This window comes from Microbacterium sp. HJ5 (assembly GCF_054824025.1).
The window spans coordinates 1-56,651 of record NZ_JSYE01000018.1; the positions used below are offsets into that span (position 1 = coordinate 1).

Here is a 56,651-nt window from a genome sequence, read left to right on the forward strand (position 1 = left end):
GCGGTCGCCGTCGCCCGGCCCCACAAGACCCGCGCGGCCGCCGTCGCCGGTGCTCTGATCGCGCCCGCCCGAGAGCGCGTCGCGGTCCTGCTCGATCTTGGCGATCCAGGCATCGATGCGCGCCGGCGACCAGCCGAGGCGCGTCGCCCACGCTCGGGCGGCCTCCCACGAGCCGGAGGCGCGGGCTGCCGCGATCACGGCCTTCTCGCTGGGGGCCGCGGCCGAGCCGCCCGTGCCCGCAGCCGCGCCGCCGGCGGGCGGGGCGACCGGAGCGGCGGTGGACGGCGTGACGACTTGGGGCGCAGGAGCGGGAACGACCTCGGCGACGGGCGGGGCCGGGCTCTCGGCGCGGACGTCGGGCGCGGGGGCCGGCACGACGTCGACGGGCGCGGGGCCGGCGACCGGCGGCGGTGTCGCTTCGACGCCGTCGGACGGGGTGCCCGACGACGGCACCACGACGGGTGCGGCGTCGACGGCCGCCCCCTGGGCGTCGGACAGCGCCGCGGAGTTGGTCAGCGCGACCGCGCAGACGACGGCCACGCTCGCGGCGACGGCGGACATGCCACCGATAGCCAGCCGCGTCCGACTCTCCACGTGTGCGCCTTCCATCCCCAGATCGCCAACTGCTCCCCTCCATGGTGACAGACCTGAGGGGGCCGGAACGACCTGGGGAATGAGACTCTTCTCATTCTTGGAAAGCTGTTTCCGCCCGCTCGGACACGGCGAAGGGGCCGGGATGCGTCATCCCGGCCCCCTCGGATCGACTCAGGCGAGCTCGCCCGCCTCGAGCAGGTCGGTGACGAGCGCCGCGATCGCCGAGCGCTCGGACCGCACCAGCGTCACGTGCCCGAACAGCCCGTGACCCTTGAGCGTCTCGATCACCGACGCGACGCCGTCGTGGCGCCCCACGCGGAGGTTGTCGCGCTGCCCGACGTCGTGCGTGAGCACGACCCGCGAGTTCTGCCCGATGCGGCTGAGCACCGTCAGGAGGACGTTGCGCTCGAGTGACTGCGCTTCGTCGACGATCACGAAGGCGTCGTGCAGCGAACGACCGCGGATATGCGTCAACGGCAGCACCTCGAGCAGTCCGCGCTCGACCACCTCTTCGAGCACGTTGGACGAGACGACGGAGCCCAGGGTGTCGAAGACCGCCTGGCCCCACGGGTTCATCTTCTCCTGGGCGTCTCCCGGCAGGTAGCCCAGCTCCTGCCCGCCGACCGCGAACAGCGGGCGGAAGACGATGATCTTGCGCTGCTGCTGCCGCTCGAGCACGGCCTCGAGGGCCGCGCACAGGGCGAGCGCGGACTTGCCGGTGCCTGCGCGCCCGCCGAGCGACACGATGCCCACGTCCGGGTCGTTGAGCAGGTCGATCGCGATCCGCTGCTCGGCCGACCGGCCGTGGAGCCCGAAGACCTCGCGGTCGCCGCGCACGAGCTTGTACGAGCCGTCGCCGGTGACCCGGCCCAGGGCCGACCCGCGCTCCGAGTGGATGATGAGCCCGGTGTTGACGGGGAGTCCGCGCACGTCGTCGGACGAGGCGACCTCGCTCTCGTAGAGGTCGCTGATGTCGTCGCCCGACACGTCGATCGTCGCGATGCCCGTCCAGCCGGAGTCGACCGCCTGCTCCGCGAGGTACTCCTCGGCGATCACGCCGAGCGACGCGGCCTTCACGCGCATCGGCAGGTCCTTCGAGACCACGGTGACCTCTTGCCCGTCGGACGCGAGGTGCATCGCGACGGCGAGGATGCGGCTGTCGTTGTCACCCAGGCGCATGCCCGAGGGCAGGACGCCGGCATCGGTGTTGTTGAGCTCCACGCGCAGCGTGCCGCCCTCGCCCACGGGGACGGGGAAGTCGAGCCTGCCGTGCTCGACCCGCAGCTCGTCGAGATGGCGGAGCGCCTGCCGTGCGAAATAGCCGATCTCGGGGTCGTGCCGCTTGCCCTCGAGCTCGGTGATCACCACGACCGGGATCACGACGTTGTGCTCGGCGAAGCGGAAGAAAGCCCGCGGATCGCTCAGCAGCACGGAGGTGTCGAGCACGTAGGTGCGCAGATCCTGCTGGAGATCGGCCCCCTGTGCGACGTCCTGACGGTACTGCTCGTGTGGTGCTCGTGTGGTCACAACCCACTCCCGCCCCGGGTGGAGAACCCGGCAGTCACGAGTCGACCATGGGTCACGAGTCGTGGTCCGGAAGGCCGACTCGAACGGGCGCCTTGCCCGATGTGATGAACGTACGTCCGTGCCCGGTCTTCCCGTCGGCGCGACACGCGCGAGATGGTGTCGTGCGGGTTAATTCCCGGATGCCCCACGCGGCGCCCCCGCGCCGGGGAACCTCACCAGACGCGGGCGGAGGAGAACGCGGCGAGCGCATCGCCGAACAGGCGCAGCGTGTCGCCGCCCGTTCCGACGTGCGGAGACACGCGCACGAGCCCCGATCGCACGGTCACGGTCAGCCCGTGGTTGGCGAGCGAGGCAGCGAGGGGCGCTGCGTCCTGCGGCGCGGGCGCCAGGGTCACGATGCCGCCGCGACGCTCGGGCTCGCGCGGCGTGATGACGGGCACCTCGTAGCGGTCGGCGAAGAACATGACGTCGCGCGTGCGCTCGGCGAGCTCGGCCTCGACGGTCGCCACGCCGATCTCGGTGAGCTCCTGCAGCGAGGTCGCCAGACGCGCCGCGGCGAGGGTGTCGATGCCGCTGACAGTGAAGGCCTGCGCCGACGCGGCGGGCACAGGGACGACGTCCAGCGGGAGGTCGCCGCCCTCGACGCCGCCGAAACCCGACAGGACGGGGGCGATCCGCTCGAGGGCGCGCTCGCCGAACCATGCGAAACCCGTGCCGCGCCCGGCGCGGAGCCACTTGTAGCCGTTGGAGCACACGACATCGGCGGCGGTGTAGTCGGCGTCGACGGCGCCGAATCCCTGGATGGCGTCGACGATCAGCAGACGATCGCCGATGACGTCGCGCAGGGCGGACAGGTCGGCGCGATAGCCGGTGCGGAAGTCCACGAGGCTGACGGCGACGGCGCGCGTGTCATCGGTGAGGGCCTCGCGCACGACCTCGGGCGTGATGAGGCCGTCGAGCGGCTCGAGCCACTGCACGTCGACGGAACCCAGAGCCTCCGAGGCCCGCGTCGCGGCGACGGTCAGGCTGGGGAACTCGCCGCGGCCGACGAGCAGCCCGCCGGCGAGACCGTAGAGGGCCTGCATCAGGCCGTACGTCGTCGACGGCTGGAGCACGACCTGCGAGGCATCCGTGCCGATGAGTCCTGCGACCAGCTCGCGCGCTTCGCGTGCGTGGTCGTTCACCAGCTCGATGCTCGTGCGGCGGCCCGACCCGAGGAGCTCGGTGTCGGCCTGCGCCTCGGCGCGCACCGCCGGCGAGAGCGGTCCGAACGCCGCCCAGTCGAGATACCCCGGTTCCCCATCGAACGTCGCCAGATACGTGTCCAGATCCGTCACGGACACATTGTGGCACGGCGGGCACCCGCGGCGCGGCGCGGGCCCCGGCGGCGGCCGCACACGCCTAGCTGCCGTATCGCCGGTCGCGGCTGGAGAAGTCGCGGATCGCCCTCAGGAAGTCGACCTCGCGCAGGTCGGGCCCGAGCGCCTCCACGAAGTAGAACTCGCTGTGCGCGCTCTGCCACAGGAGGAAGTCGCTCAGCCGCTGCTCACCCGACGTGCGGATCACCAGGTCGGGATCGGGCTGGCCGCCGGTGTAGAGGTGCTCGCCGATCTGCTCGGGGGTGAGGCTGGCGGCGAGCTCCTCCAGCGACCCGCCCTCCTGGTCGTGCTGGGCGATGATGCTGCGCACCGCGTCGACGATCTCGCCGCGCCCGCCGTAGCCGACTGCGAGGTTGACGTGCAGTCCCGTGTTGCCCTTCGTGCGATCCTCCGCTTCGGCGAGGACCCGCGCGAGGTCGGGCGGAAGCAGGTCGGCACGGCCGACGTGCTGCACGCGCCAGTCGCGCTCGAGTGAGAGCTCGTGGGCGAGCTCGGCGATGATCTCGATGAGATCGGCGAGCTCCTGCGTGTCGCGCTTTCGGAGGTTGTCCGTAGACAGCAGGTACAGCGACACGACCTTCACCCCGACGTCGTCGCACCACTCGAGGAACTCGTGCATCTTCGCCGCCCCGGCGCGGTGGCCGTGGGCGGCCGAGTCGAAGCCGAGCTGCCTCGCCCACCGGCGATTGCCGTCGATCATCATCGCGACGTGGCGCGGCACGGCGCCGGGCTCGAGTCGACGGCGCAGGCGGTTGATGTAGAGGCGGTAGAGGGGTCCTCTGCCCTCGTTCGACCCGGTGCGCGCCACACGCCTACGCTACCGGTCGGCGAGGCGCGCCCCTAGCGTGGCACTCAGTCCCATTCTCGGTGGGACTCGGTATGTGCCCCTCGCGGCATGCTGTCGGCCGTACCCTGGGAGGATGAGCCGCCGCACCCGACTGCCCAAGGCACCCGAGGTCCCGGTGCTCCCCCTGCTCGACGCCGCAGCCGTCGACGCCGCGAGGCCCGAGATCAAGCCGACGTGGCGCGGATGGATCCACGCAGCCACATTCCCCGTCGCGATCGCCGCGGGGATCGTCCTCATCGTCCTCGCCCAGGGCGGCGCGGCCAAGTGGGCGTGCGCCGTGTTCATGGCCACGTCCCTGCTGCTCTTCGGCAACTCGGCGCTCTACCACCGCTTCGACTGGGGCCCCACGACGAAGGCGGTGCTCAAGCGCATCGACCACGCGAACATCGTGCTCCTCATCGCCGGCACCTATACTCCGATCGCCGTGCTCGCGCTGCCGCCCCAGCAGGGTCTCCTGCTGCTGATCCTGGTGTGGTCGGGCGCCCTACTGGGAATCCTGTTCCGCGTCTTCTGGATCAACGCGCCCCGCTGGCTGTACGTCGCCCTCTACCTCGTGCTCGGCTGGGCGGCCGTGATGTACCTGCCCGATCTCCTCCGCGCGAGCGTCTCGATGATGATCCTCGTCGCGATCGGCGGCCTGCTCTACACGGGCGGCGCGGTCGTGTACGCGATGAAGCGCCCCAACCCCTGGCCGGGCCACTTCGGCTTTCACGAGATCTTCCATGTGTGCACCGTGCTGGCGTTCCTCTGCCACTGGACGGCGTGCCTCATCATCGCCCTCGAGCCGTTCTCGCCCTCACTCGGGCTGCCCGGCTGATCCAGACGAGGCGGGCACCGGCATCCCGTCGCTGTTCGACGACGATCGGATGCCGCGCTCAGCCTCGCGGCGCGTCGCCGGGGTCTCCCGCGTCGGTGCTCTCGTCGTCGGTGTCGGTGGCGCGCACCGCCCGCGCGGCCTGCTCCTCGGCGTCGAGCTCCTCGTTGATGTCGGCCCGCACGCGGCCGCGGCGGATCCGGCGCATCATGTCCCACACCAGCAGGATGACGGCGACGGCGACGAAGACGATCGCCACGAAGCCCCACGGGCCGGGCGTGACCGTCTCCGGGTCGGGGAGGACGGGAGTGGGCGACGGGGTCGCGGTCGCCTCGGCGAGGGCGACGAGCGCGTGGAGCATCAGGGTCCTCGTTCTGCCCGGAGCGGGCCGTGCGGAGTGGCAACGGTCGCGCCCGAGAGCGCTTAGCCTGGAACTCCAGCCTAATCTTCCGACGGACCGGCGATGACGACTCAGGACATGCTCGACGAGCGCTACGGGCGCACCCGCTCCCCCGCGCGCCGCTGGATCGTCGGCGTCGCCATCGCGATCGCCGCCGCCGTGGTCGGCCTGTTCGCGTGGTTCGCGGTGTCGAGCTCGCTGGACTCGGTCGACGCCGACACGACGGGCTTCGAGGTCGTCGACGCCCGCTCGGTCGTGCTCGGGTTCCAGGTCACCGCCCCGACGGGCCGCGACATCGCGTGCGCGATCGAGGCGCAGGACGAGGAGCACGGCGTCGTCGGGTGGCGCGTCGTCGAGCTGCCCGCCTCCGAAGAGCACTCGCGCGCCTTCCGCGAGGAGATCCGCACCACCGCGCTGGCGACGACCGGTTTTGTCAACTCCTGCTGGGTGACGTAGTCTGGCTCGACTGCAGTCGATACGCGCCCTGGCCGAGAGCCGGGGCGTTTGACATATCGACCCTCTCCCCCGCAGACCGAAGGAGTCAGCCGTGTCCAGCGATGCCCCCGTGACCTTCCTCACGCAGGATGCCTACGACCGCCTCGCCGCCGAGCTCGAGCACCTCTCGACCACCGGTCGGGAGGAGATCGCGAAGCGCATCGAGGCCGCCCGTGAAGAGGGCGACCTCAAGGAGAACGGCGGCTACCACGCCGCCAAGGACGAGCAGGGCAAGCAGGAGGCGCGCATCCGCACCCTTCAGCACCTGCTGAAGACCGCCACCGTCAGCGAGGCCCCCGAGTCGACCGGGGTCGTCGAGCCGGGCACCGTCATCACCGCGATCGTCGCGGGCGGCGAAGAGGTCTTCCTGCTCGGCAACCGCGAGATCGCGGTCGGCTCCGAGCTCGACGTCTACAGCGAGGCGTCGCCCCTGGGCGCGGCCATCCTCGGCCGCAAGGAGGGCGAGAAGACCTCGTACACCGCGCCGAACGGCCGCGAGATCTCCGTCGAGATCGTCAAGGTCGAGACCTACAACGGGCAGTAGGCCGCGGGCGGTCAGTCGGGCATGACGGTCGGCGCGTATCCGGCCTGCTCCAGCACCGAGATGACGTGCGCCCGGTGCTCCTCGCCGCGCGTCTCCACGCTCAGCTGCAGGATCACCTCGCTGATCTGCAGCCCCTGGCCGTGACGCGTGTGCAGCACCTCGATGACGTTCGCGCCGGCTTGCGCGAGCAGCTCCGACACCCGCGCGAGCTGACCGGGACGGTCGGGCAGCGGGATCTGCAGCGTCATGTAGCGTCCTGACGCCGCGAGACCGTGCGCGACGACGCGCTGCAGCAGCAGCGGGTCGATGTTGCCGCCCGAGAGCACGCTCACGACCGGACCGCTCGCCCGGACCTTGCCGGCGAGGATCGCGGCGACGCCGACTGCACCGGCGGGCTCCACGACCTGCTTCGCGCGCTCCAGCAGCACGAGCAGCGCACGCGCGATGTCGTCTTCCGAGACGGTCACGACATCGTCGACGAGGTCGCGGATGATGGCGAACGGCAGGTCGCCGGGCCGGGCCACCGCGATGCCGTCGGCGATCGTGGGGCGGGTGGCGACCTCGAGCGGATGCCCCGCCGCCAGCGACGACGGATACGCCGCCGAGTTCTCGGCCTGGACGCCGATCACGCGCACCGTCCGCCCCTCGGCGGCCGCGCGCGCCTTGACGGCGGCGGCGACGCCGGCGACGAGGCCTCCCCCGCCGATGCCGAGCACGATGGTGTCGAGGTCGGGCAGGTCGTCCATCAGCTCGAGGCCGAGCGTCCCCTGCCCGGCGATGACGTCGGGGTGGTCGAACGGGTGGATGAAGACGGCGCCGGTGCGCTCGGCGAACTCCGCAGCCAGGCGCAGCGGCGTCTCGACGGTCGCCCCCTCGAGCACGACGTCTGCACCGTAGCCGCGGGTCGCGAGGAGCTTCGGAACGGGCACCCCGAGCGGCATGAAGATCGTCGCGGGGATGCCGAGGGACTTCGCCGCGAGGGCCACGCCCTGCGCGTGGTTGCCGGCCGACGCCGCGACGACGCCCCGGGCGCGCTCCGCGGCGGTCAGGCGCGACAGCCGGTAGGTCGCCCCGCGGATCTTGAACGAGCCGGTGCGCTGGAGGTTCTCGAGCTTGAGGTGCACGGGGACGCCCATGATCTCCGACAGGTGCAGCGACTCGTCGAGGGGCGTGTGCGCGATCACGCCGTCGAGCGTCGCCGCAGCATCGGCGACGTCGTCGAGGGTGGGCGCCGCGAGATGGCGTGCGGGGGGCGTGGTCATGCTCACGAAGGTCTCCTGCTCGGGCGCGGGACGGTGCTCCAGATGAGGTCTCCGGTCGGTCTCGCGCCGGTCTCCCACGCACGTTGGCCGAGGTAGACCGCGACGACGTTGACGAACGCGGCGAGCGGCACGGCGAAGAGAGCACCGGGGATGCCGGCGATCATCGCGCCGCCCGCGACGACGAGGACCACCGCGAGCGGGTGCACCTTGACCGCGGATCCCATGAGGAGCGGCTGCAGCACGTGGCCCTCGAGCTGCTGGACGCCGAGGACGACGATCAGCATCCACAGGGCGATCCAGGGACCGTTGTAGACGAGGGCGAGGAACACCGCGATCGCACCGGTGACGACGGCACCGACGATCGGGACGAACGCACCGAGGAACACGAGCACCGCGACCGGGATGGCGAGCGGCACCCCGAGGAAGAACGCGCCGAGGCCGATGCCGACGGCGTCGATCGTCGCGACGAGCAGCTGCGTGCGGGCGTAGTTCACGACGGTGACCCACCCTGCGCGGCCGGCGCCGTCGGCCGCGCGGCGCGCCTTGCGGGGGAAGAGCCGCAGCGTCCAGCGCCAGATCCCGGCGCCGTCGGCGAGCAGGCAGAGGAGGATGAAGAACGCGAGGATGCCACCGGTGAGCACATGGCCGAGCGTGCTGCCGATCGCGAGGGCGCCCGACCAGACCAGTTCCGCCTGCTCCTGGATGAAGGACCATCCCTGCGCGAGCAGTCCGTCGATCTGCTCCTCCGTGAGGTGCAGCGGGCCCTGGATCAGGTAGTCGCGGAGGTTGTCGACGGCCTCGACCGTGCTCGCCTGCACCTCGGACCACTGCCGGGTGATCTGCCATGCGACGAGCCAGAGCAGTCCGCCGACGATCGCGATGGTGCCGACGACGGAGATGACGATGGCCAGCCATCTCGGGACGCGGTGGCGCAGCATCCAGGTGAAGACGGGCCACAGGAGGGCGGTGATGAGGATGGCGACGAGGAGCGGGATGACGAGCAGCTTGAGCTGGATGACGAGCCAGATCGCGACGCCGATCGCCGCGGCGACGACGAGGAACCGCCACGAATACGCCGTGGCGATGCGCAGCCCGCGCGGGATGGTGCCCGACATCTCGGTCGACACGACCCTGCTCCGGTCGCGGAAGGCGTCGAACAGCGAGCCGCGGGGCTTTTCGTCGGAGCCGCTCATTCCGCCAGTCTAGGCGCGTCGCATGCCGCTCCGGATATGCGCCGGGCGCTCGCGGCGAGGCTCCGCCGGGCCCCCGTGTCGGGCCCCGTCGCTAGGCTGGCGCGGATGAAGACGACCTTCAGCGCGGACGAGGCACGTCGCGTCGCCCTCGCCGCCCAGGGCTTCGCGCGGCCACGGCCCGCGGCGGCCGGAACCCGCCAGCTCAACGGCGTGCTCGGCCGCATCGCGACGCTGCAGATCGACTCCGTCAACGTCTTCGCGCGGTCCCACTACATGCCGCTGTTCTCGCGCGTCGGAACCTACGACACCGCGGCGCTCGATCGCCTGCTGTTCGCCCGCCGGGCGCCGTACGTCGAGTACTGGGCGCACGTCGCGGCGTTCATTCCCGCGCAGGACTGGTCGCTCTTCCGCTTCCGCATGGACGCGATGCGGGCGAAGTACGGCACGAAGAGGGGCGGCTGGTTCGAGAGCAATCGCGAGATCGTCGACTGGGTGCGCGCGGAGCTCGCCGATCGCGGACCGCTCCGTCCGGCGCAGATCGAGCACGACGCCAAGGAGGCCGCGCGCGGGCCCTGGTGGGACTGGAACGTGGTGAAGAACGCGCTCGAGTACCTGTGGCTGTTCGGCGAGGTCGCGATCGCGGGCAGGCGCGGCTTCGAGCGCCGTTACGGCCTGGCCGAGCACGTCATCCCCGCCGAGGTCCTGGCCGCGCCTGTCCCCCGCGGCGACGCGGTGCGCGAACTCGTGCGCCGCGCGGCGAGCGCGTACGGCGTTGCGACGGCGGCCGACCTCGCCGACTATTGGCGGATCAACGACCGCCCCGCGATCATGGCGGCCATCGCCGAGCTCACCGACGCCGGCGAGCTGTCCCCCGTCACCGTCGACGGGTGGTCGACCGCGGGGCGCCCGGCGAAGGCGTGGCTGCATCGCGACGCGACCCTTCCGCGGCGCGTCGATGCGGCGGCGCTGCTCACCCCGTTCGACCCCGTCGTGTGGTTCCGCGACCGCGCCGAGCGGCTGTTCGGCTTCGAGTACCGCATCGAGATCTACACGCCCGCTCCGAAGCGGCGGTACGGCTACTACTCGCTGCCGATGCTCGTCGGCGACGACATCGTCGGACGCATCGACCTCAAGGCCGACAGGGCGGCCTCCACTCTGCTCGTCCAGTCGGCGTGGTGGGAGCACGGCAGACCGGCGGATGCCGCGGCCCGCGTCGCCGACGAGCTCCGCCTGGCCGCGCGCTGGCAGTCGCTCGAGGCCCTCTCGGTCTCGAACTGGGGCGATGCGACCGACGATCTCGCCGACGTCCTGCCCGAGGCGCGCCGTCACGAGGCCGGCCGGGCCGAGCCGGTGGCGCTCGCCGACGACGAACCCGCGGGCTAGCGTGGGAGCGTGAACCGCCGAGCCGCCGTCGCGATCGCGGCCGGCGCGGTCGCCGTCCTCCTCCTCGCCGCCGGTGCGTGGTGGTGGCTGTCGACGCGACCGCAGAGCGCGGAGGGCGCCGCGCGCGCCTACCTCGATGCGCTCGCCGCTGGTGATGTCGGCGCCATCGATGCCCTGCGCGCGGATCCGCTCGCTCCCGAGGCGGAGGAGCTCCTCCGTCAGGCGTTCGCCGGCGCGAGCGCGTACGTCACCGACCCGCGGGTCACGGAGATCGAGGTCAGCGGCGCCACGGCGGTCGTGACAGCTCGCGCCGGACTCGGCGGTGAGGGGCACGACCTCGCCTTCTCCCTGCGCAACGAGGGGGGCCGCTGGGTGCTCACCGGCGACGAGCTCGGCGTGCTCACCGTGCAGACCGCGCTCGGCGACGGCCCGGGCGCCGACGCCGTGCACGTCGGCGATGCTCTGGCCGCAGTCGGCGAGGACCTCGCCCTGCTGCCGGCCGTGTACGAGGTGGAGGCTGCACCCCGGGGCATCCTGTCGGGAAGTGCGACCGCCGCTGTGAGCCCGGGCGCACCGAGGCGGCTCACCCTCGAGACCGAGGTGTCGCCCGAAGCGACCGCTCTGGCTCAGGCCCAGCTCGACGCGTACGTCGAGGAGTGCACCCGACCCGCCGACGCGGTGCCGGACGACTGCGGGCTGCGCGTGCCGTGGGCGGCCGACCTCGCCTCGCTCGACACGATCGCGTTCCGCGTGGAGGAGCGACCTGTCGTCGTGCTGTCCGACGACGGGTCCGGCTTCGACGCGACGGGCGGTGTCGTCGTCGCCACGGCCAGCGGTACGACGCGCGACGGGGGCCCGGGTGCGTTCACCTATCGTGCGGACGATTGGGCGCTGCGCGGAGGCGTGCGGTTCACCGGCGACGAGATGGTGCTTTCGGTGCGCTGATCACGCCTCCGGCACCCCCTGCACCTCCAGTCCGAGCCATCGCGCGAGGTCGCGGATCTCGCGGTGCACGGCATCGGTCGTGTCGGCGCCGAACGGCGCGTCCTCGTGCAGCGCGTGCACCCGCAGCACGCCCGCCTTGCGGTCGGCCTTCGCGTCGAGCTTGCCGACGAAGCGATCGCCGTGGAGGATCGGCAGCGCGAAGTAGCCCCACCGCCGCTTGGCCGCGGGCTTGTACATCTCGAGCAGGTACTCGTAGGCGAAGATCTCCTCGAGCCGCCGCCGGTCGAACACCAGGCGGTCGAACGGCGAGAGGAGCGCGGTGCGGGGCGAGAAGTCGTCGATGTTCGCGAGGGCCGTCGGATCGAGCCGCCAGGTGCCCGGGGCGCCCTCGATCACCGCCTCCTCCCCCACCTCGCCGACGTCGATGGGCTCGATCGGCTGCGCGAGGCTCTTCCCGCGCGCCACGCCGTACGAGGCGAGCCGCCGTTCCGCCCGTTCGCGCGCCGCCGCCTCCGGAGTGACGGCCGGCAGGTCGGACGGGTAGACGCGCTCGGCGAGGTCGAAGAGCCTCCCGCCTGAGTCGCGCGACGAGATCGCCACCTCGCCGCGGAGCACCAGCATCTCCAGGAGCTGGAGCGTGTTGCGGTTGTTCGTCCACCCGGACGATCGCCACGGCACCTGGGCCGTGTCGGGGATGTCCGCCGGTCGGAGCGGGCCCTCCGCCCGAAGCCTCCCGATGACCTCACCGCGGAAGACCTCGTTCGCCGCAAGCCATTCCCGCGCCTCGCGCGAATGCGGGCGCGTGGCCATCTCGGGCCGCAGCAGCGGCAGGTCGGCCATCGTGCGGTAGAAGCCGCCCCACTCGAAGAGCGCGCGGTCCTCCTCGACGAGGCGGACGAGGTCGGCCGGCTGGTACGGCCAGCCGAGGCGGCTCCACAGGATGAGATCGGCGCTGGGGGCGATGGCCGCGGTCGGCTCGATGTTCACGACCGTCAGCGCGTCGACCGTCTCGACGATGCCCGCCGGGCGCTCGCCCGACAGCAGCTGGGCGCGCACGGCGATGCGGCGCGCATCTTGGCGGGTCAGCCGGTGCACCATGGAGCGAGGCTAGCGCGGGGCGAGGACGCCGTGACCCGGATGGAACTCTGCGCGTCAGAACTGGACGCGCGGCGGCTCCGAGATGGCGGCTCCGTCGACGACCTCGAAGAACTCGCGCTCGTGGAAGCCGAGGTTGCGGGCGAAGAGGTTGTTGGGGAACACCTTGATCTTGGTGTTCAGCTCGCGCACGCCGCCGTTGTAGAACCGGCGCGACGCCTGGATCTTGTCTTCGGTGTCGACGATGGACTGCTGGAGGTGCAGGAAGTTCTGGCTGGCCTGCAGCTGCGGATACGCCTCGGCGACGGCGAACAGCGACCTCAGCGCCTGCTGCATGTGCCCTTCCGCCAGACCCGCCTCGGCGGGACCGCCGGCCGACAGCGTCTCGGCCCGCGCACGCGTGACGTTCTCGAAGACCGCCTTCTCGTGCGCCGCGTAGCCCTTCACCGCCTCGATGAGGTTCGGCAGCAGATCGGCGCGGCGCTTGAGCTGCACCGTGATGTCGCTCCACGCCTCATCGACCCGCACGTTCAGCTGGACGAGCGAGTTGTAGGTGGCCCACAGATAGATGCCGACGATGACGACGAGCGCCACGACAATCAGGACCGGGATCAGCCATTCCCACATAGCCGTGACTCCGTTCGAGGTTTCCCTCATCCTAGCGACGGGCGCGACCCGCTCACGCGCCGCTGAGGCGGACTCTCAGCCGTTACTCACCGAGCACACGCTCCAGGTACGGATTGGCGAAGAGCCGGTCGGGATCGAGGCGGTCGCGCAAGGCGACGAAGTCTCCGAAATGCGGGTAGCGGTCACGCAGCACGGCGGCGTCGAGCGTGTGCATCTTGCCCCAGTGCGGGCGACCCCCGAACCCGAGCATGATCTGCTCCACGGCCTCGAAGTACTCGGCCGGGTCTTCGCGCCAGTAGCGGTGCACCGCGATGTAGCCCGACTCGCGTCCGTGCGCCGTCGACATCCAGCGATCGTCGGCAGCGGCGAAGCGCACCTCGACGGGGAACGAGATGCGCCACCCCCGCTCGTCCACGAGGGCGCGCAGCGCATCGAACGCGGGGCGCACATTCTCGGCGGGGAGGGCGTACTCCATCTCGCGGAAGCGGACGGACCGCGACGTCGCGAAGACGCGCGACGAGGCATCCGTGAACTCGCGATCGCCCCACAGCTTGACTGACAGACGATTGATGGGCGGGATGGTCGCCGGCACCGTCCTCGCGACGCTGCAGGCGACCTGGTGCAGCCCGCTGCCGACCACGACGTCGTCGATCCACTTTCCGACACGCGGGAGGGGGTGTCGGGGGGCACTCTCGGGCAGGCGGGTGTTGGTCTTGGTCATCGCGCGATCGGTGTGCGGGAACCAGTAGAACTCGAAGTGGTCGGCCTCTGCCACGCGGCGGTCGAGGTCGTCGAGGACCGTGTCGAGCGGCTCGGGTCGCTCGACCGCGTGCAGCACGAACGCCGGTACGCACTGCACTGTCACCTCGACGAGGATGCCCAGGGCGCCGAGGCCCAGGGCGACCGCGGGCAGGAGCTCGGGGTTCTCGCTCTCGCCCACGACCAGCAGCTCGCCGGATGCCGTCACCAGCGCCGCTCCGACGATCTGGGCCGCGATGCCGCCGAAGCGCGCACCGGTGCCGTGCGTCCCGGTGGAGATCGCGCCCGAGATCGACTGGCGGTCGATGTCGCCGAGGTTCTCCATCGCGAGGCCGAACGGCGCGAGGAGGGCGGGAACCTGGTGGAGCCGGGTGCCCGCGCGCAGGGTGACCTGCGACCGCTCGACGTCGACCGACACGAGGCCCGTGAGATCGGTGAGATCGAGGAGCACGCCGGGTGCGACCGCGATGCCGGTGAAGCTGTGACCGGCGCCGACCGCCTTGACGGGGATGTGCTGGGCGGCGGCGGCGACCACAGCCCGCTGCACGGCTTCGGCGGTGCGCGGGAACTCGACACGGCGTGGCCGCACCGACTCGGAGCGGCCCCAGTTCTGCCACCTGCCGCCGGGACGGGTCATAGGAACGCCCTCCCCTCGCCGCGGTAGGTGGGCACCTCGCCGACCAGGCGCCCGCCGTCGACGACGTGGTAGCGGTCGACCCTCTCGGCGAGCTCGCCGCTCTTCGAGTGGCGGAACCACACACGGTCGCCCACGCGCAGCGTGCGCGCGGCCTCGCCCTTGAGCGGCGTCTGCACCTCGCCCGCCCCTTCACGCGGCATCGTCGACAGGCCGGCGGGCCAGACCGGGAGCGGCTGACGAGAGGCGACAGGCGGTCCGGACGCGATCCAGCCGCCGCCCAGCACCGTGGCGATGTCGGAAGCCGGCTTGCGCACGACCTCGAGCGAGAAGGCCGCGGCCGGGGCGAGGTCGAACGCGCGATAGCCGTCGAAGAGGTGACCGGCGAGGAGGCCGCTTCCCGCGGTCAGCTCGGTGACGGCCTGATCGGACGCGGTGAACTCGAGGGATCCGGTGCCACCGCCGTTGACGAACTCGAGCGGCGCGATGTCGCGCAGCGAGGCGACGATCTCGGCCCGGCGCTCGAGCAGCTCGCGCGACGACCGGCGCTGCATCCAGCGGATGACGCCGTCGCCCGAGCCGGTGTCGTCTCCCTGACCGGCGATCTGGGCCTCGTACATCATGAGCCCGACGAGCCGGAATCCTGGGCGGGCGGCGATGCCGCGGCCGAGCGCGGCGACCTCGCCGGGTTCGTGCACCGGAGAGCGATGCACGCCGATGTGGCCGAGTCCTGGGGCGCGCCAGGACGCGTCGGCGTCGATCGCCACACGGATCTGCGGCCGGCCGGCCGGCGCGGCGACGGCGTCGATCACATCGAGCTGCGCCAGGTCGTCGACCATGAGAGTCACCCGCGCGGCCGCACGCTCGTCGGCGACGAGCGCCGCGATGGCCGCCCGGTCGGCTGTCGGATACCCCAGCACGACGTCGTCGTGCCTCTCGGCGAGCCACAGCGCCTCGGGGAGCGTGAAGGCGAGGATGCCCCGGTACCCCGCCATGGCGAGCGTCGCATCGATCGCCTCGCGCACGCGGACGGACTTGCTCGCGACGCGGATCGGCACTCCGCCGGCCCGCACGACCATGTCGAGGGCGTTGTAGCGGAGAGCCGCGAGGTCGAGGGTCGCGACAGGGCCTGACAGGTCGCGGACGGCGTGCGTCAGACCACCCCAGAAGGACTCGGCGTCCTTCCAGGGCTCGGACGCCGTGGTCGAGGCCAGCAGGTCGAGGCTCATACGGCCCGCTTCGGGTGCGCGCGCATGGGCACCAGCCTAGGCCTCCGTGCCCGCGGCATCCGTCACCTGTGGAGGGGCGCCTCGGCGAGTCGCGCGCGCAGGCGCCTGCCCGTCTCGCGCATGGCGCGGAGGACGTCGTCGCGCACCTCCGGCGGCGCCTCGGCGGACCACTCTGCGAGCACCGCGTACCCCAGCGCGCCGGCGGGTGTGCGCACCGCTCCGACGTCTGCGCGGACGGCGGCATCCGTCCCCGTCTTGTTCCACAGGGCGACGCCGCGGTCGGGATCGCGGTGCGCGAGCGGATCGAGCCCGAAGGCGCCGGCGACCATCGAGAGGTCGGTGCCCAGCGCGAGCCAGTCGCGCACGTCTGCGCTCACGCGCGGGTTCACGACGTCGCCCCGGTGCAGCGCTGCCACGAGCGCCGACAGCTCTGCGGCGGAGCCGTGCGAAAGAGCGGTAGGATGCTCCGGCCCGCGCTCGTCGCGGACCCGATCGATCAGCGCGGTGCGACGCAGGCGCAGCGCCGTGGCGGTGCGGGCGACGGCGTCGAGCCCGACGACGTCGAGGAGCACATTCGTGGCGAGGTTGTCGCTCACCGCTCCGACCAGGCGCGCGGCGTCCGCGAGCGTGAGGGACGAGGCATCCATCACCTGCCACAGGCCCGAGTCGGCAACCGGATCGTCCGCGCGCGACACCGCCTGCTCGCGGTCCAGCTCGCCGGCGTCGAACCGTCGCGCCAGCTCGACGAGCAGCAGGATCTTGCCGATGCTCGCGGTCGACAGCACGTCATCGGGTGCGTGCGCGGCGAGGGTCTCACGCGACGCCGCATCGACCACGCACGCCGACCAGCGGAGGCCGACCTCAGGGTCGTCGATGAGGGCGTCGAGCACGTACCCCCGCTGGGATTCGAACCCAGACTGAAGCGATTTTAAGTCGCCTGCCTCTGCCGATTGGGCTACGGGGGCGCGCCGCCGGAGCGGACGCGTCCACGCTACCGCGCGGTCGGCAGGGCGCGCGGGTCAGCGCGCGGCGGCCGCGGCCTCAGCCTTGTCGGCCTTGACCTTCTCCGGCTGGTCGGTGGCCTTGCCGGCATCGCGCGGCTCGGCCGGCGGCGTGACCGCGGGCTGCGGCGGACGCGGACGTGCGGCGAACTCCTCGAACACGTAGCGCGGGTTCTGCACCGTCGACAGGTTCACGAGATCGCGGCGCAGCCAGAGGTTGTTCCACCAGCCCCACAGAACGCGCCACTTGCGCTCCCACGAAGGCATCGCGAGGCCGTGGTAGCCGCGGTGGGCGACCCACGCGACGATGCCCTTGAGAGCGAGGTTGCCCGACTGGAACACGCCGTTGTAGAGGCCGAGGCCGGCCACGGCGCCGAGGTTCTTGTGGAAGTACTCGCGGGGCACCTCGCCACGGAGGACGGCGACGAGGTTCTTCGCGAGCAGCTTCGCCTGACGCACCGCGTGCTGCGCGTTGGGCACGCAGTAGCCGCCCACGCCGCCGCCCGAGAGGTCGGGGACGGCCGAGACGTCGCCGGCCGCCCACGCGCCCTCGACGATCTCGTCGTCGGAGCCCACGCGCAGGTCGGCACGCGTGCGGATGCGGCCGCGCTCCTCGACCGGCAGGTCGCCGCCGCGGACGACGGTCGGGTTCGCCATGACGCCCGCGGTCCAGATGATCAGGTCGCTCGGGATCGTCTCGCCGGTGGAGAGCTCGATGTTGCCGTCGACCGCGCCGGTCACCTGCGTGTCGAGGTGCACGAACGCGCCGCGCTTGGCGAGGTCCTTGAGGACCCACTCGCTGGTCTTGAGCGACACCTCGGGCATGATGCGGCCCATGGCCTCGATGAGGTGGAAGTGGGTGTCGTCGAAGGTGAGCTCCGGGTAGCTCTTCACGAGCGACGAGGCGAGCGAGCGGAGCTCGGCGAACACCTCGATGCCCGCGAATCCGCCGCCGACGACGACGACGGTCAGCAGACGGTCGCGCTCGGGACCGGCGGGCAGCACCGACGCCTTGTCGAAGTTCGACATCAGGCGGTCGCGGATCGCGACGGCCTCTTCGATCGTCTTGAGCCCGATCGCGTTGTCGGCGATGCCGGGGATCGGGAAGGTGCGCGAGACGGCGCCGGCGGTCACCACGATCTGGTCGTACTCGAACTCGTACGACTCGCCGACGATGGGGGTGATCGTCGCGACCTTGTTCGCGTGGTTGATGCCGGTGACCTTGGCGGCGACGACCGTCGTCTTCTTGAGGTGACGGCGGAGGGCCACGACGGAGTGGCGGGCCTCGATCGATCCGGCGGCGACCTCGGGGAGGAACGGCTGGTACGTCCTGTATGGCAGCGGGTCGACGATGGTCACCTCGGCCTCGCCCTTGCGCAGGTGCTTCTCGAGCTTCCAGGCCGTGTAGAAACCTGCGTATCCGCCACCGACGATGAGGATCTTGGGCACGGTGTTGGTCACGTTTGGAGGCTCCTCCTGTGTCAGCGGCTCGGCGCGCGGGACGCCAATCGGATGCGTCGGACAGCTGCGGTGACGCCGAGCGCCACCAGTATAGCCGTCGCTGTGGCAAGCGAGAGCGGCAGGGTGCCGTAGAGGAGGGTGTCACGCGACGGGAGGAACGGCGATGCCGCGCGTTCGGCCGCGTCGGCACGCGGAAGCGGCGGCACTTCGACGGGATCGACGGGCTGCTGCGGCACGGGGTCGCCGGGCGCGCGACGGTAGATGCGGATCCATTCCGCCAGGCTGCCCATCGGGTTGGCGGCCACTGCGGGCACCTCGGCCGACACAGCCGCGCCGGCGTCGACCAGACCGTAGCCGTACAGCGGATCGTGCGCCGCCGTCGAACCCGCGGGCGGCTTGGCGGTCTCGACGATGCGGTTGATGACGTTGTTCGCGTCGAGGTCGGGATGCGCGGCCCGCACCAGCGCCGCCACCCCCGCGACGATCGGCGCCGCCCCGCTCGTGCCGTTCCACAGCACGAGGCGGCCGTCGGCCGACACCCCCACGAGGTCTTCGCTCGGCGCCGAGACGCCGATCGTGATCCCCTGCGTGGACGCCTCGACGCTGGCCTTGCCGTCGGGGTCCACGCCGCCGACGGTCAGGACGCCGGGGATCGTGGCCGGGGCGCCGACGCGCGTCGTGCCGCTTCCGCGGTTGCCGGCGGCGACCACGACCACGACGTCGTGGTCGAAGGCGTACAGGAACGCCTCGTCCCAGCTCTCGTCCCAATCGGGCACGTTGGTGGTGAGGGACATGTTGATGACGTCCGCGCCGTTGTCGACCGACCAGCGGATCGCCTCCGCGATCTGCTCGGTGAACGACGTCGTCGCCGCCGAGCCGAATCCGACCGACACCGAGAGCAGCTCGGCCTCGGGCGCGACGCCGATCATGCCGGTGTCCTGGCCGGTGCCGCGTCCGGCGACGAGCGAGGCGACCCAGCTGCCGTGGTCGGCGTCGACGGCGCCGATCGGCGTCCTGCCGTCCGGGGTGCCGACGCCGGACACGTCGGTGCCGCCCACGACGGCCCCCTCGAACTCGACCGGTCCCTTGCCGACGCCGGTGTCGATCACCGCGACGGTGACGCCCTTGCCGCGCGTCGTCTGCCAGGCCCTCTCGATGCCGTAGTCGGCGAGCCAGTACTCGGCCGCGCGGACCGGGTCCTCGGCGGGGGCCTCAGGGGCCACGGCGGACGCAGGCGACGCGGTGACGAGGGTCAGCGCCGCAACGGCCGCGGCGACGGCCGCGAGGAGGCCGCGGGTCATCCGGCCGTCCCCGGCTGCGCGCACACGCAGCGGTCGGGCGACCACGTCGACAGCTCGAGCGCGCGGTCGCCGATCGGGTTGACGCCGGGGCCCGCGGCGAGCGCGTGCCCGGCGAGCGCGTGGAGGCACTTGACGCGGGTCGGCATCCCGCCCGCCGAGATGCCCTCGATCTCGTCGACCTCGCCGTAGGCGGCGCGATCGCGCAGGTAGGCCTCGTGCGCCCGGGCGTACCCGGCGGCCAGCTCCTCATCGTCGGCGAGCTGCGCGTTCAGCTCGCGCATGACGTGATCGGCCTCGAGCACCGACATCGCCGCGGTGGCGGCGGGGTGCGTGAGGTAGTAGAAGGTCGGGAAGGGCGTGCCGTCGGGCAGCCGGGGCGATGTGGCGGCGACGGTCGGGTTGCCGCACACGCACCGCGCCGCGATGCCGACGACCCCGCGGGCGGGACGCCCGAGCTGCTCGCGCAGGACGGCGAGGTCGGTGTCGCTGACAGGGGGGAACGGCACGGTCGTCACCTCGCCAGGCTAGCGGTGGCTCCTGGCAAGCGGCTGGAACGCGGATGCCGCGCCCGGGCCGCCGCCGCTCGTCAGGGGGTCCCTTCGGGGGTGGCCCCGGGCGTGGGCTCGGGATCGGGAACGCCGACCGTCGGAGTCTTGACCGTCTGCGCGAGGCCGGCCGCCGCGACCGAGCGCACGAGCTGCGCCATCCAGTCGGTGCGGGTCTGCTCGACCTCGTCGCTCACCGGTGCCGACTCCTGCGGAAGGAGCTCGGGGGGCAGGTCGTTGTCGACGAGGTACACGACCTCGCCCGGACGCACGTAGTAGAGCCGCTCGCGGGCCTGCGTGGTGATGTACGCCGGGTCGGCCCAGCGGTCGCGCTGCGCTTCGAGCTCGGCGACCTCTTCCCTGCTGACCTCGACGGCTGCCTCGAGCGCCGCGATCTGCTGCCGCTGGTCGACGTAGGTCCCGATGGTCGGCACCAGCACGAAGGCGGCGAGGACGACGAGGCCCAGCATGATCACCATGAACCCCGACAGCCGGATGCCGCCGAGCCAGCCGCGCACGTCGACGGGACGCCGCTCGACCCGCCGCCGCGGGGTACGAGAAGAGGGAGCCGTCGTCTTGGCCACGGCTCCCCCTCTCGATGTCGAACGCTGTCGCTCAGCGCCTCTCAGCCCTGGAAGCGCGGGAAGGCCGCACGGCCGATGAACGTCGCCGCGTCGCCCAGCTCCTCCTCGATGCGCAGAAGCTGATTGTATTTCGCGACGCGCTCGCTGCGGGCGGGCGCGCCGCTCTTGATCTGACCGGCACCCGTCGCGACCACGAGGTCGGCGATCGTCGTGTCCTCCGTCTCGCCCGAGCGGTGCGACAGCATCGCCGTGTAGCCGGCGCGGTGCGCCATGTCGACCGCGTCGAGCGTCTCGGACAGCGTGCCGATCTGGTTCACCTTCACCAGCAGCGAGTTGGCGACGCCGCGCTTGATGCCGTCGGCCAGGCGCGCGGGGTTGGTGACGAACAGGTCGTCGCCGACGAGCTGGGTCTTGGTGCCCAGGGCGTCGGTGAGGGCCTTCCAGTTGTCCCAGTCGTCCTCGGCGAGCGCGTCCTCGATCGTGACGATCGGGTAGTCGTCGACGAGCCCGACGTAGTACTCGGTGAGCTCGGCGGCGGTCCAGTCCTTGTTGTCGAGGCGGTACACGCCGTCGTTGAAGAACTCGGTGGCGGCGACGTCCAGGCCAAGCGCGATGTCGGTGCCCGGCGTGAAGCCGGCCTTCTCGATCGCCTTCACGAGGAAGTCGAGGCCCTCGCGGTTGCTGGGCAGGTCGGGGGCGAACCCGCCCTCGTCGCCGAGGCCGGTGGCGAAGCCCGCGGCCTTCAGCTCGCCCTTGAGGACGTGGTAGACCTCGGTGCCCCAGCGCAGCGACTCGGAGAACGTCTCGGCGCCGATCGGCGCGAGGAAGAACTCCTGCATGTCGATGCCGTTGTCGGCGTGCTCGCCGCCGTTGATGACGTTGAACAGCGGCACGGGCAGGATGTGCGCATTGGGGCCGCCGAGGTAGCGGAACAGCGGGAGGTCGGCCGAGTCGGCCGCGGCCTTCGCGACGGCGAGCGAGACGCCGAGGATCGCGTTGGCGCCGACGCGCGACTTGTTGTCGGTGCCGTCGACCTCGATGAGGATCTCGTCGATGATGCGCTGCTCGCTGGCGTCGACGCCTTCGATCGCGGGGCCGAGCTCGTCGATGACGGCGGCGACGGCCTTGAGCACGCCCTTGCCGCTGTACCGGCTCTTGTCGCCGTCGCGCAGCTCGTACGCCTCGAAGGCTCCGGTGGACGCGCCGGAGGGGACGGCCGCACGCTGGACGATTCCGTCGTCGAGGAGCACCTCCACTTCGACGGTCGGGTTACCGCGCGAGTCGAGGATCTCGCGCGCGCCTACAGCCTCGATAAGTGCCACAGGGGGACTCCTTGCTTGTGGAGGGTGGTTCTTCGGAGCGTCGTCGGTCCGCGTTCGAGTCTAGTGATCGGGATGCCCCGGCACAGGCGAGGGCGTCACGCGGGGTCGCTCGCCGTGGGCACCCCTGTCACACGACGATCGCGAGCGCGACGCCGTCCCACCCCTTGAGGTCGAGCGTCTGCAGCGCCGTGGCGTCGAACCGCGGGTCGCGGCCCAGCATCTCGAGCCCGCGCTGGACTCCGATGATCTGCGGATTCTCCGTCGCCGGGTTGGCCACCTCGCCCCCGCGCACCGTGTTGTCGACGACGACGACCGTGCCCGGGCGCCCGAGCCGCGCCGCCCAATCCAGGTAGATCGTGTTCGACTCCTTGTCGGCGTCGATGAAGACCAGGTCGAAGGGCGCATCACCGTCGAGGGTCGGCAGCACGTCGGCCGCGCGCCCGAGCTTGATCTCGACCTTCTCGGCCACGCCGGCGCGCTCTAGGTTCGCGCGCGCGATCTCGGCGATGCGGGGCTCCGCCTCGATCGTGACGATCACTCCGTCGTCCGGGATGCCGCGGGCCATCCAGATCGTCGAGTATGCCCCCAGGGTGCCGATCTCCAGCACGCGGCGAGCGCCGCTGATCCGGGCGAGCAGGTGCAGGAACTTGCCGTTGACCGGAGCCACCTCGATCGCAGGCAGCCCCGCCTCGTTCTGGTCGGCGACCGCCTGCTCCAGGCCGGGATCGTGGCCGACGAGGATCTCGGTGAGGTAGGCGTCGACGCGGCGCCACAGTTCGGGAGTCGGGTCGCTCATGGGTTCAGCCAACAAGCGCGCCGCCCTCCGCGTCAAGGGCGCGCCGCGCGCGAGCGGGCGGCGAGTGCGGTCAGCAGGCCGGCGCCGGTGGCCGCGTCGTCGACGGTCACGACGAACGTGCGACCGTGGCGGCGCACCACCTGGATGGCCTCCCCGGCGTGGAGCACGATGCCGAAGCGTCCGTCGAGACCGAGACGGAAGCCCCAGCCGCCGAACTCGGCGGTCGGATCCACACGGACGACGGTCGCCGACTGCACATCGGCCAGGGGGACGCCGAACCGCGGCAGCCCCGCCACGGAGCGCACGCGCAGCCCGGCGTCCGAGACGCTGACGCGGAACACGCACGAGGTCGCAGTGAGCACGGTGAACAGGAGTGCGAGCAGGGCGAACAGCCACCCGAGCGCACCGCCGAGCACACCTGCCGCGACGGCGAGGGCCGCCATGAGCAGCGTCACGCCGAGGATCGCGACCATCGCGGGACGCGACATGGTGGTGGTGCGCAGCCACGCGGCGTGCTCGCCCTCTGCGAGCGCGACGTCGGGCACCGCGGCCGTCGGCGAGCACCCGCTGACCGACACCGCGGGCTGCGCGAACCAGGCGACGACGCCCGCCGCCGCGCCCGCGCCCAAGCCGAGGAGGAGCGGGAGCCCGATGCTCGCGGCGCCGGCGGCGTCGGCGAGCCCGCGCTGGGCGGCGAAGGACGCCGTCACGAGCACCAGGAGGAAGGCCGTCGTCCCGCAGCCGAGCGCGCCGAGGAAGCGGAGGGTCGGCCCCCATTCACCGGCGCGCCCCGCGCCCCAGCCGATGGCGCCGAAGAGTGCCGCGAGCCCGCAGCCCACCGCCGCCGCCATGAGCGGGGCGGACCACGCCGGCCCGAACCCGTCGGGCTGTCCGTCCCCGCCCCAGTGCACGGCGATCGTGGAAGGGACCTCGGGGAGCCAGATCAGCATCAGCGCGACAGCGACGGCGGTGAGTGCGAGCGGGACCCACAGGGCCACGACGAGATAGGCGCGGCGCGCGCGGCGGACGGGCTCGGAGACGTTCGGACGGGTCATCGGTGCTCCTTCAGCAGCGAGGCGAGGGTGTCGGGCGAGAGGCCCAGCGCGCGGGCGCGGGCGGCGAGGGCGGCGATGTCGGCGTGGAGCGCGGCGAGCGGGACCGCGGCATCGGTCACCACGGCTCCCCTGCCCCGGCGCATGTCGACGAGCCCCTCGTCTCGGAGATCCTGATACGCCCGCAGCACGGTGTGCAGGTTGACGCCGAGCGCATCGGCGACATCACGGGCGGACGGGAGTCGGTCGCCGGTGCGCAGGCGACCGGCCGCGGCATCGGCGCGGACGGAGGCCGCGATCTGCACGAAGATGGGCTCTTCGCTGGCGGGGTCGATTCGAACGAGCACACGAGTATTCTATAACAAGTAGAACAGTTGTGGGGCGCCGACAACCGATGCGGTGCTGCGGGCCACGTGTCGGCAGGATGACCGCATGCGCATCACCCCGCGACGACTGGCCGCCGGAATGAGCCTGTGGGCCCCGAACCTGTGGAGCGGCATCCGGGTCAAGAGGTTCGCCGACGACTGGACCAGCGCGATCGTCGAGCTGCACGTGAACGTGATCACGCGGAACTACGTCAAGACGGCGTTCGGCGGCTCGATGTCGGCGATGACCGACCCCTACTTCTTCATGCTCGTGATGCACCAGCTCGGGCGCGACTACGTCGTGTGGGACACCCGCGGCGAGATCGAGTTCGTCAAGCCCGGGCGCGGCGTCCTCACCGCCCGCTTCGAGGTGCCGGCGGCGAAGGCCGAGGAACTGCGCGAGCGAGCCCGCGGCGGCGCGAAAGTGCTCGAGTGGTTCGAGACCGACATCACGGATGCCTCGGGAGACGTCGTCGCGCGGGTTCGCCGCGAGGTCTACGTGCGCGAGAAGATGCGCGTCACGGCCGCGGCGACGCCGCCGCGCTGACGGCCTCGCGCGGCGCCAGCGCGGCGCGCACGGCCGGGAGCAGCGCCTCGGCCGTGCGGCGGTAGCCCAGCGCGCTCGGGTGGAAGCGGTCGAGGCTGAACATCTCGTCGGGCTGCGCCACGAAGAACGGGCCGACGGCGCGGCGCAGCGACACCACGCTCGCCCCGGCACGCACCGCGGCGAGCGCCTGCGCATCGGCCAGCTGCTTCGACATGCGCGAGCCGAGCGAGCGCAGCGGCTGCGGGACGGGCCTCAGCGCTCCCAGATCGGGGCAGGTGCCGACCACGACCTCGGCACCACGGCCGCGAAGGCGCTCGATCGCGGCGACGAGATGCGCCGTCGCCACCGGCACCGGTACGCGGTGGGTGACGTCGTTGCCACCCACCACGATCACCGCGACGTCGGGGCGGTAATCGCCCGGGAGGTCGTCCAGCTGTGCGGCGAGCATCGACGACTCGGCGCCGACCGCCGCCGCGGTGCGCAGCCGCACCGGCCGGTGCGCGGCACGCGCGAGGCCTTTCGCCAGCCGCGCACCGAGGGTGTCCTTGCGCCGCTCGGCGCCGAGGCCGGCCGCGATCGAGTCCCCGAACAGCGCGAGCTCGATCGGCACGCCGTCGTGGCGGGGCCGCCAGACCCGATCGGCGTCGAGGGCCTCTTCGCCCAGCGGCTTGCCGATGCGGCGGCGCGCGATGCCCGCCTGCCGGTGCAGCAGAGCGCGGAGCGCGGCGCCCCCCGCGGCGAGCGCGACCACCACGGCCAGCAGCACTCCGAGACGACGCACGGAGCCATGGGACCCCGGCCCGGTGAACGGCGACCGTCGCGGCGGTGACGCGGCGGTGGCGCGGCTCAGCTTCCGAGCTCGTCGACGACCGCCGCGATGCGTCGCTCACGCGTTTCGGCACGCTTGGCCTCCGCCACGCCGCGAGCGAGCTCTTTCCGGCGGCTGTAGCTGAGCGCATCGAAGGCCGCGCTGACGCCGCCGGCCCGCAGGGCCGCCGCGAGGTCATCGGGCACCTCGACCACCCGCTCCTGCTGGTCGAGGGCGATCTCGGCATCGATCTCGTCTCCGATGTCGACACCGAGCTGCGCGCGATTCGCCTTCGAGATGCCGATCAGGTTGCGTCCGTCCATCACGCCCAGCCGCAGTCTCGACGAGCGGTCGCCGATGGTCACGACCACGGCGGCGCGCTTCCCTCCGCCCAGCCCGTCGACCTGCTCGTCGGTCAGCTCGATCGCGGTCGCAGGCCCGAACGGGACCAGCACGGTGTGGATGCGCAGGCTCATTCGTCGATCATGACGCACGGCGAAGCATCCGTCTCCGTCGCGTTCCCGTGCGGCGACTAGGGTTCGCACGTGAGCTCTCCCGCGCTGCAGCGCCGTCTCGGTCTCGGCGACGCCGTGTTCATCGGCCTCGGCTCCATGATCGGGGCCGGCGTGTTCGCCGCGTTCGGCCCGGCAGCCGCCGCGGCCGGGAGCGGGCTGCTGATCGGACTCGCGCTGGCGGCCCTCGTCGCCTTCGGCAACGCGACCTCGACCGCGCAGCTCGCGGCCGTGCACCCCACATCGGGCGGGGTGTACGCCTACGGCCGCGCGGAGCTGAATCCCTGGTGGGGATTCGTCGCCGGCTGGGGCTTCGTGATCGGCAAACTCGCCAGCTGCGCGGCCATGGCGCTGACGTTCGCGGCGTACGCCGCCCCGCCGGGCTGGGAGCGTCCCGTCGCCATCGCGGCCGTCGCGGCGCTGACGGCCGTCAACTGGTTCGGCGTCACCCGCACGGCGCAGGTCACGCGGGCGATCGTGATCGTCGTGCTGCTCACGCTCGCCGTGGCCGTCGCGGCGGGCGGGGCGGCACCGGACGCACCGGGCTGGCTCGGCCCCGGCGCGCTGTGGTCGGGCGGCTGGTACGGGATCCTGCAGTCGGCGGGTCTGCTGTTCTTCGCGTTCGCGGGCTACGCGCGCATCGCGACGATGGGCGAAGAGGTGCGCGATCCTGTCCGCACGATCCCGCGCGCGATCGTCCTGGCGTTCACCGGGGCGCTCGTCGTCTACGCGCTCGTCGCCGTGACGGTCCTGTCCACGCTCGGACCCGCGGCCCTGGCCGCCTCGCCCGATCCGGTCGCAGCAGCCACCGCGGCTGCGGGCTGGGCGTGGGCGGAACCGGTCGTGCGGGTGGGGGCGGCCGCGGCGTCCCTCGGCGCTCTGCTCGCGCTCATCGCCGGAATCGGACGCACCTCGTTCGCCATGGCTCGCGAGGGCGACCTGCCCCGCTTCCTGACGGCGGTGCACCCGCGATGGCACGTGCCGCACCGCGCCGACCTCGTGATCGGCGCGATCGTCGTCGCGACCGTCGCCGTCGTGGACCTGCGCGGCGCGATCGGCTTCTCGTCGTTCGGCGTGCTGCTGTACTACCTCGTCGCGAACATCGCCGCGTTCCGGCAGGGGGCGGACGTGCGCCGCTACCCGCGCGTGCTCCAGGTCGTCGGCGCGGCCGGGTGCGTCGTGCTCGGGCTCACCCTGCCGTGGCAGAGCGTGGCGGCGGGCGCGCTGGTCGCGATCGCCGGGATCGTCTACCGGATGCTGCGCCTGCGCCTCACGCGAGCGGCTTGAGCTCGAGCGAGCCCGGCGCCACTCCTGCCGAGACGGTCGCGAACGCCGTGTAGCCGTCGGCGGCCGCGCGCTCGAGGAGGGCCTTGAGGTTCTTCGTGCGGTGCTCGAGGCGCACGCGCGAGCCGTCGGCCACGAGCGACGCCTTGTGCGCGAGCAGTTCGCGCTCGGGCACGTCGCGGTCATGGACCAGCACGACGGCGCTTTCCGCGTCGTCGCGGGTCGCATCGACCAGGTCGACGATCCGCTCGAACCCGATCGAGAAGCCGACGGCGGGCACGTCCTGTCCGAGGAAGCGCCCGATCATGCCGTCGTAGCGCCCCCCGCCGCCCAGCGAGTAGTCCACCGAGGGGTGCGCGAGCTCGAAGATCGTGCCCGTGTAGTACCCCATGCCGCGCACGAGGAAGGGGTCGAAGACGAGCGGGATGTCGGCGAGCGCCGCGTCGTCGGAGCCCGCCGTCGCCGATCGTGCCGCAGCCACCGCCTCGCCGATGCCGACGAGGTGCGTCACGGCGTCGTCGGGCGCCCCCTCGGGGAGCAGCTTGCGGATCTGCCGCTCGCCGAAGGGGTGGTACTCGAGCATCATGGGCCGCGTGAGGAACGCCTCGAACGCGTCGACGGCGGATGCCGTCGCCCCGCGTTCCCGGAGCTCGGCAGCCACCCCGGTCGGGCCGACCTTGTCGAGCTTGTCGATCGTGATGAGCACGCCCGGGCGCTCCCCGGGCGCGAAGCCGAAGCTGTCGAGCATCCAGTCCAGCACCCGGCGGTCGTTGATGCGCACGCTGCCGCCCTCCAGGCCCAGGGCGTCGAGGGTGTCCAGCGTGGCGACGATGAGCTCGGACTCGGCGCGGGCCGAGGCATCCCCCATGATGTCGATGTCGCACTGCATGAACTGGCGGTAACGCCCCTTCTGCGGGCGCTCGGCGCGCCAGACGGGGGCGATCTGGACGGAGCGGAACACCGTCGGCAGCTCGCCCCGGTGACTCGCGTAGAACCGTGCGAGCGGGACGGTGAGGTCGTAGCGGAGCCCCAGGTCGGTGAGCTGCGCCTGGTCGTCGGCCGCCGCGCGCACCGCGTCGCCGTCGAGCCCGCGCTTGAGCACGTTGTAGGCGAGCTTCTCGTTGTCGCCGCCGATGCCCGCGTGGAGCCGCGCGTGCTCCTCCATGACCGGGGTCTCGATCTCGTCGAATCCGTGCATGCGGTAGCGCTCGCGGATGACGGCGAGCACGCGCTCGCGGCGGGCCTTGTCGGCGGGGAGGAAGTCGCGCATGCCGCGCGGCGGGTTCACGGATGCCACGGCTCTAGTTTTCCAGACGCGCGGCGGTGCCCTCGGCCGCGCGCACCTCGGAGGTCAGCGCCCTCAGGCGCTCGCGCAGCGCGCGCTCGGCGTCCCAGCCGTGCGCCCGGGCTGCCGCGACGAGCCCCAGCAGGGCGTCGCCGAGGTCGGCCTCCGACTCCGGCGCGGCGCCGGGTCGCCGAGACCCGCCGTCGACGCCGACCTGCGCGGCCTTGCCGAGCAGCTTCTGGGCGAGGGCGAGCGACGGCATCCGCTCGCTCACTCCGTCGAGCACGCTGGTGCGCGCGCTCTTCTCGGCGGCCTTCGCGGCGTTCCAGTGCACCAGGACCTCTTCCGGCGTGTTCGCGACCGCGTCGCCGAAGACGTGAGGATGCCGGCGCACCATCTTGTCGGTCAGGCCGCGGGCGACGTCGTCGATGTCGAACGGGTCGTCGGCGTCGCGCGAGGCGATCTCGGCGTGGAACAGCACCTGCCACAGCAGATCGCCGAGCTCCTCGCGCAGCTCGGTGCGATCGTCCTCCTCGACGGCGTCGATGAGTTCTGCGCTCTCCTCGACGAGGTACGGCACGAGCGCCCGGTGGTCGATCTGCTGCGTCCACACGCACCGGTCGCGCACCGCGCGCATCGTGTCTGCCGCTTCGCGAAGCGGATCGGATGCCGTCACGTCGAGGCGTCCGCCGTCGTCGTCGCCTGCCGCCTGTAGTGCCATGCCCGCCACGATACGAGGATCGCGGCCGCGATGAGGGAGATGACCGAACCCGCCAGCACGCCGAGGATCGCCTGGTCGCGGATGGCGGGGGCATCGCCGAACGCCAGCTCCGACAGCAGCAGCGAGACGGTGAAGCCGATTCCGCCCAGCGCCCCGGCGGCGAGCAGGTCGCCGAGCTTCAACGGCGGAGCGGCCGACCGGTCGCCGATCCGCAGCGACACCCACCCGAAGGCGGCGATGCCGACGATCTTGCCCACCGGCAGCGCGACGAGGATGCCCCAGAACGCCGGCGACAGCTCGCCCGGCGAGACCGAGGGGATCACGACCATCGCCGCATTGAAGGCGAACAGCGGCAGCACGACGCCGTTGACCCACGGCTCGAGAGCGTGCCGCACGCGCAGCGCAGGACGCTGCGCCATCGCGAGACCGAGCGCGACGCCGGCGATGGTCGCGTGCACTCCCGACTTGTAGACGAACGCCCACGCCAGGATCGCGAGCACCACGAGAGCGACCGCGATCGGCACCTTCGCACGCCCGTCGAGCAGACGGCTCAGGATGCCGAAGGCCACGACGGCGACCACGGCGAGGCCCAGCATCCCGAAGTCGACATCGGTGGTGAACAGCACCGCGATGAAGATGATGCCGACGATGTCGTCGAGGATCGCGAGGGCGAGGAGGAAGACGCGCAGCGCGGGCGGGAGCCCCTTGCCGAAGACCGCGAGCACGCCGAGGGCGAAGGCGATGTCGGTCGCGGTGGGGATGGGCCAGCCGTCGGCCGCGTTCGTGCCGAAGGCGAAGACCAGGTAGATCGCGATCGGCACCACGACGCCGCCCGCCGCGGCGATCGCGGGCTGCAGCGCCTTGCGGCCGGAGTTGAGCTGCCCCGCTGTGAGCTCGTACTGCAGCTCGACCGCCACGACGAAGAAGAAGACCGCGAGCAGGCCATCGGCGATCCAGTGATCGATGGTGAGCTCGAACAACCCCGGGATGCCGACGTACGTGTGCAGGAAGTCGTCGACCGGGCCGCCGGCGGGGCTGTTGGCCACGATCAGGCCGGCCGCGGCCGCCACGAGCAGCACGATCGCCGGGAAGCGGGCAGAACGTAACAAAGCCATCCGGGTCCTTCCAGCATGTCGGCGGCGAGGGTCGCCGATGACTCGCCGACCAGACTTCCCGGCACTCCTCGAGGCAGTCTAGCCACCCGCACCCGTCACACGAGGTCGCGCCGGACGGAGGCCCCGCGCCGCGGCATTACCGTGGAGGGATGCGCGAACTCACCCGAACCGAAGCGATCGACCTCGTCGGGCGCTTCGAGGCCGAGCAGGAGATTCCGGAGCGGATGCGCGCCGATGTGCGCATGCTGGGATCGCTCCTCGGCCAGGTGCTCCGCGAGAGCGGGTCGCCCGGGCTCTTCGACGACGTCGAGCGGCTGCGCATCGCCACGATCCAGGCCTATACCGACGAGACCCCCGAGGCCTTCGCCCGCGCGGCCGCCATCGCCGACTCGTTCACGGTTGCGCGCGCCGACGAGGTCGCCCGGGCGTTCACGGCGTACTTCCATCTCGTGAACCTCGCCGAAGAGCACCAGCGCGTGCGCATCCTCCGGGAGCGCGACGGGCGTCCCGACCGCGAACGGGCGACCGACTCGGTCGCCGCCGCCTTCGTGCGCCTCGCCGCCGAGGTCGGCGACGACACCGCGCTGGCACGGCTCCAGAACCTGCGCTTCCACCCCGTGTTCACGGCGCACCCGACCGAGGCCCGGCGCCGTGCGGTGTCGTCCAGCATCCGGCGCCTCGCGACCCTGCTCGAGGAGCACGACGCGTCGCTGCGCAACGGCGCCGACGAGCGTCGCGCCGAGCGCCGCATGCTCGAAGAGGTCGACACCCTGTGGCGCACCGCGCCGCTGCGACCGGAGAAGCCCTCACCCACCGACGAGGTGCGCGCCGTCATGTCCGTCTTCGACGAGACCCTCTACACCGCCGTCCCCCACGTCTACCGCCGCGTCGACGACGCCCTCCAGGGCCCTGCGGCCGGCGGGCGCGCGCCCGTCGTGCGCCCGTTCGTGCGCATCGGCTCGTGGGTCGGCGGCGACCGCGACGGGAACCCCTTCGTCACGGCATCCGTCACCCGCAAGGCGGCGAAGATCGCCAGCGAGCACGTGTTGCTCGGCCTCGAGCGCACGACGAGCCGCATCGGGCGCACGCTCACCCTCGACGCGACCACCACCCCGCCGAGCGCCGCGCTCGTGGCACTGTGGCAGCGGCTCTCGGCCGCCGACGAGGACGCCGCGGCCGAGATCGCCAAGCGCTCCCCCAACGAGCCGTACCGCCGCATCCTGCTGCTGCTCGCCCGCAAGCTCACCGCGACCCGCGAGCGCAACGCCGACCTCGCCTACCGCGACCCCGAGCACTTCCTCGCCGACCTCCGCGTCGTGCAGGACTCGCTCGTGCAGGCGGGGGCCGCCCGCCAGGCGTACGGTCACCTGCAGCAGCTGCTGTGGCAGGTCGAGACGTACGGCTTCCACCTGACCGAGCTCGAGGTGCGGCAGCACTCGGCCGTCCACGCCAAGGTGCTGGCCGAGCTCGACGCCGGCGGCCCGCGCTCGGAGCAGGCCGACGAGGTGCTGGACGTCTTCCGGTCGGTCGCCTTCCTGCAGGAGCGCTACGGCCCGCGCGCCGCCGGCCGCTACATCGTGTCGTTCACGCAGTCCGCCGACGACCTCGCGAACGTGCACCGCCTCGCCCGCTACGCCGTCGGTCCCGACGGCGACGTGCCGGTGCTCGACGTCATCCCGCTCTTCGAGACGTTCGCAGACCTCCAGGCCGCACCGCGCATCCTCGCCGAGATCGTCCACCACCCCGAGTTCGCCGCACGTCTCGAGGCGACCGGCCGACGGCTCGAGGTCATGCTCGGCTACTCCGACTCGTCGAAGGACGTCGGCCCCGTCGCCGCGAACCTCGCCCTCTACGAGGCGCAGGCCGCCATCGCCGCGTGGGCGCGCGAGAACGGCATCGAGCTCACGCTCTTCCACGGCCGCGGCGGCGCCCTCGGCCGCGGCGGCGGACCGGCGAACTCCGCGATCCTCGCGCAGCCGCCGCACTCGGTCGACGGCCGCTTCAAGCTCACCGAGCAGGGCGAGGTCATCTTCGCCCGCTACGGCGACCCCGCCATCGCGATGCGCCACATCGACCAGGTCGCCGCGGCGATCCTGCTCGCGTCGTCCCCGTCGAACGAGGAGCGCAACCACGCCGCCGCCGAGCGGTACGCGGGCGTCGCCGCGACGATGGACGAGGCATCCCGAGCCCGCTTCTTCTCGCTGGTGAAGGCTCCCGGCTTCGCTCCCTGGTTCGCACGCGTCACGCCCATGGAGGAGATCGGCCTGCTCGCGCTCGGCTCGCGCCCCGCGCGCCGCGGCCTGTCGGTCGAGTCGCTGGAAGACCTGCGGGCGATCCCCTGGGTGTTCGCATGGACCCAGGCCCGCATCAACCTCGCCGGGTGGTTCGGCCTGGGCACGGCGCTCGAGGCCGTCGGAGACGAGCCGCTGCTGCAGCGCGCCTACGACGAATGGCCGCTCTTGCGCACACTGATCGACAACGTCGCCATGAGCCTCGCGAAGGCCGACGACCGCATCGCCCGGCACTACCTCGAGCTCGGCGACCGTGACGACCTCGCCGCGCTCGTGCGCGACGAGATGGCGCTGACCCGCTCCTGGGTCGTCGCGATCACCGGCGGCACGGAGCTGCTCGGCAACAAGCCGGTGCTGCAGCGCGCGGTCAAGATGCGCAGTCCCTACGTCGACGCGCTGTCGCTCCTGCAGCTGCGGGCGCTCCGCGCACTGCGGGACGCGCCCGAGGGCGCGCCGGTCGACCCCGAGCAGCAGCGTCTGCTGCTGCTGTCGGTGAGCGGCGTCGCGGCGGGTCTGCAGAACACCGGCTGACACGCGCGTCGCTTCCGTCGATCGCGGGTCACGGGGTTACCGTGGCCGCATGGCACGGATCGTCGTCGCCGAAGTATGTCCCGGCTGCGGGTCGCTCGATGTGCGGGCGACCGAGCCGCGGTGGTTCCGCGTCGACCTCGATCGACGCGGCGATCTCGACCAGGGCTGGATCGACAGCCTCGAGTTCGCCTGCCGCGACTGCCACCTGGTCTGGGACTGAGGGACGCAGAGCGAGCGGATGCCGCGCCCCGCGGCATCCGGAATCTCCTGCGCGTGCGCGTCCGCCCGCCCGGCTCAGTCGACCCGTCGGTCGTCCGCGTGGCGGGCGAGGCTGCGGCCGTAACGCTCGGTGAGCTGCACCATCAGGTCGGGGGTCTCGCGGTCGAGCCCGAAGACGTAGCCGGGGAAGTCGAGCTCGCGCTGGGCGGCCCAGATCTGCTCGTGCTGGTCGGGCGGGAGGATCTGCACGGGATCGCCGACCGCCACCCAGCCGATCGGCACCGTCGACTCGGGCGGGAGCGTCGTGCGCAGGTGCACGACGGCGTTGATGCGCACCTCGCTGCGCTCGCCGACGCGCGCGCCGTTGAACACGCGGGTGCCCGTCGCGAGGAAGACCTCGTCGCCGACGGTCGCGCCGGAGACGCTCGCCATCGGACCGACGAGCACATGGTCGCCGATGTGCACCGGGTTGGTCGACGTCGCCCGGATGAGCGCGTTCTCCATCACGATGACGTTCTCGCCGAGGGTGATCGCCCCGCCCTCGGCCGTGATCACGGCGCCGTGCAGCACCTGGCAGTCGGGGCCGATCTCGACGTCGCCGCTGATCACGGCGGTCGCCGCGATGACGGCGTCGGGGTGGATGCGGGGCTGCGCCCCGAGGTGCTCGAACCGCATGGACCCTCCTCGGTCAGGGCCAGCGTAGTCCCGCCGGGCGGGCTCAGCTCGCCGCCGGTGCCGCCTCGGGCTCCTTGACCGGCCACAGCTGATCGAGCAGCTGCCCCACCCACGAGATGAGGTCGGCGTCGGCGACGCGCTCCCCGCCTGCCGTCGGCAGCGGCACGACGAGCGCCTCGCCGCCCTGCAGCAGCTTGGCCTTCGGGTGCAGACGCTGCAGGCGCACCCGCATCGAATCGGGCAGGTTCGCCGGGGCGATGCGCAGGTTCGGGCCCATGGCCACGACGTCGGTGAGCCCGGCCTGTGCGGCGCGGCGACGCAGCCGCGCGACGGCGAGAAGCCCCTCGACGTCGGCGGGCGGCTCGCCGTACCGGTCGGCGAGCTCGTCGATCACGAGGTCGATCGCGTCGTCCTTGGCGGTGACGGATGCCGCGGCCGAGAGCTTCTGGTAGGCCTCGAGGCGCAGGCGCTCGCTGTCGATGTAGGACTCCGGGATGCGCGCCTGCACCGGCAGCTCGAGCCTCAGCTCGGCCGGACCCTCGACATCGTCGCCGCGGAACGCCGACACCGCCTCGCCGATCATGCGCAGGTAGAGGTCGAAGCCGACGCCGGCGATGTGACCGGCCTGCTCGGCCCCCAGGAGGTTGCCCGCCCCGCGGATCTCGAGGTCTTTCAGGGCGACCTGCATGCCGCTGCCCAGGTCGTTGTTGACGGCGATCGTCTCGAGGCGATCGGCCGCCGTCTCGCTGAGCGGCTTCATCTCGTCGTAGAGGAAGTACGCGTACGCGCGCTCGCGTGCGCGGCCGACGCGCCCGCGCAGCTGGTGCAGCTGCGACAGGCCGTACTTGTCGGCGCGGTCGATGACGATGGTGTTCGCGTTCGAGATGTCGAGACCCGTCTCGACGATCGTGGTGCACACGAGCACGTCGAAGCGGCGCTCCCAGAACGCATCGACGACCTCTTCGAGCGCGTGCTCGCCCATCTGCCCGTGCGCCACGGCGATGCGCGCCTCGGGCACGAGCTCGGCGAGCTCGGCCGCGACCCGCTGGATCGACTGCACGCGGTTGTGCACGAAGAAGACCTGGCCCTCGCGCAGCAGCTCGCGGCGGATGGCGGCGGCGATCTGCTTGTCGTTGCGCGGACCGACGTACGAGAGGATCGGATGCCGGTCCTCCGGCGGCGTCTGGAGCGTCGACATCTCGCGGATGCCGGTCACCGCCATCTCGAGCGTGCGTGGGATGGGCGTTGCGCTCATCGCCAGGATGTCGACGTTGGTCTTGAGCTTCTTCAGCTGATCCTTGTGCTCGACGCCGAAGCGCTGCTCCTCGTCGATGATCATGAGTCCGAGGTCCTTGAACAGGACCTTCTCCGTGAGGATGCGATGCGTGCCGATGACCATGTCGACCGTGCCGTCGGCGAGACCGTCGACGACCTCGCGCGCCTGCTTGTCGGTCTGGAAGCGCGAGAGCGCCTTGACCTTCACGGGGAAGCCGGCGAACCGCTCGGTGAACGTCTCGAGGTGCTGCTTGACGAGCAGCGTCGTGGGCACCAGCATCGCGACCTGCTTGCCGTCCTGGATCGCCTTGAAGGCGGCGCGGACGGCGACCTCGGTCTTGCCGAAGCCGACGTCGCCCGACAGCAGGCGGTCCATCGGGATCGGCTTCTCCATGTCGGCCTTGATCTCGTCGATCGTCTGCAGCTGGTCGGGCGTCTCGGCGAAGGGGAACGCCTCTTCGAGCTCGCGCTGCCACGGCGTGTCGGGTCCGAAGGCGTATCCCTTCGCGGCCATGCGCGCCGAGTAGAGCTTGACAAGCTCGACCGCGATGTCGCGCACGGCCTTGCGTGCCCGGCCCTTCGCCGCGGCCCAGTCGCTGCCGCCCATCTTCGACAGGCTCGGCGCCTCGCCCCCGACGTAGCGCGAGAGCAGGTCGAGCTGGTCGGTGGGCACGAAGAGCTTGTCGCCGGGGTACCCGCGCTTCGAGGGCGCGTACTCGAGCACGAGGTACTCGCGCACGCTCTTCACGGCGTTGCGCCCCCCGCTGGAGACCTCTCGCTGGGTCAGCTCGACGAACTTCCCGATGCCGTGGGTGGCGTGGACGACGTGGTCGCCGGGCTTGAGCTGCAGCGGGTCGACGACGTTCTTGCGTCGCGACGCCAGCTTCTTCACCACGCGCTGGTCGCCGCCGATCGTGCGCCCGTAGAACTCGGTCTCGGTGAGCACTGCGAGCTTCGCATCGGCCGCCTCGAAGCCGCGCTCGAGCGTCGTCGCCACGACGTGCGCGACGCCCGGCTCGGGCAGGTCTGCGACGTCGTCGACTCTGCGCGCGGCGATGCCGCGTTCGGCGAGGACGTCGCGTGCGCGCTCGACCAGTCCGGTTCCGGATGCCGCGACCACGACCCGCCAGCCGTCGGCGAGCAGCTGCCCCACGTGCGCGGTCGCGCCGTCGATGTTGCCCTGGAACGACGGCACGGGCGATCCCGGGACGCGGATCACGGCGGCCGCCTCGAGGGCCGCGTCGATGTCGAGGAGACCCTCGGCCGCGGCATCCGCCTCGCCGGAATCGAAGGCGCTCAGGGTCCACCACACGTCGCCGCGCGCGTGGGCGGCCTCGCGCAGCGCGGGAAGCGTGAGGAAGTCGCCGGCGCCGAGGTCGATCGGCGTCTGCGCGCCGGCCGTCGCCGCGCTCCATGCCGCCTCGAGGAACTCGCGGTTGGTCTCGCCGAGGGTGATCGCGCGCGTGACGGCGCGCTCGGGATCGACGAGGGCGACGGCCGCGCCCTCGGGGAGGTAGTCGACGAGAGTGACGAGCCCGTCGACGACGGCCGGCAGGAGCGACTCCATGCCCTCGACCGGGATGCCCTCGGACATCTTCTCGAGCATGCCGGTGAGCCCGGGGAACTCGTCCTTCAGCTGGCGGGCGCGCCCGCGCACCGCCTCGGTGAGCAGCAGTTCGCGGCTCGCGATGAGCGACACCTCGCGCACCTCCCCCGGAAGGGATCGCTGATCGGCGACGGAGAAGGCCCGGATCTGGTCGACCTCGTCGCCGAAGAACTCGACGCGGTACGGGTGCGGCGCGGTCGGCGGGAAGACGTCGAGGATGCCGCCGCGCACGGCGAACTCGCCGCGGCGCGACACCATGTCGACGCGGTGGTACGCCAGCTCGACGAGACGCAGCGACACGGCGCCGAGCTCGTGCCCGCGACCGCCGACGACGAGGTCGATCGGCGGCACGTCGGTGAGACCGGCGGCGAGGGGCTGGATCGCGCCGCGCACCGAGGCGGTGACGACGAGGGGCGTCTCACCCGTCCAGCGGGCGATGCGGCCGAGCACGTCGAGCCGGCTGCCGACGATCTCGGCGCTCGGGCTGAGCCGCTCGTGCGGCAGGGTCTCCCAGGCGGGGAAGTGGACGACGTCGGCCCCCGGCAGCAGCGCGCCGAGCGCCGGGCCGAGCGACTCGGAGCGCCGTCCGGTCGGCGTGATCAGCAGGATGACCGGCGGCTTGCCTGCGGCGCGGCGGCGCTCGAGGAGGGCGGAGAGCAGCGGTGCGTCAAGTCCTTCGACAAGCGAGAAATCACCGTCGACGGATGCCGCTCCCACCGCATCCCGGAAAGACTCAGCCTGCTCGAGGGCGCGCACGATCCCGGGAACTGTCACTGCACGAGTCTACCGCCGGGCTCCGACGCCGCCGCCGCTGCGGGTGCGGGCGTCGCGCACGTCCGCCGTAGGATGAGCGCGTGAGCGACCCCGCCGAGCAGACGTCTGCGCCCCGCCCCGAGCAGACGCTCCCCCCGACACCGGAGCAGCCGGGTTCCTCCGCCGCCCCGTGGACCGCGCCCGCCGCTCCCCCGTTCGGCGGCCCCGCGGGCCACGCCGCTGCGCCGGGCGGTGCCGCGGGCTATGCCGCTGCGCCGGGCGTCGCTCCCGCGTACGCCCCGCCTGCGGGGTACGCCCCTCCAGCGGGCTACGCGCCGCCCGCGGGGTACCCGGCACCGACGTCGGCGCCCAACCCCGCGTGGCCCTACGCCGCCGGCGCTCATTCCGGCCCGCCGGCCGCGGTCGCCGCATCCGCTCCTCGCTCCGGCGGCCGAGGGCTCGGAGTCGTCGCTCTCGTGCTGTCGATCGTCGCCACTGCGGGCGCGGTGCTCGGCGCCGGCATCGCGGGATTCGGGATCGGCCTCGGCACCGGGCGCCAGACCGCGAACCTCCCGCTCGGCGCCGACTTCGACTGGTCGGTGCTCACCCCCGTGCGCGACTGGGTGCTCCTCGCCGAGACGTCCTTCTGGCTCGGCACGACCGTCGGCGTGTGGGCGCTTGTGCAGGGCGTGATCGCCGTCGTGAAGAACCGCGGTCGCGGATTCGCGATCGCCGCCGTCGTCATCGCGGCGCTCGGACCCGTCGTGTTCTTCGTGGTCCTGCAGGCATTCATGGGCGTGGGCTTCGGCGCGGGCGCGGGCTCCGGCATCGGGGCCTGAGCAGCCTGCCGCGAAGCGTCAGCCGCGGGGCGCGTGGTGCTTCTGCTGCGCCGCGAGGAGCCCCTCGTCGACGAGCTGCTCGACCGCGTCGGCGGCGTCGCCGAGCAGGATCGGCAGGTTCTTCCGCTCGGTCGCGCCGAACGGGTCGAGCACCCAGTCGGCCGGGTCCTGCCGTCCGGGCGGTCTCCCGATGCCGACGCGCACGCGCGCGAACTCGCCCGAGTCGAGCGCCTTGGCGACGTCGCGGACGCCGTTGTGGCCACCGTGACCACCGCCGGTCTTGAGCTTGATCGTGTCGAACGGGATGTCCAGCTCGTCGTGGACGACGACGACGTGCTCCGGCTCCACGCCGTAGAACTTCGCGAGCCCCGCGACAGGGCCACCGGAGACGTTCATGAACGTGTTCGGCTTGGCGAGGATGAGCTTCGCGCCACCGGGACGCAGCCAGGTCTCGGCCACGCGGGCGTTCGCCTTGTGCGCGCTGAACGACTCACCGCGCCGCGCCGCGAGCTCGTCCAGCACGAGCTGGCCGACGTTGTGCCGGGTCAGCTCGTAGCGGGGTCCGGGGTTCCCGAGACCCACGATCAGCCACGCCTGTGACATCAGTCCTGCCCTTCCGACGGCGAAGCCCGCCCCCTCGATTATCGGGGACGGGCTTCGACCGGATGCTGCGGGGTGGTCCTTACTCGGACGCGCCCTCTTCGGCGGCCTTGGCCTCCTCGGCCTCCTCCGACTGCTCGGCGGCGACCTCGGCGTCGGCCTCGGCGATCTCGTCCTCGGCGGCGAGCGTCGCGGCCGGGACCGAGATGGCGACGACGAGCGTCTCGGCGTCGGCGACGAGCACGGCGCCCTTGGGGAGCTTCAGGTCGGCGGCGGTGATGTGCGTGCCGTCCTCGAGGCCCTCGACGTCGACCTCGACGTGCTGCGGGATGTGGGTCGCCTCGACCTCGAGCGCGATGCTCGTGGCGTCGAGGTTGGCGATCGTGCCGGCGGCGGGCTCGCCGTGGACGACGACGGGCACGTCGACCTGGATCTTCTCGCCCTTCTTCACCACGAGGAGGTCGATGTGCTCGATGATCTGGTGCACGGGGTCCTTCTGGACGTCCTTGACCAGCGTGAGCTGCTCCTTGCCGTTGACGTCGAGCTCGAGCACGGCGTTCGCGCGGCGGACGAGCAGCGCGACCTGGTGGCCGGGCAGCGCCACGTGCACCGGCTCGGTGCCGTGGCCGTAGATGACGGCGGGGATCTTGCCTGCGGCGCGCAGGCGGCGGGCGAAGCCCTTGCCGAAGTTCTCGCGGACCTCGGCGTGGACCTTGGTGTCGGTCTCGGTGGCCATGATTTCTCCTCGCGGGCGTGTGCCCGTTCTGATCGCGGGTCCGCACGGGTGGCGGGCCCAGGTATGTGGGTTTTTCGACTCGAACGCGCACGCGTGAGGAAAGCCGTGGGCCTGCTCCACTGCGTCGATCACGGATGCCGCATCCCGCCGTCTGCTGCGGGCGCGAGGCATCCCTCGCCGAAGTTCAAGGGTCGAGTCTACCAGGCCGCTACGATGGGGACCGCACCCCCATCCCGACGGAGGACTCCGATGGAATACGGCTTTCTGTCCCACGCGCTGTTCTGGCTGATCGGCGCCATGGCCGCCGTCGGCGCCGTGCTGACGATCGGCGCGTTCTGGTCGCTCGGGCGCTCCAGCTACCGCAAGGACTGAGCCGCGCCGCCTCACAACTCCGGTGCGGAGACGGTGAGAAGGACGCCCCTCCCGCGTAACACGGGCACGCCAGACTCTAGGCTGGAACCCTCCCCTTCTCTCACCCCAGGAGTGCGTGTGTCTTCGAACGAGCCCGCGGCGCAGACGAACATCTCGACCGATCGCGACGACCAGCCCGGCGCGACGCGCGAGCACGAGGGGGCCCCTCGCCCCGAGGAGGTCTCACGTCCGGCGCCCGAGCCGACCGGTCCCGACTCGGCGGCGGCGCCGACGGCGAACATCGGTGTGGTGGGTCTGGCGGTGATGGGCTCGAACCTGGCCCGCAACCTCGCCAGCCGTGAGGGCAACACGGTCGCGATCTACAACCGCAGCCACGAGAAGACCGACACCCTCGTCGCCGAGCACCCCGAGGCAGAGTTCGTGCCCGCGTTCTCGTACGACGAGTTCGCCGCGTCGCTGCAGAAGCCGCGCACCGCGATCATCATGGTCAAGGCCGGCGGCGGCACGGATGCCGTCATCAACGCCCTGGTCGACGTCTTCGAGCCCGGCGACATCATCGTCGACGGCGGCAACGCGCTGTTCACCGACACCATCCGTCGTGAGAAGGCGGTGCGCGAGACCGGCATCAACTTCGTCGGCGCCGGGATCTCGGGGGGCGAGGAGGGTGCGCTCAACGGCCCGTCGATCATGCCCGGTGGCTCGGACGAGTCCTGGGTCACCCTCGGCCCGATCCTGAAGTCGATCGCCGCGATCGCCGAGGGCGAGCCGTGCGTCACCCATGTCGGTCACGACGGCGCCGGCCACTTCGTGAAGATGGTGCACAACGGCATCGAGTACGCCGACATGCAGCTCATCGCCGAGGCCTACGACCTGATCCGCCGCGGCACCGGCAAGAGCCCGGCCGAGATCGCCGACGTCTTCGCCGAGTGGAACCAGGGCGAGCTGGAGTCCTACCTCATCGAGATCACCGCCGAGGTGCTTCGCCAGGTCGATGCCGCCACCGGCAAGCCGCTCGTCGACGTCATCCTCGACCAGGCAGGCGCGAAGGGTACCGGCGCGTGGACCGTGCAGACCGCCCTCAACCTCGGCGTGCCGGTGTCGGGCATCGCCGAGGCCGTGTTCGCCCGGTCGCTGTCCAGCCACCCCGAGCAGCGCGCCGTCTCGACCGGCCTGCCCGGACCCGCCGAGGGCCTCTCCGTCGACGACGCCGATGCGTTCATCGAGGATGTCCGCCTCGCCCTGTACGCGTCGAAGATCGTCGCGTACTCGCAGGGTTTCGACGAGATCCGCGCCGGCGCCGCCGAGTACGACTGGCAGATCGACCTCGGCGCCGTCTCGAAGATCTGGCGCGGCGGCTGCATCATCCGCGCGCAGTTCCTCAACCGCATCGCCGACGCGTACGGCCAGACCCCCGACCTGCCGGTGCTGCTCACCGCACCGTACTTCGTCGAGGCCCTCGGCCGCGCCCAGGCCGCGTGGCGCCGCATCGTGCAGGTCGCCGCGGGCGCCGGCATCCCCGCCCCCGCCTTCTCGTCGTCGCTGGCCTACTACGACGGCCTCCGCGCCGAGCGGCTCCCCGCCGCCCTCGTGCAGGGGCAGCGCGACTTCTTCGGCGCGCACACCTACCAGCGCGTCGACAAGCCCGGCACCTTCCACACCCAGTGGTCGGGCGACCGCACCGAGATCGAGGCCGAGGACACCCACTGACCTCGGACTGACCGAAGCCCCCGCCCGGTCCGGCGGGGGCTTCGTCGTCGGCGAGCGTCAGGCCGGCCGCACGTTGTGGTTGCGGCAGAACAGGTTCTGCGGGTCCCACCGGCGCTTCACCTCGGCGAGGCGCGCGATCGTCTCCGGCGAGTACATGCGCGACACGAGAGCCGGATCCGTCGACACCGTGAAGTTGCCGTACAGGGCGGCGCCGAGCGCCTCGATGGCGTCCCACTCGGCCTGGATCAGCGGTCGGTTGCCGTCGTGGACCAGGCCCGGGACGTCGAAAGCCCCCGCCATGGCGAACCACGTGGCGTGTCGCGCGGGGAAGGCGGTGTCGCCCTGCGGCACGTCGCCGAACGCGCCGCCCAGCGAGCGGAGGAACAGCACCGACGCCTGGTTGGCCTCGCGGAACGACGCCAGGCGGTCGACGGCGTCGTCGGTGAGCTCCTCGAGCAGCGTGTTGCCGCCGACGAACCCGGGCATCGGCTGGTCGGGATCGGCGGCCGGCATGTCCATGAGGATGTCGGGATAGGACCGCACACCCAGCTCGGTCTCACTCACTCCCTCGAGAGCGAGCAGCGGTGCGAGGGCGGCGCGGGCGGCGTCTTCGTCGTCGCCGATCCAGCACGCCGTGATGGTCGCACCGGCCGGGGCGTTCGGGTCCATCGCCGGCACGTCCATGTACGTCACCGTGAGCTCACGCGGAGCGTCGCGCATCGTCTCGCGCAGCGCCCGCAGCACGGGGCGTGCATCGCCCGAGACGCCGAGTGTCGCGAACACGACCGCCGTCAGAGGGTGCGCGCGGAAGTCGAACCGGGTGACGACACCGAAGTTGCCTCCGCCGCCGCGCAGCGCCCACAGCAGATCGGGGTGGGACTCGGTGTCGACCTCGAGCACCTCGCCGCGTGCGGTCACGACCTGCGCGCCCACCAGCTGATCGGCCGCGAGGCCCCATGCGCGCACCATCCACCCGATCCCGCCGCCGAGCGTAAGCCCGCCGACGCCGACCGACGCGGTGTCACCCGAGCTGACGCCCAGTCCGTGCTCGGCGAGCACCGCCGCGACGGCACCCCATGTCGCACCGCCGCCGGCGTGCACGAGGTCACCCTCGACCCGGATGTCGTCGAGCGCGTCGAGGTCGAGCGTCACGCCGCCGGGAACGGCGCCCCACGCGCTGTGCCCGCCGCCGCGGACCATGACGTCGAGGCGCTCTGAGGATGCGTAGCGGACGGCGGCGCGCACGTCGTCGACCGTGGACGCGCGCACGATGATCGTCGGCTCGCCGACGCCGGAGTGGAAGGCGCGGGCGGCGTCCCAGTCGTCGTCGCCCGGCTTGACGACCGTTCCGGCCGCCAGATCAGTCAGAGAGAGATCAGTCACCCGCGTCACGGTAACGCCCGCCTGGGACATCCCGCTAGACCGGTTCCTGCCGGATCCCCCAGCCGGGCCGCCGTGTCCGGGCGCCGGGCTAGAGTCGAGCCGTGACGACACGCGTGCTCTACATCGGCGGGACCGGCACCATCAGCGCGGCGTGCGTACGGCGCGGCCTCGAGCAGGGGCATGACGTGACCGTGCTCAACCGCGGCTCGGGGCGACGGCCGCTGCCCGATGGCGTGCGCGAGATCGTCGCCGACGTGCGCGACGCCGGGTCGGTGCGCGAAGCGGTCGGCGACGCCGAGTTCGATGTGGTCGCCGAGTTCCTGGCCTTCACCCCCGACCACGTCCAGCAAGACCTCGACCTGTTCGAGGGACGCACCGGGCAGTACGTGTTCATCAGCTCGGCGTCGGCGTACGAGAAGCCGCCGCGCCGGCTGCCCGTCACCGAGTCGACGCCGCTGCGCAACCCGTTCTGGCGCTACTCGCGCGAGAAGATCGCGTGCGAAGACCTGCTGGTGGCCGCGCACCGCGAGCGCGGGCTGCCCGTGACGATCATCCGTCCGTCGCACACCTACGACGAGCGCCTGCTGCCGACGATCGGCGGGTGGACCGACATCGCCCGCATGCGGGAGGGTCGCCCCGTCGTCGTCCACGGCGACGGCACGAGCCTGTGGACCATCACGCACAGCGACGACTTCGCCGTCGCCTTCGCCGGGCTGCTGGGCAACCCCGCCGCGCTGGGCGACGCCTTCACCATCACCGGCTCGCACGCGCCGACCTGGAACCAGATCTACGGCTGGCTCGCAGACGCGGCCGGGGTGCGGCATCCGGACTTCGTGCATGTCGCCTCCGAGACGATCGCCGCCTTCGCGCCCGAGCTCGGCCCGACCCTCGTCGGCGACAAGGCGCATTCGATGCTCTTCGACAACGCGAAGGTGACGGCCCTCGTGCCGGAGTTCCGCACGACCATCACGTTCGACGAGGGCGCGCGCCGCATCCTCGCGCACTACGATGCGCATCCCGAGGAGCAGCGGGCGGACGCGGACCTCGATGGACTGTTCGATCGCATCGTGGCCCACGCCCGCAGCGCCGGCTGACGCCTAGCGGGTGATGTCGCGCACCGTGCCCCGCTCGAGCCGGAGCCGCCGCCGAGCCCGCTTCGCGACCGCCGAGTCGTGGGTGACCACGACGAGGGTGAGGCCCTCGGTGCACAGCGCCTCGAGCACGGCCAGGATCTCGTCGCGCATGTTCTCGTCGAGATTGCCCGTCGGCTCGTCGGCGAGCAGCACCCTCGGGCGCTTCACGATCGCCCGGGCGATCGCGACGCGCTGCTGCTGACCGCCCGAGAGCTCGCCGGGCCGGTGGTCGCCGCGGTCGTCGAGGCCGACGTGGGCGAGCGCCTCCGCGACGCGGGCGGCGCGCTCGTCCTTCGCCAGGCCGAGCGGCTCGAGCGCCATGTCGACGTTCTCGGCCGCCGTGAGCGTCGGGATGAGGTTGAAGCCCTGGAACACGAACCCGATGTCCCGCGCGCGCACGCGGCCGAGCTCGGCGTTCGAGGCGACCGCGAGATCGACGTCGCCGAGCGCGACGCTCCCCTCCGTCGGGCGATCGAGCGCGCCGAGCAACTGCAGCAGCGTCGACTTGCCGCCGCCGGTCGGCCCCTGGATCGTGACGAAGTCGCCCTCGGCGATCTCGAGGTCGACGCCCGCGAGCGCCTTCACGATGCGGTCCTTCTGCCGGTAGGTGCGGGTGACCCCGGTCAGGCGGTACAGCGCCGGGGGCGCGGCATCCGTCACGGTCGTCTCGGGCTCGAGCATGGTCATGGTCGCTTCTCCTGTCTGGTGGGGTGTGGCGGCGCCTGCGGCCGGCGGGATCGGATCGGTCATCGGATGCCTCATCCCACGGACCGCAGGGCCTCGGCCGGGCTCAGCCGTGCCGCGCGCCATCCACCGAAGGCTCCCGCGACGAGGCCGCCGAGCAAGGCCAGGGCGAGCGCGGCGACGACGACCCACAACGTGACGGGCGCCTGGAGGACGATCTCGGTCGCGCCCTGCGACGCGGCGTCGGCGAAGCGGCCGGGGCCGCCCATCATCGTGTCGCCGCCGGGTCCGCCCTGGGTGGCCGCGTCCGTCGCCGGGGCGGTCGAGATCGTCGGCGAGACGAGGTTGATCGCCCAGATGCCGAGGAATCCGATCACCAGCCCCGCCGCGCCCCCGAGGAGCCCCTGGACGAGCGACTCCCCCGCGACCTGGCCGACGACCCTGCGGTCGGACCAGCCGATCGCCTTCAGCGTGCCGAACTCCCGCGTACGGCGCGAGACCCCCGAGATCGTGAACAGCGCGGCCAGGGCGAGTGCGACGGCGAGCACGATGACCGAGAGCCACGTGCCGAGGCTGGTGATGAGCGAGGATGCGCTCGAGAGCGAGCCTGAGACCGTCGTCGCGAGGTCGGACTGCGAGCTGACGGTCGCGTCGGGCAGCGCCTCCTCGAGCTCCGTCTGCACCGCGCCGATCGCGTCGGACGACGACGCCTGCACGTAGACGGTCGAGAGCGCGTCCCCGGCGCCGGAGAGCTCCTGGGCGACGTCGAGCGGGATGTAGACGTTCGCGGCGGTGTCGGCCTCGTCCGAGGTCGACGCGACGATCCCGACGACCTCGAACTCGGCGCCGCCGACGTCGATCGTGTCACCGACGGCCGCTTCGGCGGTCGCCGCGTAGGTCGCATCCAGCACGGCGACGTTCTCCCCCGCGTCGCCGGTCTCCAGCGCCCGGCCGTCCTCGACGCTCACCGCCGAGAGGGGGCCGACCGCTGCCGCGCCGGGATCGATCCCCAGCACGCTGAACGAGTCGATGTCGAACGAACCGCCGCCGAACCCACCGCCCTGGGGCGGCGCCGGCTCGACCGAACCGGAATCGCCGGAGTCCGCCGGGCGCTGCGGCAGCTCGCCCGAGAAGGTCATGTTGGTGAGGCTGAGGGCGCCGGATGCCGCGGCCACGCCGTCCACGCCGCGCACCGCTTCGAGCACCGAGGCGTCGAGGGTCGCGCGCATCGGCTCGGTCACGAGACGCGACTGGCTGAGCTCGGTCGAGCCGTCCTCGCCGGTCTCTCCGCCGTCCTCGCCGAACTCGAACGCCTGACCCCGCGCCTCGCCGGGCTCGGCCATCGCTCCGGTCACCGTCAGGTCGGTGCCGACGCCGTAGACCGACTCCAGCGCCTGCGCCTGGGCGTCTCGCGCCCCCGCGGCGAGCGAGTTGACGATCATCACGAGGGCGATGGCGATCGCCAGCCCTGACGCGACGATGATCGTCTGCTTCTTGCGGCCGGCCAGCTCCCGCCGCAGATACGTTCCGTACATGGCTCTCCTCCCGGCGGGCGGGGTGCCGGCCGTCGGAGGCGATGCTAGGGAGACCGTCGATGCACCAATCCAGCGCGGGCTATGAGGACGTTATGGACGCCTCTCCCCGCTTCACAGCGAGCGCATAGCGCGTGCCATAGGAACCACATAGGAACGCGAGCACAATGGGACGCATGACCAATGCCTCCCCCGCCCTGCTGCGTCCCGACGGCTCGCCCCTGCGCGTGCTCGTGGTCGACGACGAGCAGATGCTCACCGACCTGCTGTCGATGGCGCTGCGCATGGAGGGGTGGGAGGTGCGGACGGCCGGCTCGGGGTTCGAGGCGCTGCAGTCCGCGCGCGAGTTCGCCCCCGACGCCATGGTGCTCGACGTCATGATGCCCGACCTCGACGGAATGGCGGTGCTCCAGCGCCTGCGGCAGTCCGGGGACGACGTGCCGGTGCTGTTCCTCACGGCGAAGGACGCCGTGAGCGACCGGGTCGCCGGGCTCACCGCCGGCGGCGACGACTACGTCACCAAGCCCTTCTCGCTCGAGGAGGTCGTGGCGCGGCTGCGCGGCCTCATGCGCCGTGCGGGCACGGCCCACGCGTCGGGTGCCGAGCCGATCCTCCGTGTCGCCGACCTCACCCTCAACGAGGACAGCCACGAGGTCGAGCGCGCCGGCGACGAGATCGAGCTCACCGCGACGGAGTTCGAGCTGCTGCGCTATCTCATGCGCAACCAGCGCCGCGTCGTCTCGAAGGCGCAGATCCTCGACCGCGTGTGGAACTACGACTTCGGCGGACGGTCGAGCGTCGTCGAGCTGTACATCTCGTATCTGCGCAAGAAGATCGACCACGGTCGCGACCCCCTCATCCACACGGTCCGCGGCGTCGGCTACATGATCAAGGCCCCGCAATGACCGACCCTCGGCGCGCCCCGGTCGACGAGCAGGACACCGCTCTTGCCACCGAGGATGCCGTCGGGTCGCCCGCGGAGGACGATGACACGACGACGGATGCCGCGGCCGGCGCATCCGCTCACCGGCCGTGGACGCTGCAGCGCAGGCTCATCGTCACGGTCGTCGGGATCACGTCGTTCATCATGGTGCTCGTCGGCGTCGCGACGAGCGCGATCCTGGGCGGTGTGCTCGAGGACGGCCTCAACAAGCAGGTCGCGAGCGCGGCCGAGCGCAGCGCGGCCACCATCGGGCGCTACGTCGCCTCGGGGCTGACGGCCGAGCAGATCCTCGAGGATCAGCCGCAGCAGCCGGGCTTCCTGCTGGCGATCGAGACGCCGCCGATGACCCCCACCGCCGCGGTCGTCGAGTCGGATGCCTCGGTGACCACGCTCACCGACGATCAGATCGCCGACCTCGCAGACGGGCTCCGCAGCGACACGCCATCGGTCGTGACCATCGACGGTCTGGGCAGCTTCCGCGTCGAGGGCACGCAGTCGGGACCGTCGATCGTCGTGGTCGGCATCTCGCGCGACCAGGTCGCCGACTCGATCGGCCAGATGCTGACGACGATCGGCCTCCTCACTGCGGGCGGGCTGATCCTGCTCGCGCTCGCGACCGCCTGGACCATCCGCGCCGGGCTCGCGCCGCTGCGCGCGGTGGCGTCGACCGCCGAGCGCGTCTCGAAGCTGCCCCTCGACCAGGGCGAGGTGTCGATCCCCGAGCGGGTCCCCGCGCACCAGGCCGATCCGCGCACGGAGGTCGGACGGGTCGGCGAGGCGCTCAATACGCTGCTCGACCACGTCGGAACCTCACTGACCGCCCGCCAGCGCAACGAGGAGCGCATGCGCACCTTCGTCGCCGATGCGAGCCACGAGCTGCGCACACCGCTCGCGTCGATCCGGGGCTACTCCGAACTGTCGCTGCGCGCGCTCTCGAAGGATCACCGGCCGGCGACCATCGAGACGACAGAGGCCTCGCTCGAGCGCATCCAGGCGCAGTCGCTGCGCATGACGACCCTCGTCGAGGACCTGCTGCTGCTCGCGCGGCTCGACGAGGGTCAGGAACTCGTCTACGGCACCGTCGACCTCACCCGCCTCGCGATCGAGGCGGTCGGCGACGCGCGACCGGCCGGTCCCGCGCACACGTGGGTGCTCGAGTTGACCGACGAGCCGGTGCAGATCGCCGGCGACACCGGCCGGCTGCACCAAGTCGCCGCGAACCTGCTCGCCAACGCACGCACGCACACGCCGGAGGGGACGACCGTGACGGTCGCGGTCGAGCGCGACGGCGACACTGCGGTGCTGCGCGTCCACGACGACGGACCGGGCATCGACCCGGCGCTGCGCCAGGAGCTCTTCGAGCGGTTCTCGCGCGCCGACCGCTCCCGCGCACGTCAGACCGGCGGGACCGGCCTCGGGCTGTCGATCGCGCGTGCGATCGTCGACGCGCACGGCGGGTCGATCCGGGTCGAGAGCGCGCCCGGCGACACCACGTTCGAGGTGCGCCTGCCCGCCCGGCCCCTCGACCCCGCGACGCGCACCGACGAACCTCTGGTGCAGGAGCCCGCCGGTCGCTCCGGCGAGGCCGGGCCTGCGGCATCCGCTCCCGTCGCGCCGGACTGAGCCACCCACCGCCCGCCGCCCGGCTGCGCCCGCGTCGACGAGATCAGGCGATCCGATCAATTGGGCTCAGTACCCGCTGAACGCGTCGGTGGTGATCGACCGCGCCCGCTCGAGCGCGGGTGCGAGGTCGGCGATGAGACCCGCGGGCCCGGAGATGTACGCGTGGCGGGCCGCGATGTCGGGCACGACCCGCACAAGCCCCTCCGCGTCGAGGCGCACGCCGCGCGCCCACATCCAGTGGGAGGGTAGGTCGGCCGGCCGGTCGCGCGTGAAGACGATCACCGAGATCCCCGACTCCTCGAGATCAGAGCGATAAGCCAGCTCGGATGCGTCGGACGCGACGTACACGAGCACGATGTCGCGCTCCTCCCCCGCCGCCTTCACATGCCGCAGCTGCGAGACGAACGGCGTCACGCCGATGCCCGCAGCCACCATGAGGATCGGCGCCGCGTCGCGCCTGGGCAGCACGAAGTCGCCCCACACGCCGGTGATCGCGAGCCGCTCGCCCTCGGCGACCTGCGCGAGGGCCTTCTTGTACGTGCTCTGCGGCTTGGACGACGCCGCGCCGTTCTCCTTGAACGCCACCCGGAGCAGCGGCAGGTCCTCGGGCGCGGATGCGATGCTGAACTCCCGTCGCGTGCCGCGCGCGTCCGGGTGCGGGTGCGGTACCTCCAGCTCGAGGTACTGCCCCGGCACGAACGACAGCCGGTCGTGGACGCGGAAGGTGAGCTCGCGCACCGTCGGGGTGCGGTCGGCGCGCGAAGCGAGCGTGAGCCGCACCGCCGTGCGCACCGCGAAGGCGAACGCCACGGCGTTGCCGATGAGCAGGGCCCGCTCCTGCCCGAGCGAGATGTCGCCGACGGGGATGGGCCACCCCGCGAGCACGCCGACGATCCCGGCGACGGTGAACTGCTGCCAACGACGCGGCGGCAGGGTCAGCGGCTCGGAGAGCATGAACGCGCCCAGGAACAGGAACGGCGACGACCACAGGATCTGCCACAGCAACGTCATCGTGTCGACCGGGGCACCCGCCGCCTGCAGCTGCGCCGCCGTCCGCAGCAGGGCGACCGCGACCGCCACGACGAGGAACACCGCGACCACGCGCAGCTTCTCGGTGCGCCACAGCACGGCGATGCCGAGCAGGATCACCGGCGCCGCGAGCGCCGGGGTGCCCACCCACCACGACGACGCGCCGAGCGCGGGCCAGGCGAGGCTCAGCAGCGTCAGGACGGTCGCGCCCACCGCGGCCGGGTTGAAGATGTGCCGCCCGCGCCACGCGAGGAGGTACTTCGAGAGGGATGCCGTGGCTGCCGCGATCGCGATACCGACGAGCGCCACCCCGTCGACCGTCGGCCGCAGGACGAAGAGCAGGATGTGCGCGGTGATGAGCGAGGACTCGATGCGCCACGGCAGGTGCAGGACGCGCTGGGCAGCGGCATCCACCCCCACGCACACGAGCGAGAGCACCGCGAGCGTCGAGATCAGCTCGAGCGGGTCAGGACCGACCTGGTCGAAGAACGACAGCACCAGGGCTATGACCGCGAGGGTCGCGAGGGCGAGGTACACCACGCGGTACATCGAGACGCGCCCGAGCAGGGCGAAGACGCGGTTCCAGACGGAGGTGAGGGTTCCGAGCACGTCACACCGCCTGGAGGGGCTCGTGTGCGCCGGCGGGCGGGATGATCCGGATGCCGTCGCCCGGCCGCACCCCTCCCCCGACGAGTACGACCGACATGACGCCGGCGAGGCGCACGGTGGCGCCCGTGTCGTCGACGTGCACCAGTTCCTTCATGAGCCCCTCGGACAGTCCGTTGATCTGCGTGCAGGGGTTGCGGAGCCCGGTGATCTCGACGACGGCCTCGTCGCCGAGCTCGAGGCGCGTGCCGCGCGACAGGCCGAGCAGGTCGACGCCGGTCGTCGTGATGTTCTCGCCCATCGCCCCCGGCTCGACCCGGTGGCCGCGCGCAGCCATCTGCGCGAACAGCTCGGCGTGGAGGAGGTGCACCTGGCGGAGGTTCGGCGCGGATGGGTCGCGCCGCTTGCGGGAGAGGTGCTGCACCGTCGCGCCGGCGTGCGAGTCACCCTCGACCCCGTGGCCGGCGACCAGCGTGATGCTCTCGCGGGTCGGCTTGCTGAAGCGGTGCGCGCCGTCGCGCGCGACCGCGACGACCTGGGCGGAGGAAGGCGACTCGGTCACCTCTCCACGCTAGCCTCTCGCGTGAACAGCTCGGCGCCGCAGCCGGGCGACCATTCGACCCGTCCGTCGGTGGTCATGCGCACCCACTCGACGCTCCACTCGTGAGCAATGCGCGGCCCGCCGTCGAAGAACAGCGCGGTCGCGACGGCGTCCGCCCGCATGGCCGTCGGCCCGACGGCCCAGGTCGCGGCGATCGTCCGCACCGGCAGGCCCGTGCGCGCGTCGAGCACGTGGTGCAGGCCCTCGCCCCACGCGCGCCGGTTGATCGCCGACGCGCAGAGCGCGGCATCCGTCACCTCCCACACGCCGATCGCGCGTCGCGGGTCGAACGGATGCTCCAGCCCGACGCGCTGCGCGGCGCCGCGCACCACGAGATCGCCGCCTGCGTCGACGACGAAGCCCGACGGCGAGACCCGTGCGATCTCGGCCGCGACCAGGTCGACGAGGCGCCCCTTGCCCAGCGCGCCGACGTCGATCACTGCGGGCCCGTCGAGGGAGAGGAGCCCGTCACCCCACGAGAGGAGGTCGGTCCACTGCGCAGGCGCGGCCACGGGGTCACCCCCGACGAGAGAATACGCCGCGTCGTAGCCGAGCCGCTCCAGCGAGGCGCCGATCAGCGGGTTGACCGCACCCTCGGTCGCCGAGGAGAGCTCGACGAACGCATCGAGCATGGGCGCCGCGTCCGGCGGCGCAGGCATCGCTCCTCCGGAGTCGGCCAGCCGAGAGACGAGCGAGTCGGCACGGAAACGCGACCACGCGGCGTCGAACCGCTCGAGCACGTCGGCGATGGCGGCGCGGGCATCTCCGATCGGGGCGTCGCCCACGATCTCCCACGTCGTGCCGATCGCGTCGAACCGCCACGTCCTCGCTACGCGAGGGGGCGGCACCGGCGGGGCCATGGCTCAGGCGGCCGCTTCGGCCTTGATCGCCTCGATCGCCTGGTTGAACCCGCCGCTCGTGAGCGAGGATCCCGCCACTCGGCTGACCGAGATCTCGTCGATGTCCTGCCCGACGACCACGTCGGCGATGCCGCCGATGAACTGGCCCTGGTACTGCTCGGACTCGGCCTTCTGCGGATCCCCCTCGACGTCGACCTCGGTGATGACGTCGTCGGCGAGCGTGACGGTGACCGAGATGGTCTCGACCGATTCGGGTGTGTTGTACGTGCCGTCGGCTGTGTAGGTGCCGTCGGCGTAGGCGGGGGCGCCCGTGTCGGAGCCCGAGCCCGCGCCGTTGCCGGAACCGGTGTCGGTGGACGCCGGGGAGCACCCGGCGAGCAGGGCGATGCCTGCGACGGCGGCGACGGCGGCGCCTGCGCGGACGGGACGTGTGGCGACGGCGGTGCGGATCATGGTGGTCCTCCTGGGTCGTTGGTGTCGAGGCCGTCGCGGAAGGGCGACGCCGGTAGAGGCATCCTGTCAGCGCCCTTTATGAGCGACCTCTGAATGAGGTCACGGCCCGAGGGGACGATCGGTTCAGATCGGCGCAGTTGCAACGGCGTTGCCACGCCGGGGCCGGGTCAGGCGGGCCGGGCTCAGGCGGCGCCGTCGAACATGCTCGTGACGGAGCCGTCCTCGAAGACCTCGTGGATGGCGCGGGCGAGGAGCGGCGCGATCGGAAGGATCGTGAGGCTCGGGAACCGCTTCTCGTCGGGGATCGGGATCGTGTCGGTCACGACGACCTCGTCGATGGCGTCGCTCTGCAGGCGCTGCGCCGCGGGATCGCTGAAGATCGGGTGGGTCGCGGCGACGATGACCCGCACGGCGCCGTTCGCCTTGAGCGCCTCGGCGGCCTTCACGATCGTGCCGCCGGTGTCGATCATGTCGTCGACGAGCAGGCACACGCGGCCGCTCACGTCACCGACGATCTCGTTGACGGTGACCTGGTTCGCGACGTTCGGGTCGCGGCGCTTGTGGATGATCGCGAGCGGGGCGCCCAGGCTGTCGGACCACGTGTCGGCGACGCGCACACGGCCGGTGTCGGGCGAGACGACGGTGAGCTTCGCGCGGTCGTCGGCGGACAGGGTCTTCTCGAAGTACTCGAGGAGGACGGGCTTGGCGAAGAGGTGATCGACCGGGCCGTCGAAGAAGCCCTGGATCTGCGCAGCGTGCAGGTCGACGCTCATGACGCGGTCGGCGCCGGCGGTCTTGAGCAGATCGGCGACGAGACGGGCGCTGATCGGCTCGCGCCCGCGGCCCTTCTTGTCCTGGCGGGAGTACGGATAGTACGGGGCGACGACGGTGATGCGCTTCGCGCTCGCGCGTTTGGCCGCGTCGAGCATGATGAGCGTCTCCATGAGCCACTCGTTGACCGGCGGGCCGAAGCTCTGGATCAGGAAGAAGTCGCACCCGCGGATCGAGACCTCGAAACGCGTGAGGATCTCGCCCGACGCGAAGGTGCGGTACTCCGTCGGCACGAGCTCGGTGCCGAGCTGCGAGGCGACCTCGGTCGCCAGCGCCGGGTGCGAGCTGCCGCGGGCGACGACCAGCCGCTTCTTGGTCTTGGCGACGAGACCCGGTGCGATGTCGTTCTCGCGGTCGAGCTCAACGGTTTTCTTCTTGCGCCCCATCGTCCGCCTTCTGTGCGGACCGAGCCTTAGCGGCGACATCCGCCGCGCCGGTTCCCGGTCTGTTCTTCTCGACCCACCCCTCGACGTTGCGCTGAGGGGCGACACTGAGCGCCAGGGCGCCGGCGGGCACATCCTTGCGGATGACCGCCCCGGCCCCGGTCTTCGCGCCGTCACCCAGCCTAATGGGCGCGACGAGGACGGTGTGCGAGCCGGTGTGCACCTCGTCGCCGATCTCGGTGCGGTGCTTGTGGACGTCGTCGTAGTTCGCCGTGATCGTCCCGGCCCCGAGATTCGTGTTGCGGCCGACCTCGGCATCGCCGAGGTAGATGAAGTGGGGCACCTTCGTGCCCTCGCCCACTTGCGCGTTCTTGGTCTCGACGAACGAGCCCATCTTCACGCCCGCGCCCAGGACCGTGCCAGGTCGCAGGTGCGAGTACGGGCCGACGGTGACGCCGGCGCCGATCACCGCGAGGTTGGCCTCCACGCGACGCAGCACGGCGTCCTCGCCGACCTCGCAGTCCACCAGGCTCGTGTCGGGGCCGATCGTCGCGCCCGTCGCGACACTCGTCGCGCCCAGCAGGTGGGTGTTGGGCAGGACCGTGACGTCGGGCGAGAGGGTGACGTCGACGTCGATCCACGTGGTCGCCGGATCGAGCACGCTCACGCCCTCGAGCTGCCACCGGCGGACGGTCCGTGCGTTCAGGAGCCGCGCGGCCTCGGCCAGCTGCACGCGGTCGTTCACACCGAGGGCGGCCGCGGCATCCGGCGCGCTGGCCGCCGCCACCGGAAGGCTGGCCTGGCGCAGCAGGCCGACGACGTCGGTGAGGTACTTCTCGCCCTGGGCGTTCGCCGTGCCCACAAGGGCGAGCTGGGCGCGCAGGGCGGGCGCCTGGAAGACGTACACGCCCGCGTTGATCTCGGTGACGGATGCCTCGTCCGCCGTCGCGTCCTTCTGCTCGACGATGCGCGCCACGGCGCCGTCCGCGTCGCGGATGATGCGGCCGTAGCCGGTGGCGTCGTCGAGGACGGCGCTCAGCACCGTCGCTGCGGCGTCGCCACCGCGGTGCGCGGTCAGGAGGGCGGCGAGGGTGTCGGCGTCGAGCAGCGGCACGTCGCCGCTCAGCACGAGCACGTCGCCGGCGAAGTCGTCGAGCGCTGCGAGCGCCAGCTCGACCGCGCGTCCCGTGCCGGGCACCTCGTCCTGGTCGACCACCACGACGCCTGGCGCGAGCTCGACGACGGCGCCTGCGACGAGGTCGCGCTCGTGGCGCACGACGACGGCGACGCGCTCGGGCGAGAGTGCCAGCGCGGTGTCGATGACGTGGCCGACCAGCGGCCTGCCGCCGATGCGGTGGAGCACCTTGGGAAGCGTCGACTTCATGCGCGTGCCCTGGCCGGCGGCCAGGACGATGACGGCGAGGCTGCGGTCGTCGATGTTGTGGGTCATGCTCCGCCGCCAGGATTCGAACCTGGGCCTCACAGCTCCAAAGGCTGTCGTGCTGCCGTTACACCACGGCGGACCACCGCGCGCACGCGGCCGCCGTCAAGTCTGCCAGACCCTCCCGGGCCCGCCTGCCCGCGGTCGGCCGGCCTGCGCCCGATAATGGGGGGATGGCCAAGGAGACCGACGAGGTCGATCGCATCGTCGAGGCATGGATCGCCCAGCGCCCCGACCTCGACTTCTCCCCCCTCGAAGTGCTCTCCCGCGTCGACCGGCTCTCTCGCCATCTGGATCGCGCCCGGCGCGACGCGTTCCGCCGCAGCGACCTCGAGCCGTGGGAGTGGGACGTCCTGTCCGCGCTGCGCCGCGCCGGCGAGCCGTTCCAGCTCAGCCCGAAGCAGCTGCTGCAGCAGACGCTCGTCTCGAGCGGAACCATGACGAACCGCATCGACCGCCTCGTCGGACGCCGGCTCGTGCGGCGCGAGGCCGACCCCGGCGACGGGCGGAGCATCCTGGTCACGCTCACCGACGACGGCAAGACGCGGGTGGATGCCGCGATCACGCGGCTCGTCGACGCGGAGGCCGTGCTGCTGGCCACGCTCTCGCGCGGCGACCGCGACCGTCTCGCCGCCCTGCTGCGCAAGCTCAGTCTCGGCTTCGACGCCTGACCCGGTGGCTTGGCTGAGCGGCTGAGCCGCGCGGAAGCTCGGAGGATGGGCCGATTCTCGGAGGATGCGACTCGAATCCTCCGAGATCTCGCGCATCCTCCGAGATGCGTCAGCCCATCTGCTCGGTGAGTTCGAACCAGCGCAGCTCGACCTCGTCGCGCTCGGCCTCCAGCGTGCCGATCCGGGCCATCTCGGCGCCGATGCCCACGTAGTCGGACTGGTCGTGGTCGGCCAGCGCGGTCCGCGCCCTGGCGATCTGCGCCTCGAGCTTCTCCAGCCGTCGCTCGAGTGCCGATGCCTCCTTCTGGGCGGCGCGCAGGTCGGCTCCCGTCAGTCCCGGTGCGGCGGCGGTTCCGGATGCCCCGGCCGGGCCCGCCGCGGGGGCCTCGCGCTCGCGCGTGCGCAGCCTCAGGTACTCGTCGACGCCGCCCGGAAGATGGCGCAGATG

At 72.1% G+C, this 56,651-nt stretch carries 54 protein-coding genes, 2 tRNA genes and 1 pseudogene (1 of these 57 running past the window's edge); 16 read left to right on the forward strand and 41 right to left on the reverse strand.

What is annotated here, in order from left to right; all coding sequences use genetic code 11:
* The 4 genes and pseudogenes from OB08_RS09535 to OB08_RS09550 form a co-directional block, all read right to left on the reverse strand.
* Window positions 1-561: pseudogene (locus tag OB08_RS09535) on the reverse strand (hypothetical protein); the annotation flags it as partial.
* A gap of 204 nt (window positions 562-765) precedes the next feature.
* The gene (locus tag OB08_RS09540; RefSeq protein ID WP_461474217.1) at window positions 766-2,121 is read right to left on the reverse strand and encodes a PhoH family protein; all 1,356 of its coding nucleotides are present in this window, start codon (window positions 2,119-2,121) and stop codon (window positions 766-768) included.
* 212 nt (window positions 2,122-2,333) lie between these two features.
* Window positions 2,334-3,458: an aminotransferase class V-fold PLP-dependent enzyme gene (locus OB08_RS09545; protein WP_461474218.1), complete on the reverse strand. Its 1,125-nt coding sequence runs from the start codon at window positions 3,456-3,458 to the stop codon at window positions 2,334-2,336.
* A gap of 64 nt (window positions 3,459-3,522) precedes the next feature.
* Window positions 3,523-4,308 carry an isoprenyl transferase gene (locus OB08_RS09550; RefSeq protein ID WP_461474219.1) on the reverse strand — a complete coding sequence of 262 codons (786 nt, stop codon included), beginning with the start codon at window positions 4,306-4,308 and terminating at the stop codon, window positions 3,523-3,525.
* Between the two features lie 112 nt (window positions 4,309-4,420).
* Between OB08_RS09550 and trhA the strand changes: the two genes are divergently transcribed.
* The gene (gene trhA / locus OB08_RS09555) at window positions 4,421-5,164 is read left to right on the forward strand and encodes a PAQR family membrane homeostasis protein TrhA (RefSeq protein WP_461474220.1); all 744 of its coding nucleotides are present in this window, start codon (window positions 4,421-4,423) and stop codon (window positions 5,162-5,164) included.
* 58 nt (window positions 5,165-5,222) lie between these two features.
* Here the strand turns inward: trhA and OB08_RS09560 are convergent, their stop codons facing one another.
* On the reverse strand, window positions 5,223-5,522 hold the full coding sequence (locus tag OB08_RS09560) for a hypothetical protein (RefSeq protein WP_461474221.1): 300 nt from the start codon (window positions 5,520-5,522) through the stop codon (window positions 5,223-5,225).
* Between the two features lie 102 nt (window positions 5,523-5,624).
* Here OB08_RS09560 and OB08_RS09565 point away from each other — a divergent pair, with 102 nt between their 5' ends.
* On the forward strand, window positions 5,625-6,017 hold the full coding sequence (locus tag OB08_RS09565) for a DUF4307 domain-containing protein (RefSeq protein ID WP_461474222.1): 393 nt from the start codon (window positions 5,625-5,627) through the stop codon (window positions 6,015-6,017).
* Window positions 6,018-6,108: 91 nt separating this feature from the next.
* Window positions 6,109-6,600, forward strand: a complete 492-nt coding sequence (greA, locus tag OB08_RS09570) for a transcription elongation factor GreA (protein ID WP_461474223.1) — start codon at window positions 6,109-6,111, stop codon at window positions 6,598-6,600.
* Window positions 6,601-6,611: 11 nt separating this feature from the next.
* Here the strand turns inward: greA and ilvA are convergent, their stop codons facing one another.
* Complete coding sequence (gene ilvA / locus OB08_RS09575; protein ID WP_461474224.1) at window positions 6,612-7,862, reverse strand: threonine ammonia-lyase; 1,251 nt, start codon at window positions 7,860-7,862, stop codon at window positions 6,612-6,614.
* A 2-nt stretch (window positions 7,863-7,864) separates the two neighbouring features.
* Window positions 7,865-9,055 (reverse strand): AI-2E family transporter, encoded by a 1,191-nt coding sequence (locus OB08_RS09580; RefSeq protein WP_461474225.1) that lies wholly within the window; start codon window positions 9,053-9,055, stop codon window positions 7,865-7,867.
* A gap of 105 nt (window positions 9,056-9,160) precedes the next feature.
* Between OB08_RS09580 and OB08_RS09585 the strand changes: the two genes are divergently transcribed.
* Both OB08_RS09585 and OB08_RS09590 read left to right on the forward strand, forming a co-directional pair.
* A complete protein-coding gene (locus OB08_RS09585) occupies window positions 9,161-10,438 on the forward strand; it encodes a winged helix-turn-helix domain-containing protein (RefSeq protein WP_461474226.1) in 1,278 nt (425 codons plus the stop codon).
* Window positions 10,439-10,447: 9 nt separating this feature from the next.
* The gene (locus OB08_RS09590; RefSeq protein WP_461474227.1) at window positions 10,448-11,383 is read left to right on the forward strand and encodes a hypothetical protein; all 936 of its coding nucleotides are present in this window, start codon (window positions 10,448-10,450) and stop codon (window positions 11,381-11,383) included.
* Here OB08_RS09590 and OB08_RS09595 read toward each other — a convergent pair whose 3' ends face one another.
* From OB08_RS09595 to OB08_RS09660, 14 genes are all read right to left on the reverse strand, one after another.
* Window positions 11,384-12,481 (reverse strand): DNA glycosylase AlkZ-like family protein, encoded by a 1,098-nt coding sequence (locus tag OB08_RS09595; protein ID WP_461474228.1) that lies wholly within the window; start codon window positions 12,479-12,481, stop codon window positions 11,384-11,386.
* A gap of 54 nt (window positions 12,482-12,535) precedes the next feature.
* A complete protein-coding gene (locus OB08_RS09600) occupies window positions 12,536-13,105 on the reverse strand; it encodes a LemA family protein (protein WP_461474229.1) in 570 nt (189 codons plus the stop codon).
* An 82-nt stretch (window positions 13,106-13,187) separates the two neighbouring features.
* Window positions 13,188-14,501 (reverse strand): D-arabinono-1,4-lactone oxidase, encoded by a 1,314-nt coding sequence (locus tag OB08_RS09605; protein ID WP_461474230.1) that lies wholly within the window; start codon window positions 14,499-14,501, stop codon window positions 13,188-13,190.
* Entirely contained in the window at window positions 14,498-15,727 is a 1,230-nt protein-coding gene (locus OB08_RS09610; protein WP_461474231.1) for an alanine racemase, read from the reverse strand. Before OB08_RS09610 ends, OB08_RS09605 begins: the two co-directional genes overlap by 4 nt.
* A gap of 62 nt (window positions 15,728-15,789) precedes the next feature.
* Window positions 15,790-16,617: a serine hydrolase gene (locus OB08_RS09615; protein ID WP_461474232.1), complete on the reverse strand. Its 828-nt coding sequence runs from the start codon at window positions 16,615-16,617 to the stop codon at window positions 15,790-15,792.
* A gap of 1 nt (window position 16,618) precedes the next feature.
* A tRNA-Leu gene (locus OB08_RS09620) sits at window positions 16,619-16,692 on the reverse strand.
* A gap of 54 nt (window positions 16,693-16,746) precedes the next feature.
* Complete coding sequence (locus tag OB08_RS09625) at window positions 16,747-18,177, reverse strand: NAD(P)/FAD-dependent oxidoreductase (RefSeq protein WP_461474326.1); 1,431 nt, start codon at window positions 18,175-18,177, stop codon at window positions 16,747-16,749.
* Window positions 18,178-18,209: 32 nt separating this feature from the next.
* Entirely contained in the window at window positions 18,210-19,490 is a 1,281-nt protein-coding gene (locus OB08_RS09630) for a S8 family serine peptidase (RefSeq protein WP_461474233.1), read from the reverse strand.
* Window positions 19,487-20,005, reverse strand: a complete 519-nt coding sequence (locus tag OB08_RS09635) for a DUF501 domain-containing protein (protein WP_461474234.1) — start codon at window positions 20,003-20,005, stop codon at window positions 19,487-19,489. The genes OB08_RS09630 and OB08_RS09635 overlap by 4 nt, the downstream gene beginning before the upstream one ends.
* 71 nt (window positions 20,006-20,076) lie before the next feature.
* Entirely contained in the window at window positions 20,077-20,619 is a 543-nt protein-coding gene (locus OB08_RS09640; RefSeq protein WP_461474235.1) for an FtsB family cell division protein, read from the reverse strand.
* Between the two features lie 41 nt (window positions 20,620-20,660).
* Window positions 20,661-21,941: a phosphopyruvate hydratase gene (eno, locus tag OB08_RS09645; protein WP_461474236.1), complete on the reverse strand. Its 1,281-nt coding sequence runs from the start codon at window positions 21,939-21,941 to the stop codon at window positions 20,661-20,663.
* Window positions 21,942-22,068: 127 nt separating this feature from the next.
* Complete coding sequence (locus OB08_RS09650) at window positions 22,069-22,737, reverse strand: O-methyltransferase (RefSeq protein ID WP_461474237.1); 669 nt, start codon at window positions 22,735-22,737, stop codon at window positions 22,069-22,071.
* Window positions 22,738-22,769: 32 nt separating this feature from the next.
* Complete coding sequence (locus OB08_RS09655; protein ID WP_461474238.1) at window positions 22,770-23,792, reverse strand: DUF1648 domain-containing protein; 1,023 nt, start codon at window positions 23,790-23,792, stop codon at window positions 22,770-22,772.
* Window positions 23,789-24,136 (reverse strand): GntR family transcriptional regulator, encoded by a 348-nt coding sequence (locus tag OB08_RS09660; RefSeq protein ID WP_461474239.1) that lies wholly within the window; start codon window positions 24,134-24,136, stop codon window positions 23,789-23,791. Before OB08_RS09660 ends, OB08_RS09655 begins: the two co-directional genes overlap by 4 nt.
* 85 nt (window positions 24,137-24,221) lie before the next feature.
* Between OB08_RS09660 and OB08_RS09665 the strand changes: the two genes are divergently transcribed.
* Window positions 24,222-24,701 (forward strand): PaaI family thioesterase, encoded by a 480-nt coding sequence (locus OB08_RS09665; protein ID WP_461474240.1) that lies wholly within the window; start codon window positions 24,222-24,224, stop codon window positions 24,699-24,701.
* Here OB08_RS09665 and OB08_RS09670 read toward each other — a convergent pair.
* Both OB08_RS09670 and OB08_RS09675 read right to left on the reverse strand, forming a co-directional pair.
* A complete protein-coding gene (locus OB08_RS09670) occupies window positions 24,673-25,482 on the reverse strand; it encodes an SGNH/GDSL hydrolase family protein (protein WP_461474241.1) in 810 nt (269 codons plus the stop codon). The genes OB08_RS09665 and OB08_RS09670 overlap by 29 nt on opposite strands.
* A gap of 65 nt (window positions 25,483-25,547) precedes the next feature.
* Window positions 25,548-25,985, reverse strand: a complete 438-nt coding sequence (locus OB08_RS09675; protein WP_461474242.1) for a YdeI/OmpD-associated family protein — start codon at window positions 25,983-25,985, stop codon at window positions 25,548-25,550.
* A gap of 69 nt (window positions 25,986-26,054) precedes the next feature.
* Here OB08_RS09675 and OB08_RS09680 point away from each other — a divergent pair, with 69 nt between their 5' ends.
* On the forward strand, window positions 26,055-27,308 hold the full coding sequence (locus OB08_RS09680; RefSeq protein WP_461474243.1) for an APC family permease: 1,254 nt from the start codon (window positions 26,055-26,057) through the stop codon (window positions 27,306-27,308).
* Here the strand turns inward: OB08_RS09680 and hisS are convergent.
* The 3 genes from hisS to nhaA are packed head-to-tail and all read right to left on the reverse strand — an operon-like array spanning window position 27,292 to window position 30,426.
* Window positions 27,292-28,575 carry a histidine--tRNA ligase gene (hisS, locus tag OB08_RS09685; RefSeq protein ID WP_461474327.1) on the reverse strand — a complete coding sequence of 428 codons (1,284 nt, stop codon included), beginning with the start codon at window positions 28,573-28,575 and terminating at the stop codon, window positions 27,292-27,294. The genes OB08_RS09680 and hisS overlap by 17 nt on opposite strands.
* A gap of 31 nt (window positions 28,576-28,606) precedes the next feature.
* On the reverse strand, window positions 28,607-29,311 hold the full coding sequence (locus OB08_RS09690; RefSeq protein ID WP_461474244.1) for a nucleoside triphosphate pyrophosphohydrolase: 705 nt from the start codon (window positions 29,309-29,311) through the stop codon (window positions 28,607-28,609).
* Window positions 29,263-30,426, reverse strand: coding sequence for a Na+/H+ antiporter NhaA (gene nhaA, locus OB08_RS09695; RefSeq protein WP_461474245.1), 1,164 nt, complete (start codon window positions 30,424-30,426; stop codon window positions 29,263-29,265). The genes OB08_RS09690 and nhaA overlap by 49 nt, the downstream gene beginning before the upstream one ends.
* A gap of 149 nt (window positions 30,427-30,575) precedes the next feature.
* On the opposite strand from nhaA, the gene OB08_RS09700 reads away from it, so the two are divergent.
* Window positions 30,576-33,248: a phosphoenolpyruvate carboxylase gene (locus OB08_RS09700; protein WP_461474246.1), complete on the forward strand. Its 2,673-nt coding sequence runs from the start codon at window positions 30,576-30,578 to the stop codon at window positions 33,246-33,248.
* A 49-nt stretch (window positions 33,249-33,297) separates the two neighbouring features.
* Entirely contained in the window at window positions 33,298-33,468 is a 171-nt protein-coding gene (locus tag OB08_RS09705; RefSeq protein ID WP_461474247.1) for a hypothetical protein, read from the forward strand.
* Between the two features lie 74 nt (window positions 33,469-33,542).
* Here the strand turns inward: OB08_RS09705 and OB08_RS09710 are convergent, their stop codons facing one another.
* Together OB08_RS09710 and mfd are read right to left on the reverse strand one after the other, a co-directional pair.
* Window positions 33,543-34,142 carry a gamma carbonic anhydrase family protein gene (locus OB08_RS09710; RefSeq protein ID WP_461474248.1) on the reverse strand — a complete coding sequence of 200 codons (600 nt, stop codon included), beginning with the start codon at window positions 34,140-34,142 and terminating at the stop codon, window positions 33,543-33,545.
* 43 nt (window positions 34,143-34,185) lie between these two features.
* Window positions 34,186-37,797, reverse strand: a complete 3,612-nt coding sequence (gene mfd, locus OB08_RS09715; protein ID WP_461474249.1) for a transcription-repair coupling factor — start codon at window positions 37,795-37,797, stop codon at window positions 34,186-34,188.
* An 80-nt stretch (window positions 37,798-37,877) separates the two neighbouring features.
* Here mfd and OB08_RS09720 point away from each other — a divergent pair, with 80 nt between their 5' ends.
* On the forward strand, window positions 37,878-38,615 hold the full coding sequence (locus OB08_RS09720) for a hypothetical protein (RefSeq protein ID WP_461474250.1): 738 nt from the start codon (window positions 37,878-37,880) through the stop codon (window positions 38,613-38,615).
* Window positions 38,616-38,633: 18 nt separating this feature from the next.
* Here OB08_RS09720 and pth read toward each other — a convergent pair whose 3' ends face one another.
* Complete coding sequence (gene pth, locus OB08_RS09725; protein WP_461474251.1) at window positions 38,634-39,218, reverse strand: aminoacyl-tRNA hydrolase; 585 nt, start codon at window positions 39,216-39,218, stop codon at window positions 38,634-38,636.
* Window positions 39,219-39,297: 79 nt separating this feature from the next.
* A complete protein-coding gene (locus OB08_RS09730; RefSeq protein WP_461474252.1) occupies window positions 39,298-39,951 on the reverse strand; it encodes a 50S ribosomal protein L25/general stress protein Ctc in 654 nt (217 codons plus the stop codon).
* A 249-nt stretch (window positions 39,952-40,200) separates the two neighbouring features.
* Between OB08_RS09730 and OB08_RS09735 the strand changes: the two genes are divergently transcribed.
* Both OB08_RS09735 and gndA read left to right on the forward strand, forming a co-directional pair.
* Window positions 40,201-40,323 (forward strand): hypothetical protein, encoded by a 123-nt coding sequence (locus OB08_RS09735; RefSeq protein ID WP_461474253.1) that lies wholly within the window; start codon window positions 40,201-40,203, stop codon window positions 40,321-40,323.
* Between the two features lie 279 nt (window positions 40,324-40,602).
* A complete protein-coding gene (gene gndA / locus OB08_RS09740) occupies window positions 40,603-42,030 on the forward strand; it encodes an NADP-dependent phosphogluconate dehydrogenase (protein WP_461474328.1) in 1,428 nt (475 codons plus the stop codon).
* A 57-nt stretch (window positions 42,031-42,087) separates the two neighbouring features.
* Here gndA and OB08_RS09745 read toward each other — a convergent pair whose 3' ends face one another.
* Window positions 42,088-43,413, reverse strand: a complete 1,326-nt coding sequence (locus OB08_RS09745) for an FAD-binding oxidoreductase (protein ID WP_461474254.1) — start codon at window positions 43,411-43,413, stop codon at window positions 42,088-42,090.
* A gap of 101 nt (window positions 43,414-43,514) precedes the next feature.
* On the opposite strand from OB08_RS09745, the gene OB08_RS09750 reads away from it, so the two are divergent.
* Window positions 43,515-44,507, forward strand: a complete 993-nt coding sequence (locus tag OB08_RS09750) for an NAD-dependent epimerase/dehydratase family protein (RefSeq protein WP_461474255.1) — start codon at window positions 43,515-43,517, stop codon at window positions 44,505-44,507.
* Between the two features lie 3 nt (window positions 44,508-44,510).
* On the opposite strand, the gene OB08_RS09755 is transcribed toward OB08_RS09750, so the two are convergent.
* Both OB08_RS09755 and OB08_RS09760 read right to left on the reverse strand, forming a co-directional pair.
* Window positions 44,511-45,233 carry an ABC transporter ATP-binding protein gene (locus OB08_RS09755; protein ID WP_461474329.1) on the reverse strand — a complete coding sequence of 241 codons (723 nt, stop codon included), beginning with the start codon at window positions 45,231-45,233 and terminating at the stop codon, window positions 44,511-44,513.
* Window positions 45,234-45,304: 71 nt separating this feature from the next.
* Window positions 45,305-46,765: an ABC transporter permease gene (locus OB08_RS09760; protein ID WP_461474256.1), complete on the reverse strand. Its 1,461-nt coding sequence runs from the start codon at window positions 46,763-46,765 to the stop codon at window positions 45,305-45,307.
* Window positions 46,766-46,938: 173 nt separating this feature from the next.
* On the opposite strand from OB08_RS09760, the gene OB08_RS09765 reads away from it, so the two are divergent.
* Window positions 46,939-47,667 carry a response regulator transcription factor gene (locus tag OB08_RS09765; protein ID WP_461474257.1) on the forward strand — a complete coding sequence of 243 codons (729 nt, stop codon included), beginning with the start codon at window positions 46,939-46,941 and terminating at the stop codon, window positions 47,665-47,667.
* Window positions 47,664-49,328, forward strand: coding sequence for a sensor histidine kinase (locus tag OB08_RS09770; protein ID WP_461474258.1), 1,665 nt, complete (start codon window positions 47,664-47,666; stop codon window positions 49,326-49,328). Before OB08_RS09765 ends, OB08_RS09770 begins: the two co-directional genes overlap by 4 nt.
* Before the next feature lie 66 nt (window positions 49,329-49,394).
* Here OB08_RS09770 and OB08_RS09775 read toward each other — a convergent pair whose 3' ends face one another.
* The 7 genes from OB08_RS09775 to OB08_RS09805 form a co-directional block, all read right to left on the reverse strand.
* Window positions 49,395-50,966, reverse strand: coding sequence for an FAD-dependent oxidoreductase (locus OB08_RS09775; protein ID WP_461474259.1), 1,572 nt, complete (start codon window positions 50,964-50,966; stop codon window positions 49,395-49,397).
* A gap of 1 nt (window position 50,967) precedes the next feature.
* A complete protein-coding gene (locus OB08_RS09780) occupies window positions 50,968-51,525 on the reverse strand; it encodes an MOSC domain-containing protein (RefSeq protein WP_461474260.1) in 558 nt (185 codons plus the stop codon).
* Window positions 51,522-52,424, reverse strand: coding sequence for an FAD:protein FMN transferase (locus OB08_RS09785; protein WP_461474261.1), 903 nt, complete (start codon window positions 52,422-52,424; stop codon window positions 51,522-51,524). Before OB08_RS09785 ends, OB08_RS09780 begins: the two co-directional genes overlap by 4 nt.
* Before the next feature lie 3 nt (window positions 52,425-52,427).
* On the reverse strand, window positions 52,428-52,877 hold the full coding sequence (locus tag OB08_RS09790; protein WP_461474262.1) for a hypothetical protein: 450 nt from the start codon (window positions 52,875-52,877) through the stop codon (window positions 52,428-52,430).
* Window positions 52,878-53,059: 182 nt separating this feature from the next.
* Window positions 53,060-54,094, reverse strand: coding sequence for a ribose-phosphate diphosphokinase (locus tag OB08_RS09795; protein WP_461474263.1), 1,035 nt, complete (start codon window positions 54,092-54,094; stop codon window positions 53,060-53,062).
* A complete protein-coding gene (gene glmU / locus OB08_RS09800) occupies window positions 54,069-55,541 on the reverse strand; it encodes a bifunctional UDP-N-acetylglucosamine diphosphorylase/glucosamine-1-phosphate N-acetyltransferase GlmU (protein ID WP_461474264.1) in 1,473 nt (490 codons plus the stop codon). Before glmU ends, OB08_RS09795 begins: the two co-directional genes overlap by 26 nt.
* 1 nt (window position 55,542) lies before the next feature.
* Window positions 55,543-55,614: transfer RNA gene (locus tag OB08_RS09805), tRNA-Gln, on the reverse strand.
* Window positions 55,615-55,705: 91 nt separating this feature from the next.
* On the opposite strand from OB08_RS09805, the gene OB08_RS09810 reads away from it, so the two are divergent.
* Window positions 55,706-56,203 (forward strand): MarR family winged helix-turn-helix transcriptional regulator, encoded by a 498-nt coding sequence (locus OB08_RS09810; protein ID WP_461474265.1) that lies wholly within the window; start codon window positions 55,706-55,708, stop codon window positions 56,201-56,203.
* A gap of 109 nt (window positions 56,204-56,312) precedes the next feature.
* On the opposite strand, the gene OB08_RS09815 is transcribed toward OB08_RS09810, so the two are convergent.
* Window positions 56,313-56,651, reverse strand: partial view of an ABC-F family ATP-binding cassette domain-containing protein gene (locus tag OB08_RS09815; protein WP_461474266.1) — the 3' end only. Its footprint extends 1,476 nt past the window's final position; the window shows 339 of its 1,815 coding nt (coding positions 1,477-1,815); its start codon lies off the right edge, out of view; the stop codon is at window positions 56,313-56,315.

Coding starts and splice junctions, on each gene's coding strand:
- trhA (WP_461474220.1), top strand. CDS start 4,421: ATGAGCCGCCGCACCCGACTGCCCAAGGCACCCGAGGTCCCGGTGCTC.
- OB08_RS09560 (WP_461474221.1), bottom strand. CDS start 5,522: ATGCTCCACGCGCTCGTCGCCCTCGCCGAGGCGACCGCGACCCCGTCG.
- OB08_RS09565 (WP_461474222.1), top strand. CDS start 5,625: ATGACGACTCAGGACATGCTCGACGAGCGCTACGGGCGCACCCGCTCC.
- ilvA (WP_461474224.1), bottom strand. CDS start 7,862: ATGACCACGCCCCCCGCACGCCATCTCGCGGCGCCCACCCTCGACGAC.
- OB08_RS09580 (WP_461474225.1), bottom strand. CDS start 9,055: ATGAGCGGCTCCGACGAAAAGCCCCGCGGCTCGCTGTTCGACGCCTTC.
- OB08_RS09585 (WP_461474226.1), top strand. CDS start 9,161: ATGAAGACGACCTTCAGCGCGGACGAGGCACGTCGCGTCGCCCTCGCC.
- OB08_RS09595 (WP_461474228.1), bottom strand. CDS start 12,481: ATGGTGCACCGGCTGACCCGCCAAGATGCGCGCCGCATCGCCGTGCGC.
- OB08_RS09600 (WP_461474229.1), bottom strand. CDS start 13,105: ATGTGGGAATGGCTGATCCCGGTCCTGATTGTCGTGGCGCTCGTCGTC.
- OB08_RS09605 (WP_461474230.1), bottom strand. CDS start 14,501: ATGACCCGTCCCGGCGGCAGGTGGCAGAACTGGGGCCGCTCCGAGTCG.
- OB08_RS09610 (WP_461474231.1), bottom strand. CDS start 15,727: ATGAGCCTCGACCTGCTGGCCTCGACCACGGCGTCCGAGCCCTGGAAG.
- OB08_RS09630 (WP_461474233.1), bottom strand. CDS start 19,490: ATGACCCGCGGCCTCCTCGCGGCCGTCGCCGCGGCCGTTGCGGCGCTG.
- OB08_RS09650 (WP_461474237.1), bottom strand. CDS start 22,737: ATGAGCGACCCGACTCCCGAACTGTGGCGCCGCGTCGACGCCTACCTC.
- OB08_RS09655 (WP_461474238.1), bottom strand. CDS start 23,792: ATGACCCGTCCGAACGTCTCCGAGCCCGTCCGCCGCGCGCGCCGCGCC.
- OB08_RS09665 (WP_461474240.1), top strand. CDS start 24,222: ATGCGCATCACCCCGCGACGACTGGCCGCCGGAATGAGCCTGTGGGCC.
- OB08_RS09675 (WP_461474242.1), bottom strand. CDS start 25,985: ATGAGCCTGCGCATCCACACCGTGCTGGTCCCGTTCGGGCCTGCGACC.
- hisS (WP_461474327.1), bottom strand. CDS start 28,575: ATGCGCGACTTCCTCCCCGCCGACAAGGCCCGCCGCGAGCGCGTGCTC.
- OB08_RS09690 (WP_461474244.1), bottom strand. CDS start 29,311: ATGGCACTACAGGCGGCAGGCGACGACGACGGCGGACGCCTCGACGTG.
- nhaA (WP_461474245.1), bottom strand. CDS start 30,426: ATGGCTTTGTTACGTTCTGCCCGCTTCCCGGCGATCGTGCTGCTCGTG.
- OB08_RS09700 (WP_461474246.1), top strand. CDS start 30,576: ATGCGCGAACTCACCCGAACCGAAGCGATCGACCTCGTCGGGCGCTTC.
- OB08_RS09705 (WP_461474247.1), top strand. CDS start 33,298: ATGGCACGGATCGTCGTCGCCGAAGTATGTCCCGGCTGCGGGTCGCTC.
- OB08_RS09710 (WP_461474248.1), bottom strand. CDS start 34,142: ATGCGGTTCGAGCACCTCGGGGCGCAGCCCCGCATCCACCCCGACGCC.
- pth (WP_461474251.1), bottom strand. CDS start 39,218: ATGTCACAGGCGTGGCTGATCGTGGGTCTCGGGAACCCCGGACCCCGC.
- OB08_RS09730 (WP_461474252.1), bottom strand. CDS start 39,951: ATGGCCACCGAGACCGACACCAAGGTCCACGCCGAGGTCCGCGAGAAC.
- OB08_RS09735 (WP_461474253.1), top strand. CDS start 40,201: ATGGAATACGGCTTTCTGTCCCACGCGCTGTTCTGGCTGATCGGCGCC.
- OB08_RS09755 (WP_461474329.1), bottom strand. CDS start 45,233: ATGACCATGCTCGAGCCCGAGACGACCGTGACGGATGCCGCGCCCCCG.
- OB08_RS09760 (WP_461474256.1), bottom strand. CDS start 46,765: ATGTACGGAACGTATCTGCGGCGGGAGCTGGCCGGCCGCAAGAAGCAG.
- OB08_RS09765 (WP_461474257.1), top strand. CDS start 46,939: ATGACCAATGCCTCCCCCGCCCTGCTGCGTCCCGACGGCTCGCCCCTG.
- OB08_RS09770 (WP_461474258.1), top strand. CDS start 47,664: ATGACCGACCCTCGGCGCGCCCCGGTCGACGAGCAGGACACCGCTCTT.
- OB08_RS09785 (WP_461474261.1), bottom strand. CDS start 52,424: ATGGCCCCGCCGGTGCCGCCCCCTCGCGTAGCGAGGACGTGGCGGTTC.
- OB08_RS09790 (WP_461474262.1), bottom strand. CDS start 52,877: ATGATCCGCACCGCCGTCGCCACACGTCCCGTCCGCGCAGGCGCCGCC.
- OB08_RS09795 (WP_461474263.1), bottom strand. CDS start 54,094: ATGGGGCGCAAGAAGAAAACCGTTGAGCTCGACCGCGAGAACGACATC.
- glmU (WP_461474264.1), bottom strand. CDS start 55,541: ATGACCCACAACATCGACGACCGCAGCCTCGCCGTCATCGTCCTGGCC.
- OB08_RS09810 (WP_461474265.1), top strand. CDS start 55,706: ATGGCCAAGGAGACCGACGAGGTCGATCGCATCGTCGAGGCATGGATC.